Origin of the sequence: Streptomyces blastmyceticus (genome assembly GCF_039521185.1) — a bacterium.
Classification (GTDB): domain Bacteria; phylum Actinomycetota; class Actinomycetes; order Streptomycetales; family Streptomycetaceae; genus Streptomyces; species Streptomyces blastmyceticus.
Window position 1 is genome coordinate 188719 of record NZ_BAAABW010000018.1, and the last position, 57671, is coordinate 246389.

Annotated in this window: 41 protein-coding genes (2 of these 41 only partly in view); 23 read left to right on the forward strand and 18 right to left on the reverse strand. The window is 73.6% G+C overall.

Features of this window, described 5'->3' with window-relative positions:
* Positions 1 to 442 carry the 3' portion of a GntR family transcriptional regulator gene (locus tag ABD269_RS18045; protein ID WP_344119007.1) on the forward strand. It extends 299 nt beyond the left edge of the window, so only the last 442 of its 741 coding nucleotides appear in the window; the start codon falls outside the window, past its left edge; the stop codon is at positions 440 to 442.
* 13 nt (positions 443 to 455) lie between these two features.
* Here the strand turns inward: ABD269_RS18045 and ABD269_RS18050 are convergent, their stop codons facing one another.
* The 4 genes from ABD269_RS18050 to purB all read right to left on the reverse strand — a co-directional run bounded on the left by ABD269_RS18050 (position 456) and on the right by purB (position 4407).
* Complete coding sequence (locus ABD269_RS18050) at positions 456 to 1622, reverse strand: ROK family protein (protein ID WP_344119009.1); 1167 nt, start codon at positions 1620 to 1622, stop codon at positions 456 to 458.
* Between the two features lie 191 nt (positions 1623 to 1813).
* A complete protein-coding gene (gene mug / locus ABD269_RS18055; RefSeq protein WP_344119011.1) occupies positions 1814 to 2320 on the reverse strand; it encodes a G/U mismatch-specific DNA glycosylase in 507 nt (168 codons plus the stop codon).
* 45 nt (positions 2321 to 2365) lie between these two features.
* Complete coding sequence (locus ABD269_RS18060) at positions 2366 to 2791, reverse strand: MscL family protein (protein ID WP_116210473.1); 426 nt, start codon at positions 2789 to 2791, stop codon at positions 2366 to 2368.
* 173 nt (positions 2792 to 2964) lie between these two features.
* Positions 2965 to 4407: an adenylosuccinate lyase gene (gene purB / locus ABD269_RS18065; protein WP_344119014.1), complete on the reverse strand. Its 1443-nt coding sequence runs from the start codon at positions 4405 to 4407 to the stop codon at positions 2965 to 2967.
* A gap of 164 nt (positions 4408 to 4571) precedes the next feature.
* Between purB and ABD269_RS18070 the strand changes: the two genes are divergently transcribed.
* From ABD269_RS18070 to ABD269_RS18080, 3 genes are all read left to right on the forward strand, one after another.
* Complete coding sequence (locus tag ABD269_RS18070; protein WP_344119016.1) at positions 4572 to 5960, forward strand: dihydrolipoyl dehydrogenase family protein; 1389 nt, start codon at positions 4572 to 4574, stop codon at positions 5958 to 5960.
* Between the two features lie 122 nt (positions 5961 to 6082).
* Positions 6083 to 7468: a GNAT family N-acetyltransferase gene (locus ABD269_RS18075; protein WP_344119018.1), complete on the forward strand. Its 1386-nt coding sequence runs from the start codon at positions 6083 to 6085 to the stop codon at positions 7466 to 7468.
* 75 nt (positions 7469 to 7543) lie between these two features.
* Positions 7544 to 9229, forward strand: coding sequence for a DUF885 domain-containing protein (locus tag ABD269_RS18080; protein ID WP_344119020.1), 1686 nt, complete (start codon positions 7544 to 7546; stop codon positions 9227 to 9229).
* A 58-nt stretch (positions 9230 to 9287) separates the two neighbouring features.
* Here the strand turns inward: ABD269_RS18080 and ABD269_RS18085 are convergent, their stop codons facing one another.
* Together ABD269_RS18085 and ABD269_RS18090 are read right to left on the reverse strand one after the other, a co-directional pair.
* Positions 9288 to 9659: a toxin Doc gene (locus tag ABD269_RS18085; RefSeq protein WP_116210477.1), complete on the reverse strand. Its 372-nt coding sequence runs from the start codon at positions 9657 to 9659 to the stop codon at positions 9288 to 9290.
* Positions 9659 to 9889 carry a hypothetical protein gene (locus ABD269_RS18090; protein ID WP_116210478.1) on the reverse strand — a complete coding sequence of 77 codons (231 nt, stop codon included), beginning with the start codon at positions 9887 to 9889 and terminating at the stop codon, positions 9659 to 9661. The genes ABD269_RS18085 and ABD269_RS18090 overlap by 1 nt, the downstream gene beginning before the upstream one ends.
* Positions 9890 to 10028: 139 nt before the next feature.
* On the opposite strand from ABD269_RS18090, the gene ABD269_RS18095 reads away from it, so the two are divergent.
* Positions 10029 to 10475: an Lrp/AsnC family transcriptional regulator gene (locus ABD269_RS18095; protein WP_301889458.1), complete on the forward strand. Its 447-nt coding sequence runs from the start codon at positions 10029 to 10031 to the stop codon at positions 10473 to 10475.
* Here ABD269_RS18095 and ABD269_RS18100 read toward each other — a convergent pair.
* A complete protein-coding gene (locus ABD269_RS18100; protein ID WP_344119024.1) occupies positions 10465 to 13518 on the reverse strand; it encodes an AAA family ATPase in 3054 nt (1017 codons plus the stop codon). The two genes, ABD269_RS18095 and ABD269_RS18100, sit on opposite strands and share 11 nt — an antisense overlap.
* Positions 13515 to 14681 carry an exonuclease SbcCD subunit D gene (locus tag ABD269_RS18105; RefSeq protein ID WP_344119026.1) on the reverse strand — a complete coding sequence of 389 codons (1167 nt, stop codon included), beginning with the start codon at positions 14679 to 14681 and terminating at the stop codon, positions 13515 to 13517. The genes ABD269_RS18100 and ABD269_RS18105 overlap by 4 nt, the downstream gene beginning before the upstream one ends.
* A gap of 588 nt (positions 14682 to 15269) precedes the next feature.
* On the opposite strand from ABD269_RS18105, the gene ABD269_RS18110 reads away from it, so the two are divergent.
* The 12 genes from ABD269_RS18110 (at position 15270) to ABD269_RS18165 (ending at position 34667) form a co-directional block, all read left to right on the forward strand.
* Entirely contained in the window at positions 15270 to 15980 is a 711-nt protein-coding gene (locus ABD269_RS18110; protein ID WP_301889452.1) for a Crp/Fnr family transcriptional regulator, read from the forward strand.
* Positions 15981 to 16070: 90 nt separating this feature from the next.
* Entirely contained in the window at positions 16071 to 16928 is an 858-nt protein-coding gene (locus ABD269_RS18115) for a hypothetical protein (RefSeq protein WP_301889450.1), read from the forward strand.
* A gap of 5 nt (positions 16929 to 16933) precedes the next feature.
* A complete protein-coding gene (locus tag ABD269_RS18120; protein WP_344119029.1) occupies positions 16934 to 19456 on the forward strand; it encodes a hypothetical protein in 2523 nt (840 codons plus the stop codon).
* Positions 19449 to 20492, forward strand: coding sequence for a hypothetical protein (locus ABD269_RS18125; RefSeq protein WP_344119031.1), 1044 nt, complete (start codon positions 19449 to 19451; stop codon positions 20490 to 20492). The genes ABD269_RS18120 and ABD269_RS18125 overlap by 8 nt, the downstream gene beginning before the upstream one ends.
* Positions 20489 to 21037 (forward strand): Pycsar system effector family protein, encoded by a 549-nt coding sequence (locus ABD269_RS18130; RefSeq protein ID WP_344119033.1) that lies wholly within the window; start codon positions 20489 to 20491, stop codon positions 21035 to 21037. Before ABD269_RS18125 ends, ABD269_RS18130 begins: the two co-directional genes overlap by 4 nt.
* A gap of 165 nt (positions 21038 to 21202) precedes the next feature.
* A complete protein-coding gene (locus ABD269_RS18135) occupies positions 21203 to 23425 on the forward strand; it encodes a choice-of-anchor X domain-containing protein (RefSeq protein ID WP_344119035.1) in 2223 nt (740 codons plus the stop codon).
* A gap of 118 nt (positions 23426 to 23543) precedes the next feature.
* Entirely contained in the window at positions 23544 to 26969 is a 3426-nt protein-coding gene (locus tag ABD269_RS18140; RefSeq protein WP_344119037.1) for a tubulin-like doman-containing protein, read from the forward strand.
* Positions 26966 to 29557 (forward strand): hypothetical protein, encoded by a 2592-nt coding sequence (locus ABD269_RS18145; RefSeq protein WP_344119039.1) that lies wholly within the window; start codon positions 26966 to 26968, stop codon positions 29555 to 29557. The genes ABD269_RS18140 and ABD269_RS18145 overlap by 4 nt, the downstream gene beginning before the upstream one ends.
* On the forward strand, positions 29554 to 31665 hold the full coding sequence (locus ABD269_RS18150; RefSeq protein ID WP_344119041.1) for a protein kinase family protein: 2112 nt from the start codon (positions 29554 to 29556) through the stop codon (positions 31663 to 31665). The genes ABD269_RS18145 and ABD269_RS18150 overlap by 4 nt, the downstream gene beginning before the upstream one ends.
* The gene (locus ABD269_RS18155; RefSeq protein ID WP_344119043.1) at positions 31662 to 33518 is read left to right on the forward strand and encodes a hypothetical protein; all 1857 of its coding nucleotides are present in this window, start codon (positions 31662 to 31664) and stop codon (positions 33516 to 33518) included. The genes ABD269_RS18150 and ABD269_RS18155 overlap by 4 nt, the downstream gene beginning before the upstream one ends.
* 307 nt (positions 33519 to 33825) lie before the next feature.
* Positions 33826 to 34221, forward strand: coding sequence for a roadblock/LC7 domain-containing protein (locus ABD269_RS18160; protein WP_344119045.1), 396 nt, complete (start codon positions 33826 to 33828; stop codon positions 34219 to 34221).
* Between the two features lie 71 nt (positions 34222 to 34292).
* Positions 34293 to 34667: a hypothetical protein gene (locus tag ABD269_RS18165; RefSeq protein WP_301889439.1), complete on the forward strand. Its 375-nt coding sequence runs from the start codon at positions 34293 to 34295 to the stop codon at positions 34665 to 34667.
* A gap of 4 nt (positions 34668 to 34671) precedes the next feature.
* On the opposite strand, the gene ABD269_RS18170 is transcribed toward ABD269_RS18165, so the two are convergent.
* Positions 34672 to 35511, reverse strand: coding sequence for an alpha/beta fold hydrolase (locus tag ABD269_RS18170; protein ID WP_344119048.1), 840 nt, complete (start codon positions 35509 to 35511; stop codon positions 34672 to 34674).
* Positions 35512 to 35640: 129 nt separating this feature from the next.
* On the opposite strand from ABD269_RS18170, the gene ABD269_RS18175 reads away from it, so the two are divergent.
* Positions 35641 to 36534, forward strand: coding sequence for a LysR family transcriptional regulator (locus tag ABD269_RS18175; protein WP_344119050.1), 894 nt, complete (start codon positions 35641 to 35643; stop codon positions 36532 to 36534).
* 113 nt (positions 36535 to 36647) lie between these two features.
* Positions 36648 to 37541, forward strand: a complete 894-nt coding sequence (locus ABD269_RS18180; RefSeq protein ID WP_301889434.1) for a polysaccharide deacetylase family protein — start codon at positions 36648 to 36650, stop codon at positions 37539 to 37541.
* Between the two features lie 29 nt (positions 37542 to 37570).
* Here ABD269_RS18180 and ABD269_RS18185 read toward each other — a convergent pair whose 3' ends face one another.
* Positions 37571 to 38197, reverse strand: a complete 627-nt coding sequence (locus ABD269_RS18185) for a YigZ family protein (RefSeq protein ID WP_301889433.1) — start codon at positions 38195 to 38197, stop codon at positions 37571 to 37573.
* 57 nt (positions 38198 to 38254) lie between these two features.
* Between ABD269_RS18185 and ABD269_RS18190 the strand changes: the two genes are divergently transcribed.
* The gene (locus ABD269_RS18190; RefSeq protein WP_344119053.1) at positions 38255 to 38662 is read left to right on the forward strand and encodes a CoA-binding protein; all 408 of its coding nucleotides are present in this window, start codon (positions 38255 to 38257) and stop codon (positions 38660 to 38662) included.
* Positions 38663 to 38677: 15 nt separating this feature from the next.
* On the opposite strand, the gene ABD269_RS18195 is transcribed toward ABD269_RS18190, so the two are convergent.
* The 3 genes from ABD269_RS18195 to ABD269_RS18205 all read right to left on the reverse strand — a co-directional run bounded on the left by ABD269_RS18195 (position 38678) and on the right by ABD269_RS18205 (position 41872).
* Entirely contained in the window at positions 38678 to 39106 is a 429-nt protein-coding gene (locus tag ABD269_RS18195) for a MarR family winged helix-turn-helix transcriptional regulator (protein WP_301889430.1), read from the reverse strand.
* Between the two features lie 31 nt (positions 39107 to 39137).
* Positions 39138 to 40982 carry an asparagine synthase (glutamine-hydrolyzing) gene (gene asnB / locus ABD269_RS18200; RefSeq protein WP_344119056.1) on the reverse strand — a complete coding sequence of 615 codons (1845 nt, stop codon included), beginning with the start codon at positions 40980 to 40982 and terminating at the stop codon, positions 39138 to 39140.
* Positions 40983 to 41299: 317 nt separating this feature from the next.
* On the reverse strand, positions 41300 to 41872 hold the full coding sequence (locus ABD269_RS18205; RefSeq protein ID WP_344119058.1) for a helix-turn-helix domain-containing protein: 573 nt from the start codon (positions 41870 to 41872) through the stop codon (positions 41300 to 41302).
* Between the two features lie 118 nt (positions 41873 to 41990).
* Between ABD269_RS18205 and ABD269_RS18210 the strand changes: the two genes are divergently transcribed.
* Entirely contained in the window at positions 41991 to 42860 is an 870-nt protein-coding gene (locus tag ABD269_RS18210) for a DMT family transporter (RefSeq protein WP_344119060.1), read from the forward strand.
* 283 nt (positions 42861 to 43143) lie between these two features.
* Here ABD269_RS18210 and ABD269_RS18215 read toward each other — a convergent pair whose 3' ends face one another.
* The 4 genes from ABD269_RS18215 to ABD269_RS18230 are packed head-to-tail and all read right to left on the reverse strand — an operon-like array spanning position 43144 to position 55701.
* Positions 43144 to 43908 carry an acyltransferase gene (locus ABD269_RS18215; protein ID WP_301889424.1) on the reverse strand — a complete coding sequence of 255 codons (765 nt, stop codon included), beginning with the start codon at positions 43906 to 43908 and terminating at the stop codon, positions 43144 to 43146.
* A gap of 59 nt (positions 43909 to 43967) precedes the next feature.
* Positions 43968 to 51170 carry a MupA/Atu3671 family FMN-dependent luciferase-like monooxygenase gene (locus ABD269_RS18220; RefSeq protein WP_344119063.1) on the reverse strand — a complete coding sequence of 2401 codons (7203 nt, stop codon included), beginning with the start codon at positions 51168 to 51170 and terminating at the stop codon, positions 43968 to 43970.
* On the reverse strand, positions 51167 to 54415 hold the full coding sequence (locus ABD269_RS18225; RefSeq protein ID WP_344119065.1) for a type I polyketide synthase: 3249 nt from the start codon (positions 54413 to 54415) through the stop codon (positions 51167 to 51169). Before ABD269_RS18225 ends, ABD269_RS18220 begins: the two co-directional genes overlap by 4 nt.
* A complete protein-coding gene (locus tag ABD269_RS18230) occupies positions 54412 to 55701 on the reverse strand; it encodes an MFS transporter (RefSeq protein ID WP_344119067.1) in 1290 nt (429 codons plus the stop codon). The genes ABD269_RS18225 and ABD269_RS18230 overlap by 4 nt, the downstream gene beginning before the upstream one ends.
* A gap of 293 nt (positions 55702 to 55994) precedes the next feature.
* On the opposite strand from ABD269_RS18230, the gene ABD269_RS18235 reads away from it, so the two are divergent.
* Positions 55995 to 56210, forward strand: a complete 216-nt coding sequence (locus ABD269_RS18235; protein ID WP_301889418.1) for a response regulator transcription factor — start codon at positions 55995 to 55997, stop codon at positions 56208 to 56210.
* Positions 56211 to 56291: 81 nt separating this feature from the next.
* Here the strand turns inward: ABD269_RS18235 and ABD269_RS18240 are convergent, their stop codons facing one another.
* Complete coding sequence (locus tag ABD269_RS18240) at positions 56292 to 56951, reverse strand: DedA family protein (protein ID WP_301894573.1); 660 nt, start codon at positions 56949 to 56951, stop codon at positions 56292 to 56294.
* Between the two features lie 349 nt (positions 56952 to 57300).
* Here ABD269_RS18240 and ABD269_RS18245 point away from each other — a divergent pair, with 349 nt between their 5' ends.
* Positions 57301 to 57671, forward strand: partial view of a thiamine pyrophosphate-binding protein gene (locus tag ABD269_RS18245; RefSeq protein WP_344119070.1) — the beginning only. 1348 nt of this gene lie beyond the right edge of the window; 371 of the gene's 1719 nt are visible here — the first part of the coding sequence; it begins with the start codon at positions 57301 to 57303; its stop codon lies off the right edge, out of view.

Genomic DNA, 57671 nt, shown 5'->3' on the forward strand with positions numbered 1-57671 from the left:
GGCCGTCGACTGCGCGGACGCGGCGCCGCCCGCGGCCGTCGCCCGTCTCCTGGACACGGTCGGCGGCGAGCTCGTGCACACCGTCCGCCGTACCCGCCGCACCCACGGCCAGCCCGTGGCCGCCGAGTTGCTGTACGTCCCGACGGGCAGCGTGCCGGGGCTCGCCGCCCTCGACGCGCCGTCGGGCGCGGCCCGCGCCCGCGCCGTGCTGCGGGAGTTGCAGCGTCTGGAGCTCGACGGCCAGGACCAGGCCGTGGAGCTCGGCTCCGCCCGCGCCGACGACGCCAAGCAGCTCGACCGGCTGCCCGGCGCGCCCGTGCTCGTGGTGACCACCCGCTATTTCACGGCGGGCCGCACGGGAGCGGTGGCGGTGGCCACCTACCGGGCCGACACCTGCCGGCTCACCTTCGGCGACTCGGGGATGCAGCTGCTGGCCGGCTGACGGCGGGCGCGGCTCAGCGCCGCGCCGTCACCGTGCTCTCGACCGCGAACAGTTGCTCCTCCACGTGGTCGAGGGCCAGGCGCAGCGCGCCCGTAGCGACCGCCGCCTCGCCCAGCAGCGACTGCACCACCCGCGGCGGGCGCAGGCAGTAGCGGGCCAGCTCCGTGCGCAGGGGTTCCAGGACGCCGCTGAGGCCCGCGGCCCAGCCGCCCACCACGACGAGCTCCGGGTCGAGCGCCAGCACCAGGGCGGCCACGTCGTGCACCAGGCGCCGGATGAACCGGTCGACGGCCGCACCGGCCCGCTCGTCGCCCTCCCGGGCCAGCGTGAAGACCCGTGCCACCTGCGCCTCGTCCAGCGGGTGCAGGGGTTCGCCCGTCGTGGACAGCACCACCTCGGGGGTGGCCTCCCGGCCCAGGAGGTGCAGCGCGCCGATCTCCCCGGCCGCGCCGCCGTACCCGCGGTGCAGCCGGCCGCCGATCAGCGACCCGGCGCCCGGGCTCAGCCCGGCCAGGACGAACACCACGTCGTCCGAGGCGGTGGCCGCGCCCTTCCAGTGCTCGGCCACGGCGGCCGCGTTCGCGTCGTTCTCGACCAGCACCGGGCAGCGGAAGGAGCGTTGCAGCCGCTCCCCCAGCGGCAGGCCCGTCCAGCCCGGCAGGGCGGTCCCCAGCCGTACGGTCCCGTCGGCCTCCACGATGCCGGGGCTGGCCACGCCGACCGCCCGCAGCCTGCTGCGGGGCACGCCCGAGCGCTCCAGCAGGTCGGCGACCGCGACCCGTACACACCCCAGGCGCTCGTCGGCCGAGGCGGTCTCCGCGACGTCGAGGGACGTCGAGCCCATGACCCGCCCGCCCAGGTCGGCCATCAGGGCGGCGATCCGGTGCGGGCCGATCTCGATGCCCATCAGGTGGCCGGCCTCCACGCGGAAGCGGAAGCGCCGGGCCGGGCGGCCCTGGCGCCGGGCCTCGCCCTCCTCGGCGGGCACCTCCACGACCAGGCCGGACTCCATCAGCCCCTCGACCACGCCCTCGACGGTGGGCCGGGACAGGCCCGTCACCTTGGTCAGGTCGGTGAGCGTGGGGGAAGCGGGAGGAGCCGCCGCGCGCAGCGCGTGCAGTACCACGGCCGAATTGATCCGCCGCAGCAGAGACGGATCCCCGCCGGTGAGCCGCCCCAACGTGCCGCCTCCTCGCTTTGCGTGCCCTTTGCTGTCGGGTCGGATGGTATCCGGTGCCGGGGAGGGCGGCGAGCCTCGGGACCTCACCCGGGGGCAGGAATTCCGCCCGGGTCCGCTTCCGCGCCTCCGGTCCGCCCGGGGCGACGCTGACGTGCCGCTTCGCCGTCCCGGCGGACGGCGGTGGGGTCCGGTCAGCCGGGGAGCCCGGTCGCGGCGCGCAGCCGCTCGAACTCCTCGGTCATCTTCGGCAGCGGCCAGTGGGCGTTGAGGCCGCTGGGGTTGGGCAGTGCCCAGATCCGGGTGGCGCCGATCGTGCGGTCCTGCGGGCCGATCCGGGCGCGCTTGTCGTCGAAGGCGACGCGGTAGGCGGTGATGCCCGCGACGGCCAGCCAGCGCGGGCGCAGCCGGGCGACCTTCTCGGTGAGGATGCGGCCGCCCTCGCGGAACTCCTCGTCGCTCAGCTCGTCCGCCCGCGCGGAGGGGCGGGCGACGACGTTGGTGATGCCCAGGCCGTACGAGAGCAGTTCGTCCTGCTCGGAAGGCTCCAGGCGGCGCGGGGTGAAGCCGGAGAGGTGCAGGACGGGCCAGAACCGGTTGCCGGGGCGGGCGAAGTGGTGGCCGGTGGCCTCGGACATCAGGCCCGGGTTGATGCCGCAGAAGAGCACGCGGAGATCCTCCGCGACGACATCGGGCACCACCGGGCGTCCCCTCCCCTTTTTCAGGTTTTCAGGCTTCCGGGAAGCCTATACCGCGGGCTGCTCCGTGCCGCAGTGGAGGCACTTGCGGGCCCGCTCCGGGAGGTCCTCCGACAGGCAGGCCGGGCAGGTCTTGAGCGGCCCGGGATCGCCGAAGACGACCAGTCCGCGCCGCGCCTGGACGTGCTTGTAGGGGACGACGATGAGGAAGTAGACGACGGCCATGAAGATGAGGAAGTACACGACGGCGGAGAGGAACGCCCCGAGGTCGAGGTAGGTGGCGCGGTTGCCGGTCCGGCCGAGCTGCCAGCCGAGCCCCATGGAGTGGCCGCCCTGGGCGCGGGTGATGACCGGGTTGACCACGAAGTCGGTGAACGCCTTGATGAGCGTGCTCATCGCGAGGGCGATGATCAGGCCCACGGCCACGGTGACGATGTCACCGCGCATGATGAAGTTCTTGAATCCCTTGAGCACGGCCGTCTCCTAGCGTCGGGCATCCGATGAGACCACGCAGAACGGTACATTCCGGACTTCCGCCTGCGGTGGTACGGCGCGGCCGACCCGGATACGCAGAACGCCCGTGGCGGTGCCCCCTCGGGGAGGGCACCGCCACGGGCGGCCGGGGCTCGGCTGGAGGAGCCGCCGGGCTAGAGGATCGACCCCGGGGTGTACGCGGCGGCCTCCGGGTGGCGCTTGGCGATCTCCTCGATGCGGGCGACGACCAGGGCGACCTGGTCGGCGGCGGCACCGCTGAAGGACAGCTTGTCGGCCATCAGGGCATCCAGACCGGCGCGGTCCAGCGGGATGCGGTCGTCGGCCGCCAGCTTGTCGAGCAGCTCGTTGCGCTCGGCGCCCTGCTCGCGCATGGCCAGCGCGGAGGCCACGGCGTGCTCCTTGATGGCCTCGTGCGCGACCTCCCGGCCGACCCCGGCCCGCACCGCGGCCATCAGCACCTTGGTGGTGGCGAGGAAGGGGAGGTAGCGGTCCAGCTCGCGGGCGACGACCGCGGGGAAGGCACCGAACTCGTCGAGGACCGTCAGGAAGGTCTCCAGCAGGCCGTCGAGCGCGAAGAACGCGTCCGGCAGCGCGACGCGGCGCACCACGGAGCAGGAGACGTCGCCCTCGTTCCACTGGTCGCCCGCCAGCTCGCCGGTCATCGAGGCGTAGCCGCGCAGGATGACCATGAGACCGTTGACGCGCTCGCAGGAGCGGGTGTTCATCTTGTGCGGCATCGCGGACGAGCCGACCTGGCCGGGCTTGAAGCCCTCGGTCACCAGCTCGTGGCCGGCCATCAGCCGGATCGTCTTGGCGAGCGAGGAGGGGGCCGCGGCGAGCTGCACCAGCGCGGTGACGACGTCGTAGTCGAGGGAGCGCGGGTAGACCTGGCCGACGGAGGTGAAGGCGTGCGCGAAGCCGAGGTGGCCCGCGATCCGGCGCTCCAGCTCGTCCAGCTTCGCGGCGTCGCCGCCGAGCAGGTCGAGCATGTCCTGGGCGGTGCCGACCGGGCCCTTGATGCCGCGCAGCGGATAGCGGCCCAGCAGCTCCTCCAGTCGGCCGTAGGCGACGAGCAGCTCGTCGGCCGTGGTCGCGAAGCGCTTGCCGAGGGTGGTGGCCTGGGCGGCGACGTTGTGCGAGCGGCCCGCCATGACCAGCTCGGCGTGCTCGCCGGCCAGCTTGCCCAGCCGGGCCAGGACGGCGACGGCACGGTCGCGGACGAGCTCCAGCGAGAGCCGGATCTGGAGCTGCTCGACGTTCTCCGTGAGGTCGCGGGACGTCATGCCCTTGTGGACGTGCTCATGGCCGGCGAGGGCGTTGAACTCCTCGATCCGGGCCTTCACGTCGTGGCGGGTGACCTTCTCGCGCTCGGCGATCGAGGCCAGGTCGACCTGGTCCAGGACGCGCTCGTAGTCGGCGAGGGCGGCGTCCGGCACCTCGATACCCAGGTCCTTCTGGGCGCGCAGCACGGCCAGCCAGAGCCTGCGCTCCAGGGTGACCTTGTACTCGGGGGACCACAGGACGGCGAGCTCGGCGGAGGCGTAGCGGCCGGCGAGGACGTTGGGAATGCGGGGCTTCAAAGGCGCAGCTGTCACACGACCAGAGTCTACTGGCGGTTCCCGCAGGCCAGCGCCCCGGCTCGGTTCGTGCGTTGCTACGAGAGGGGTCCCGCGGGATGCGTCGTGCACGTGCCGGGCGCGGCGGCGGGTGGGATGGTGGTGCGCGTACACCGGGGAACGCCGACGGAAGGTTGCGCGCGATGGCCGAGCAGGTGGATGTCGTCGTCATCGGCATGGGGCCGGGCGGCGAGCATGTGGCGGGGCGGCTGGCCGAGGCCGGGCTGAGCGTGGTGGGCGTCGAGGCGGAGCTGGTCGGCGGCGAGTGCCCGTACTGGGGGTGCGTGCCGAGCAAGATGATGATCCGGGCGGGGAACCTGCTGGCGGAGGGGCGCCGGATCCCCGGCATGGCCGGGGCGTCGCAGGTGACGCCGGACTGGGCGCCGGTGGCCGCCCGGATCCGCGACGAGGCCACCGACGACTGGAACGACCGGGTGGCGGCCGACCGCTTCACCGGCAAGGGCGGCCGCCTGGTCCGGGGGCACGGGCGGCTGGCCGGACCCGGCCGGGTCGAGGTGGACGGCGAGGTCTTCGAGGCCCGGCGCGGGGTCGTGATCGCGACCGGCACCAAGCCGTCCGTACCGCCGGTGCCCGGCCTGGCGGAGGTGCCGTACTGGACCAATCGCGACGCGGTGTCCGCGAAGGAGGCGCCGGGCTCGCTGCTCGTGCTCGGCGGCGGCGCCATCGGGCTGGAACTCGCGCAGGTCTACGCCCGGTTCGGCACCCGCGTCGAGATCGTGGAGGCCATGGCGGGGCTGATCCCGGCCGAGGAGCCGGAGGCGGGCGAGCTGCTGGCGGAGGTGCTGCGGCGGGAGGGGCTGCGCATCCGGACCGGCGCCCGGGCGGCCCGGGTGCGGCACGGCGGGGACACCTTCACGCTCACCCTGGAGGACGGCACGGAGCTGACGGCCGACCGGCTGCTGGTAGCCACGGGCCGCCGGGTCGACCTCACGGACCTGGGCCTGGAGACCGTGGGACTCGATCCGCAGGCGCGGTCGCTGAAGGTCGACGGCCGGCTGCTGGCGGGGCACGCGCTGTGGGGCGTGGGCGACGTGACGGGGCACGGCGCGTTCACGCACGTCGCGATGTACGAGGCCGAGATCGTCATCCGCGCCGTGCTGGGCGAGGCGGGGCCGGAGGCCGACTACCGCGCGCTGCCCAGGGTGACGTTCACCGACCCGGAGGCCGGGGCCGTGGGGCTGACGGAGCATCAGGCGCGGGAGAAGGGGCTGCGCGTGCGCACCGGCCTCGCACGGGTGCCGTCGTCGACGCGCGGCTGGATCCACAAGGCGGGCAACGACGGGCTGATCAAACTGGTCGAGGACGCCGACCGCGGCGTCCTGGTCGGGGCGACCACGGTGGGACCGACGGGCGGCGAGGTGATGTACGGCCTGGCGGTGGCGGTCCAGGCGGAGGTGCCGGTGGAGGCCCTGCGCCATATGATCTACGCCTACCCGACCTTCCACCGGGGCGTGGAGGCCGCGCTCGCCGATCTCCGGTCGGGCGACGACCACGGGGCGGCGGACCATTAGCAACCAGAATCGTTAGCCTCCCGGACAGTTGGCAACTCGGACAGTTGGCGACAAGGCCACCCTTAACCCATCGGTCACAAGCCGTTCGTGATCACGCAACACCGTTCGGTCAGGGTGGGCCCATGACTGACGAGACCCGTGCGAAGAGCGCGCTCGCGCGCCATCACTGGCGGCGGGATCTGGTGGAGCTGGCCGCCCTGTTCACCGCGGTCGCCGCCGCCGATTCCGTGGCCAACACGGTCGCGCACGGCCCGGACGGCCCCGTCCTGCTGGTCTCCTCGGCCGCCGCGCTGCTCGCCACCGCAGGCTTCCACACCTGGTGGGCGCGGCGGCACCGCACCGCTCCCCCATCCCCCGGCGAGACCCTCGCCGCTGCGCGCGGCGAGGCCGGCACGGCACCCTCGTCCGTCACCGGGCAGAGCACCGCCCTGTGGCGGATGCGGACGACCGTGCGGGACGAGCCCGGCAGTCTCGCCGCGCTGTGCATGGCGCTGGCCCACCACCGCGTCGACATCCTCGCGCTCCAGACGCACCCGCTGGCCGACGGCGCCGTGGACGAGCTCCTGCTTCGCGCCCCGGACGCCCTGACGCCCGCCGAGCTGGCGGACGCCGCTGCCGCGGGCGGCGGCAGCGGCACCTGGCTGGAGCGCGCCGACGCCCACGACCTCGTGGACGCCCCGACCCGGGCGCTCACCCTCGCCACCCGCACGGCCCTGGACGCCGCGGAACTCCCGCTCGCGCTGCGGCAGTTGTTCGGCCGCTGCGCCATCCGCTCGGTGCCCGCAGCCGAGGGCGGCCCGGATCCGGCGGTGCCCCCGGAGGGGGTGTGGGAGGAGACGGTGATGCGGCTGCCCGACCCCTCGGGCGGGACGATCACCATCGAGCGCCCCCATCTCCCCTTCACACCCACCGAGTTCGCCCGGGCCCGCGCGCTGGTCGAGCTGGACGCCCGCCTCGGCCCGCGCGTCCCGCCGCGCAGCGATGTGCTGACGCTGCCCGAGGGCAACGAGATCACCGTGCGCCGCGCCGGACTCGGCGATCTCGACGCGGCGCGCGAGATGCACGAGCGCTGCTCCCCCGCGACGCTGTCCCGGCGCTACCACGGACCGGTCGGCGACGCCGACCGCTATCTCCGCCACCTGCTGAGCCCGCGCTTCGGCCGCACCCTGGCCGCGTACACGGCGTCCGGCCGGCTGGTGGCGCTCGGCCATCTGCTGTGGGACGGCGAGGAGACCGAGATCTCGCTGCTCGTCGAGGACGCGTGGCAGCGGCGCGGGGTCGGCGGCGAACTGCTGGGCAGGCTCGTGGCGATGGCCGCGGACGCGGGGTGCGAGAGCGTCTACGCCGTCACCCAGGCGTCCAACACCGCGATGGTGGCGGCGATGCGCGCGCTGGACCTGCCGCTGGACTATCTGATCGAGGAGGGCACCCTGGTCGTCACGGCCCGCCTCGCCCCGGTCCCGGCCAGGCCCCCGGCCCGTACGGGATCTTCCACCCACAAGCGCTGAAATGCCGCCCCGCCCCGAGATCCCGATCCCCAAATGCCGGTGACGCGGCCGCCTCACGCGTACGAGGATGACCGCATGGCGAACAACACCGTGAATCCGCTTCCCCGTCAGGTCGCCGACGCCTACGTCGACGCGTTCATCGAACTCGACCCGCTCACCGGTACCTATCTCGGGGTGGCGGAGTCCTCGCGGCGGCTGCCGGACTTCTCGCCCGCGGGCGGACGGGCCCTCGCCGACCTGGCCCGCACGACCCTCGACCGGCTGGCCGAGGCGGAGCGGCAGCCGGGCGCGGACAGCGACATCGAGCGGCGCTGCGCCCGCCTGCTGCGGGAGCGGCTCACCGCCGAACTCGCCGTCCACGAGGCGGGCGAGCAGCTGCGCGCGGTCAGCAACATCCACTCCCCGGTGCACTCCGTGCGGCAGACGTTCACCATGATGCCGACGGAGAGCGCCGAGGACTGGTCGGCGGTCGCCGAGCGGCTGCGGGCCGTGCCCACGGCGCTGGAGTCCTACCGCGAGGCCCTCGCCGAGGGCCTCGCGCAGAAGCTGCCCGCGGGCCCGCGCCAGGTGGCCACCGTCATCGGGCAGTTGGACGAGTGGATCGGCACGGACGGCGGCTGGTTCGCGGAGTTCGTCGCGCAGGGCCCCGAGGAGCTGCGCGCGGAGCTCCGGGAGAGCGCCGCCACCGCGACCGGGGGGCTCGTCGCGCTGCGCGACTGGCTGCGCGACGTCTACGCCCCGGCCGTCGAGGGGGCCCCCGAGGTGGTGGGCCGCGAGCGGTACGCCCGCTGGTCGCGCCTGTGGAACGGCACGGATCTCGACCTCGACGAGGCGTACGCGTACGGCTGGTCGGAGTTCCACCGCATCCTCGCCGAGATGCGCACCGAGGCCGAGAAGATCCTGCCCGGTGCGAAGACCCCGTGGGAGGCGCTGGCCCACCTCGACGTCCACGGGCCGCACATCGAGGGCGTCGAGGAGGTGCGGGTGTGGCTCCAGGAGCTGATGGACGAGGCCATCGAGGCGCTGGACGGCACCCACTTCGAACTGGCCGAGCGGGTCAAGCGGGTGGAGTCCCGGATCGCGCCCGCGGGCAGCGCCGCGGCCCCGTACTACAGCTCGCCGTCCGAGGACTTCTCGCGACCGGGCCGGACGTGGCTGCCGACGATGGGCGAGACCCGGTTCCCGGAGTACGACCTGGTGTCCACCTGGTACCACGAGGGCGTGCCCGGCCACCACCTCCAGCTCGCGCAGTGGGCGCACGTGGCGGACCGGCTCTCGCGCTACCAGACCACGGTCGGCCACGTCAGCGCCAACTGCGAGGGCTGGGCACTGTACGCGGAGCGGCTCATGGACGAGCTGGGCTTCCTCGGCGACCCCGGGCGCCGACTGGGTTATCTGGACGCCCAGATGATGCGCTCCACGCGCGTGATCGTCGACATCGGGATGCACCTGGAGCTCCCGATCCCCGAGGACTCGCCGTTCCACCCCGGCGAGCGGTGGACGCCCGAGCTGGCACGGGAGTTCTTCGGGCTGCACAGCGGCCGCCCGGCGGGCTTCGTCGACAGCGAGCTGGTGCGCTACCTCGGCATCCCGGGCCAGGCCATCGGCTACAAGCTCGGCGAGCGGGCCTGGCTGGCCGGGCGCGACGCGGCCCGCGAGGCGCACGGTGACGCGTTCGACGCGAAGGCCTGGCACATGGCGGCGCTGTCGCAGGGTTCGCTGGGCCTGGACGACCTGCTGGCGGAGCTCTCGGCGCTCTGACGCGCGACCGCGGGGGCGGGCCCGGTGCGACATCCGGCCCGCCCCCGCGCTGGGTGGCTCAGATGCGCCAGGTCCGGATGCGGTCGGCGCATTCGTAGACGTCGACGCGGTATTCCTTGATGTCCCTGGCGAGATCCACTATGGAGCCGTAGGGCGGGTCGATGCCCTCGCCCGCGGCGGCCATATAGGCGACGACGACCATGCAGGCGTAGAGGCTGCTGCGCACCGGCAGCGGCTGGAGCCTGACCAGGGTGTGCATCAGGGCGGCGGCACGCCAGGCGGCGTCGGGCTCGTGGTCGAACTTCGCGACGTCGAAGGCGTGCCGGGAGACCGCGGCGGCGAGGGCGGTGTAGTCGTGGACGGCGGGCTCCTCGTACAGCTTCTGCTCCTGTACGCCGAGGAGCCAGGGCAGATCGATGAGCAACGTCATCAGGCGGCCGCACCGCCCTCGGACGGAGGTGCCTCCTCAGGGAAGGCGGCGTCGAATTCCTCTATGTGTTCGTTCCAGAACTTCGCGGCACGCTCCACGAAGCGGCGCCGCTGCTGCTCGCGCACGGACAGGTCGTGCACATAGGCCTTGATGCTCTTCCCGTCGGCGGCAGCGGCCTCACGGATGGCCGCGAGCTCCTCTTCCGTGAATTCAATGTTGAGTGCCGGCATGGCCCCACGGTACCGGCCAAGTACCACACGCGGCAGGGGTCGGCCCGGCCCTCTCGGATCCGTCCGCGCCCCGTCGGTCGAACAGTCAATCCCCGGTAAAACCCTTGTTCAACGGGGGTTTCCACGGTAGACATCACCCATGACCGGCTATTCCCCCGACGCCACCGACTGGCGCATCCTCGACGCCCTCCAGAGCAACGGCCGTGCGGGCTTCGCGGAGTTGGCGCGCACGGTGGACATGTCCTCCAGCGCGGTGACCGAGCGGGTCCGCAGGCTGGAGGAGGCGGGTGTCATCGGCGGGTACACGGCCGTCGTCGACCCCGGGAAGCTGGGGCTGCCCGTCCTCGCCTTCGTCCGGCTGCGCCGTCCGAACGGGAGCGACGAGCCGCTCCACGAGCTGCTGGCGACCACGCCGGAGATCCTGGAGGCGCACCACGTCACGGGCGACGACTGCTTCGTGATCAAGGTTGCGGCCCGGTCGATGCGGCATCTGGAGGAGGTCGCCGGGCGGATCGGCGCCCTCGGCGCGGTGACCACGAGCGTGGTCTACTCCTCGCCGCTCGCCCGCCGGGCGCTCAGCCGGTGACCCCCGCCGTGCGGTGGCGCACGGCGGACCCCGACCGGCCCTTGACGACCTGGAGCTGAGCGGGGACGCGCCGGCGGAGGTCGGCGACGTGGCTGACGATGCCGACCGTGCGGTCCCGCTCGCGCAGGGAGTCGAGCACGTCGAGCACCTCGTCGAGGGTCTCCTCGTCGAGGCTGCCGAAGCCCTCGTCGATGAAGAGCGTGTCGAGCCGGATGCCGCCCGCCTCCTCCGTCACCACGTCGGCGAGACCGAGGGCGAGGGCCAGGGAGGCGAAGAAGGTCTCCCCGCCGGAGAGGGTGGCGGTGTCGCGCTCGCGGCCGGTCCAGGCGTCGACGACATGCAGGCCGAGGCCCGAACGGCGCGCTCCGGACCGGGCGTCGGAGTGGACGAGGGTGTAGCGCCCGCCCGACATCCGCCGCAGCCGCACGGTCGCGGCGGCCGCGACCTGCTCCAGCCGGGCGGCGAGCACATAGGACTCCAGGCGCATCTTCCGCTCGTTGTGGGCGGACGTCCCGGCGACGAGCGTGGCGAGGCCCGCCACGCGGTGGTGCTCCTCGCGCAGCGGGGCGAGGCGGCGCACGTCGGCGGCGGCCTGCGCGGAGAGCCGGTCCAGCTCCGCGCAGCGCGTGCGGGCGGCGGACTCGGCGGCGGAGGTCTCGCGCAGCCGCCGGGTCGCGGCGGCCAGCAGCGCGTCGGCGGCGGCCGGCTCGGCGGGGGGCCGCCCTGCGGCGGCCGCGTTCTGCGGGTCGGCCAGCTCGGCGGCGACGGCCGCCTCCTCGCTCCGCCAGGCGTCGAGGCGGTGCCGCAGGGCGCGCTGCTCGGCGTCGGGGAGCACGGCACCGGCCGCGTCCGATGGCGTGGGGAATCCGGCGCGGGCGGCCGCCCCGGCGAGCCGTGCCTCGGCCTTCGCCAGGTCGTCCGCCGTGCTTTCCGCGGCCCGTACGGCCTCGGCGGCGTCGGCGAGGAGGGTCAGGCGGCGCTCCAGCCGCGCGGCGTGCGCGGCGACGGTCGCCGCTCCCCCGCGCGCCTGCTCCAACTCCTTCTCCAGCGCGCGCAGTTCGGCGTCGAGGTGCTCCCTGCGGGCGGTGCGGGCGGTGACGCGCAGCTGGGCCGCCCGCTGCCCGTCGCTCCGCAGCCCGTGCTCCCGCTCGGCGCCCTGCAAGGCCTCGCGGGCGTGGTGCGCGTCGGCCCCCGCGGCCCGGGCCTCGGCGAAGGAGCGGCGGATGTCCTCGGCGGCCGCGGCCAGTTCGGCGACGGTCGCCGGGCCTGCGTCGGCCTCGGCGTGGGCGAGGGCGTCGCGCAGCGCCTGGAGTTCCCGCTCGGACCGTTCGCGGGCGGCGTCGGCGCGCTGGGAGAGGTCGAGGGCGCGGGCCTCCTCCGCGCGGTCGACGTGACCGGCGGTGGTGCGGGCGGGGTCGGGGTGCTCGGTGGCTCCGCACACCTTGCAGGCCGTGCCGGGGGCCAGCCCGGCGGCGAGTTCGGCGGCGATGCCGAGCAGGCGGCGTTCCTTGAGGTCGAGCCAGCGCTCGCGGGCCGCGGTGGCCCGCTCGCGCGCTTCGAGCAGCCGGGCCCGGGCGCCGGTGACCTGCCCGGCCAGCCGGTCGCGCTCCCGGGCGGCGTCCAGCCTGCGCCCGGCGGGGGCCACCTCGCCCTCCAGGCGGGCGGCCCGGGTGGTCGCCTCCTGGGCCCGCTCGACGCGCTGCCGGTGGGCGGCGTGCCGGGCCTCCCAGCCGGCGAGCCAGTCGGCGGCCTCGGTGAGGGCGTCCTCGTCGGAGCGGGCCTCGCGGTCCAGGCCGGCGAGTTCGGCGGCGATCCCGGCGGCGCGCTGTTCGGCGCGGCGGGCGGCCGAGAGCGAGCCGAGGTCCTCGCGGTGGGTCCGCTCCAGGGCCGCGAGCTCGGCCGCGGCGGCGCTGTGGTGGTCGGCGGGGAGCCGGTCGCGGGCGTCCCGTTCGGCGCCGGCGGCCGCGCGGTGCGCGCGCCCGGCCTCCTCGTACAGCTCCAGGGCGGGGGCGACGGACTCGGCGGCGCGCGCCCGCTCCAGCCGCTCGCGCAGCCGCTCGGCCTCGGCGGCGCGCTCCTCGAAGGCGGCGGCGCGCTGCCGGGCCGCGGCGTGCCTGCGCTGGAGTCCGGCCAGTTCGCGGGTGGCGTCGGCGTGCTGCTGGGCGGCGCGGTGCGCGACCTCGGCGGTGCGTACGGCGACGGCCGCGGCGTCCCGCCGCTCCCGGGCGCCGGAGCGGGCCAGCGCCGCCCAGGTCAGCACGGCCTCGGCCAGCCCGGCGTCGCCCGGGGCCAGGGGCGCTCCGCCGGGAGGTGCCGTACGGGAGGAGGTGCGCTGCCCGGGCACGGCGACGAGGGCGGGCAGGGACGGGTCGGCGACGGCCTGCTGCATCCGGTGGGCGAGGGCCAGGAGCTGCTCGTCGCCGGTGGTGACCTGCTTCTCGGCGGCCCGGCGCAGCTCGGCGAGGCGGTCCTCGACGGCGGCGAAGCGGCTGGTGTCGAAGAGCTTGCCGAGCAGCTTGCCGCGGGCGGTGTCCTCGGCGCGCAGGAAGCGCGCGAAGTCGCCCTGCGGCAACAGCACGACCTGGCAGAACTGCTCACGGCTCATGCCGAGCAGCTGGGTGATCTCCTCGCCGATCTCCTGGTGGGAGCGGCTGAGGCCCTGCCACCGGCCGTCGTCGGTGCGCTCGCGCAGCGTGCTGTGGGCCTTCTCCCGGGTGTGACCGTCACCCCGCTTCTTGGGGCGGAGCTGCTCGGGCCGCCGGGTGATCTCCAACCGCCGGCCGCCGACGGTGAGGTCGAGGGTCACCTCGGTGAGGGTGCCCGGGGCGGCGTGGTCGCTGCGCAGGGTCAGGCCGCTGCCCTGGCGGGCGCCGGGCACCCCGCCGTAGAGGGCGTAGCAGACCGCGTCGAGGACGGAGGTCTTCCCGGCGCCGGTGGGGCCGTGCAGCAGGAAGAGCCCGGCGGAGGACAGGGCGTCGAAGTCGATGTCCTGGGAACCGCCGAAGGGCCCGAAGGCGTGGAGGGAGAGCCGGTGCAGCCTCATCGGGCCTCCTCGCCGAGGGCCGCGGCCAGCCGTACGGCGTCGATGGCGCCGGTCAGCACGGTGCTCTCGGCGTCGTCGGGTCCCCGGCCGCCGCGCACGTGGGCGACGAAGTCCCCGGCGATCTGGTGGTCGGTGCGGCCGCGGAGCCGCTGGGCGTAGGAGGCGTGGGGGTCCTCGGGGGCCCGGTCGGGTTCGAGGACGAGGCTGACCACGTGCGGGAAGCGCCGGGCGAGGCGGGCCATGGGCTCCTCGGGGCGGTGCGGGTCGGTGAGGGTGGCCTCGACCCACGCCTGCTCGTGCTTCTCGAGCCGCGGGTCGCCCAGCAGCTCGTCGAGGCGGCCGCGGATCCGGGCGAGCGGGCGGGGCACGGGGCAGTCGAGCCGCTCGGCGGTCAGGGCGCCGCCGGCGCCGAGGTCGACGAGCCACATGGTCTTGCGGTGGTCGGCCTCGGAGAAGGAGTACGCCAGCGGCGAGCCGGAGTAGCGGACGCGCTCGGTGATGGTCTGGCAGCCGTGGAGGTGGCCGAGGGCGGCGTAGTCGACGCCGTCGAAGGTCTCCGGGGAGACGGAGGCGACGCCGCCCACGGTGATGTCGCGCTCGCTGTCGCTGCCCGCGCCGCCCGCGACGAAGGCGTGCGCGAGGACGACGGACCGGGTCCCGGCGGGCCGCGCGGCGAGGTCGGCGCGGACCCGGTCCATGGCGGCCCGCAGCACGGCCTGGTGACCGCCGCGGGGCGCGCCGAGCTCCTCGCGCACGAGGGCGGGCTCCAGGTAGGGCAGGCCGTAGAAGGCGACGTCACCGTGCGCGTCGCTGAGCAGGACGGGGCTGCCGCAGCCCGCCGGGTCGGTGCGCAGGTGTATGCCCGCCCGCTCGATGAGCCCGGCGCCGACGCCGAGGCGGCGGGGCGAGTCGTGGTTGCCGGAGATCATCACGGTGGGCACCCCGGCGTCGGCGAGCCGGTGCAGCGCCTCGTCGAACAGCTCGACGGCGGCGAGCGGTGGCACCGCCCGGTCGTAGACGTCCCCGGAGACGAGCACCACGTCGGCCTCGTGCTCGTGGACCGCGCTCACGAGGTGGTCGATGAACGCCCGCTGGGCCTGGAGCAGGCCGATGCGGTGGAAGGAGCGCCCGAGGTGCCAGTCGGAGGTGTGCAGCATTCTCAAGAAACTGCTCCGACCTGCACGTTTCCCCCTACTGCACCTATTGGAACCGGCACGCCCCGGCACGGGCCCGCCATCAGCACCCACCACGCTAACGCCTGGCAGCACCCGAACCATCATCTACCACGGGGAGCAGGTCGCTCATGCGCCCCAGCCGCGTTCCAGATGCCCGGCCCGTGCCCTTCGGGCGGAGGTCCGCCGAGACGGTGGTTCGCCACCGTCGCGCACCTTGCCTGTGCGGCAGTGATCCGACGTGGCCGAAACCCAGGTTTTCGCCAAACTCGCCGCCCCGGTCCCGCTGCCGTCATCGATGCGCCCGGTCGGCCCCGGGGACGGTTCCCGACCTCGGGGACCTCGGGGGACGCAGGGGCCGCGACGGGCGGCCGGGAGGCCTGAGGCAACCGCACGGAAGGGGAAGAGGTATCGACCTGCGGGAGATTCGGGCAGCCCACCTGGCAGTTCGTCAATTACCGTCACCTACGGGCAACATGGCGCGCTTCAGTCCACCCGAAGCATCGCCCGAAGTGTCACTCTGCGACCATCGGCGCCAATGAAATTCAGGCCATACGGATTGCCGTGGGGGGAGTGGCCATGGGGCTGCTCGGCGACGAGCTGGCGTTTGCACGGGCTCTGACAGCCCAGGAGAACGAGAGCGTGATGGCCCTCGGAAGCCGAAAGCGCTATGCCGCCGATGCCCAACTCCTGATGGAGGGCGACCGGTCCAGTCACGTCGTGATCATCCTTCAGGGATGGGTCACCGTCTCCGTGGCCACGGACCGTGGCGCCACCCGGCTGATCCTCGGCCTGCGCGGCCCCGGTGAACTGCTCGGCGAAATGGCCGCGCTGGACAGACACCCCCGCAGCGCCACCGTGCGCGCCCTGGGGCCGATCGAGGCGCAGGTCATTCCAGGAGACATGTTCCGTCGATTCCTCGCGCTGCATCCACGAGTCAGCAGCCTGGTGATCCGCCAGCTCACGTTCCGGCTCCGCAGCGCCGACCAGGAGCGGTCCGCACTCGCCTCGCTCACCGTGCTGCAACGCCTGGCAGCCCGGCTCACGGAACTGTCCCGGGCCGAACCCTCCGGCCCCTACACCCCTTCCGTAGCGGGCCGTTCGCATGCGGGCACCGTCGTCCACCTGGCCCAGGACGAGCTGGCCGCCACGGTCGGAGCCACCCGCGAAGCCGTCGCCAAGGCCCTGCGGCTGCTGCGTACCCAGAAAGTCGTGCGCACGGGCAACCGGATGGTGGAGATCCTCGATCCCGCACTGCTCGCCCTCCTGGCGGACGGTCATCAGGATTAAATCCACGCCCGGCAGTGTGTAAACGGCTACAGACGGCCTTGGCCCCGGGCCCGAAGCTCGGGGTGACGGCAACCGGACAGGGGGCACGGGGTGGACGACGACGCGATGAATCTCGGCGAAGCGCGCTACGAGTCGGTGATCAGCGTCGACGCCCGGGGTTCCGGGACGTACGACGACGTGGACAAACCGCGGATGCGGGCCCGGATCTACCGGGTCCTGGAAGCGGCGTTCACCCATGCCGGGGTGGCGCGGGACGCGGTCCACACGGAGGACCGCGGCGACGGTGTGCTGCTGTCGGTGGCCGGCCGGATCGCGGTGACCCGGCTGCTCGGGCTGTGGCTGGTCGAGGTGCACGAGAACCTGCGGGACGAGAACCGCACCCTGCGCGTACCTCTGGGTCTGCGCGTGGGCATGCATGTCGGCCCGGTCCGGCACGACGACCGCGGGATCAGCGGACGCGCGGTCGACCTCGCCTGCCGGCTGGCGGACTCTCCCGTCGCCCGGCGGCTGCTGGACGCCGAGCGGGCCGACCTCGTGCTGGTGGCCTCGGAGTCGCTGTACGAGGACGTGATCCGCGGCGGCGGCAAGTTCATCGAGCCCGCGCGCTACTCCGCGGCCCGCCTGACGCTCAAGGAGGGCGAGGTCACCGCCTGGTTCCACCTCCCCGGTCGGCCCGCTCCGGCGATTCCGGACGGCGAGGGCTCCGGCACGGGCGATCCGCTGCAGGCCGTCGATGCGCGGATGCCCGAGAATCCCGGCAAAAGGGACGCCTGGCCCGCCGAGGCGGACGACGCCGCGAATGCCGGAGCGGACGACGGGGACCGGTTCGGGGCCTCCGGCGCCCGGTACACCGTTCACGGCGACCTGTCCCAGCACAGCGACAACGTCTACCAGCAGTCCGTACACATCGGGCGGATCACCGGCGGCGCCGAGCGACGGAAGGGCTGAGCGAGGTGCCCGACGAACAGCAGGCAGTCGCTTCCCCCGAACCCGTACCCGGGAGCGCGGCCGACGGCCGTTCTCCCGAGGCCGACAACGCCGACAACCGGGCCGGGGGCGGGGAGAGGAACGACAGGGCGCCCGGGGAGGACGGCGCGGCGGACGTCGACGGGGACACCACCCGCGACGAGGCCGCGGAGCGGGAGAAGGAACGAGAGCGTGCCGCGGGGCGGTTCAGGGAGCACACCCGCGATCCGCTCGCCGAGGAACAGAGCGAGGACGGGTCCACCGATCTCGCCGCCGCGTCGCGGGCCCGCCGCTCCACCCGGATGCTGTTCGACACCGGCCGGGACCTGAACAGCTTCGACCGTTCGTACATCCGGAGCGCCCACATCGGCGACATCCATCTGCGGATGGACGCCCGCCAGTCCGCCGTGGGGATGCGCAGCGGGCCGGTGCCCGACGAGGACCTGCGCAGGCTCCGCCGGGTCCATGTGGAGCCGGAGGGGTACCCGGCGCTGCGCAACGCGCTTCGCGCCCGCCGGCTGCTGGTCCTCGGTGCCGCGCCCGGCACCGGACGCACCAGCACCGCGCTCGCCCTCCTCGACGAGGTCACCGCCTTCGCGGCGGGCGCCGCAGGCGCGGAGCCGACGGCCCGGCCGCGGGTGCTGCGCGTCGGTCCGGACGGCGGCGTACGGGGGTTGACCACATCGCTCGGCGGCGCACCGGGCGCCGAGGAGCGGCCCGCCACCGGTTACCTGCTCGAACTCGCCCTCACCCAGCCCGGTTCGCCGCCGCCGGATGTGATGGACCTGGACGCGCTGGCCGCGGCCCTCGACGGGTGCCGGGCGTTCGCGGTGATCGTCGTCCCCGTCGGACCGGCGGCGAACCCGCTGCTGGCCGGGCGGTACGGAATGCTGTGCCGGCCCGTGCCCACACAGGAGTTGCTCACCACCCGGCTGCGGGAGCGGCTGGAGGACCATGTCGCCGAGGCGGAGGCCGACGCGCCGGACGGCGGACACCGGGTGGCGGACCTGCTGAGCCGGGCGGAGGAGCTGGCCGGCCGGCAGGACGTCAGGGACGCGGTCGGCCTGAACGACCTGCGCCCCGCCGAGGCCGAGTTGTTCGCGTCACTGCTGGCCGGACATCTGCTGGAGGACGTCACCTACGAGGAGTTGCTGGCCGGCTGCCGCAGCCTCGCCGCGGCCCAGGCCCAGGAGTGGTTCGCCGGCGTGGACCGGGTGCCGGCCGCTCCCCCGGCCGAGGGGAGCGCGGGGGCGCGGCCGGGCGCGGCGGCCCTGTTCCACCCGGTGGCGTTCCGTATCGCGCTCGCCGTACTGTGCGGGGCCCCGCACAGTGCCGTGGCCGCCGCCGCCCATTTGCTGACCTGGGAACTGTCCGTACAGAGCGCTCCGGACAGCACCCCCGCCCGCCCGTTGTTCTGCGACGACCCGGAATCCGACCTGGCGCTCTCGCGCGGCGAACTCGTCGACGGCCGGGTCGAGGTGGCCGGCACCGAGGTGGACGCCCGGCTGGTCTGGTACCGCGGGTCCGCCCTCCCCGCCGCGGTGCTGTCCGAGATCTGGGACCGGCACTTCCCGGTACGGGCACCTGTCGTCCGCTGGCTGCGGCTGCTGGCGGACGATCCCCGCCCCCAGGTGTGGATGCGGGCCGCGGTGGCCGCCGGTGAACTGTGCGTACGGGACTTCGACCACGGTTACGCGGAGCTGATCCGGCCCCTCGCCGAGGCGGCCACCGCGCGCCGGAGGATCTTCGCGGCCACCACGATCGACCAGGCGGCCGGCCATACCTCGCACCGGAAGGCGGTACGGCACCTGGTCGACGAGTGGAGCCGGCAGGAGACCGAGTCACTCCGCTGGACCGCCGCGATGGCGCTGGGCTACGGGAACGCGGCGGCCACGACGGACGGCAGCCTGGACGCCCTGGCCCGGATCGGGGTGCGCGACGAAGGGGAGCAGCTGGCGGTCGCCTCGCTCAACGTCGTACGGCTGCTGACGCTCCGGGACAGCGCGACGGTACTGCGGCGGCTGACCGACTGGACCCACCACCCGCGCGAGGCGTACCAGGATCTCGGTCTGGTGACCACCGTCCGGTTCGCCGTTTCCCGCGTGGCCGAGGTGCTGGACGACGAGCCCGGCTCGCCGCTGGGGGACCGCGGGGACTGGCCGCTGGTGCTCGCCCTTGCCGCCACCCGTCCCGAACTCGTCGGCCCGCTGGCCGATTTGCTGTGGACCGCGCTCAACACCCCGCGGTCGCAGGACGTGGCCATGGACGCGCTGGCCGCCTTGCTGCGCTCCGCCGAACGCAAGGACGGCACGGAGTGGACACGGCCGGGCCTGGCGGCGCTGCTGCCCGTCCTGACGGCCGAGGAGCACGACCGGCGGCGGCTGGACTGGCTGCTGCGCCGCTTGATGAACGATCCGGAGAATCCGCTCCCCGACGCGCAGGCGCGCTCCTTGTGGTGGCTCGCCGTCCCGCCGCGGGACCGGACGGGCGAGAAGGAGAGGCATGGCTGAGGACGTGGCGAACGGGAGCGCTGCCGCGGGTCCGTTCCTGCGGGAGTACACGCCGACGGGTGTGTTCCGGCAGGCGAGCGCCCGGACGGCCTCGGTGCTCTTCTACCGGAACGGCGGCCACAGCGTGGTCACCGTCTCCGGTACCGAGCACCATGACAAGCGGGCTCTGGCCCGGCCGTACACCATCTGCGAGATCGCGCTCGGCACCTTCGAGACGACGCTCCAGATGGAGCTGCCGGCCGCGGGCGGCACCGCGTTCTTCAAGGCCGAGGTGGACATCCACTGGACCGTGAGCGATCCGTATCTGGCCGCTACCGAGGTCGTGACCGATGTCGCCCAGCGGCTCAGCGCCCCGGTACTGGAACGGCTGCGCGAGGTCTCCTCGGAGTACCGGGAGGCCGAGGCCGAGCAGGCCGACCGCGCCATCACCCGCAACTGCGCCGGCGGGCGCTGGGACGACCTCGGGTCCGAACTCGGCCTGCGGGTAAGGCTGTACGTCCGGCTGCGGGCGGACGATCGGACCATCCAGCACATGGACGGCATCCGGGACGCGCATGCCTCGGCCGAGCTGACCCGGGTGCACCAGGACAGGTTCCGGGCCATGCTCCAGGGCGGTGAGCTGGACCAGCTCAGCTACATGCTGGCGGCCGAACCCGAGGCGGCCAAGGACTTCCTGGAGAAGATCCGCCAGGAGGGCAGGCAGGACGAGAAGGAACGCGTCGAGCGGCTCTTCGGCATGGTCGGCAGCGGCCAGGTCCACTCCAATGACGTGGAGACCCAGGCGCTGGAACTCCTCAATCGCGGCCGCCGACACATCCAGGGGCCCATCGGCTCGCTGCCCGCCCGCCGGGACACCCCGGAGCTGGAGCCGCCCGCGGCCGAGCCGTTCACCCCGGACTGGGTGGCGGACGAGCCGCCCTCCCGGGCAGGGCACCGGCCCTCGCCACGGAAGGACGAGGACATCGAACCGGAGCCGCCGCGCCGCCGGAGCCGCAACCGGGACGACGGATGGTCCTGGGCGGAGGAGGACCGATGACCGCCGACAGCGGGGTACGGACCTCCCCGGACCCGGTCGTGCCGGTGCCGGACAGGGGTCGGCACCGCCACGACCGGTCCGGAGAACGCATCGCCGAACACCTGTTGGACTCGGTCCGTGAGGACCTCGGCCGGGCCGACTCGAAGGCGGCCGTGCTGCTCTCCGCAGCGCTGGCGCTGCCCGCGTTCCTGATCGGGACACACGGCGTACCCGGCCGGCACGGGCCCGCCGACCTCATGCTGGTCGCCGCGGGCGTCCTCTGGGCGGTCGCGGTGGCCGCGCTGGTCCGGGCGCTCATGCCGCGGACCGGCACTCTCCGCGCCCAGGACGGGGTGACGTACTTCGGCGACCTGCTGACCCGGGACGTCGGGCGGCTCTCCGCCGAGATCACGGACGCGGGGCGGGATCCGGTCGGCTGGCTGCTCGTACAGGCCATGGACGTCAGCGCGATCCTGGCCGCCAAATACCGGACCATCCGCTGGGGAGTGGGCGCGCTGAGCCCCGCCGCGGCACTGGCACTGACCTGGAGTCTGACCGCGCGCTGACCGCGGCCGGCCGACGCCGCCGCCGGGCGGCGCGGGGCCATCACGCACACGAAGCAGAGACGAAGCAAGGGGGCGGCCGTGGGAACGGTCAGGGCAAGTCGGCGCACGAGAGGGGGCCGGGCGCGCCGCGCCGCGGTCCGTGTACTGTGCGGCACCGCGGTACTGGTGTCCCTGCTGGCACCTCACGGCCGTGATCCGGTACTGGCGACGGGCGCCCAGCCGGCCTTCGGGCCGGTCGACTACGCGGTCGCCGTGGACGAGTCCGCGAGCCTCGCGCCCGAGGACATGGCGGCCGAGAAGGCCGCCGCCGCACGAATCGCGCTGGGCGACGTCTCCTCGTCCTCCCATGTCACGGTCTTCGGGTTCGCCGACGCCGAGTCCGGCGACCAGCACGCGGTGGACCCGGTGTGCCCGCGGACCGCGCTGGACGCGGCGGGGCGCGAGTCGATCGGCGGCTGCGTCGGCAAGCTGCGCAGCCGCAAGAAGAGCGAGGGCGCCGGCACCGACTTCCCGAGCGCGATCCGCCAGGGAGTGCACGAGCTCGGCACCGGTTCCGACCCATCGGTGCCCCGCGTGCTGTTCCTGCTCACCGACGGGATGCTGGACGTCACCGACAGCCCCCAGTACGGCGACCCAGCGCACCGCCGGGCCGAGGGCGAACGGCAGTTGGAGCTCGCGCTCAAGGAGGCCGCCGACCAGCACGTCCAGATCTGGCCGCTGGGCTTCGGCCCCGAACCGGACAAGGCGCAGCTCGACCGGATGGCCGCCGGTGGATACCAGAAGGGCTGCGTCGAACTGCCCTCCGCCCTCCCGAAGGCCGAGAAGGTCTCCGGGTCGAAGGACGTCGGCCCGATGCTGGAGCAGATCTTCGCCGCCGCGCACTGCCTGCGGTACGCGCAGGGCACCAGCGAACGGCCGCCCGCAACCCTGGAGATCGCCATCTCGCCGCTGGCGACCGTGGGCAGCATCGTGGTCGACAAGAGCGACCCCGAGGTGACGGTCACCTACCTCGACCCGAGCGGCCACCAGGTCCCCACCACGGGGACGTACCGGAAGTCGCGGTTCGAGCTGGCAGGTGCCGGACACGCCGTCGAGGCACTGAAGATCACCGACCCGGTGCCCGGCGTCTGGAAGGTGAAGGTCGAAGCCCCCGAAGGGCACCGCTCCCTTCCGGTCGGCGTCAGTGTGCTGTGGCACGGCGAGCTGCGCGGCGCCATCACCATGGACCCGCCGTCGCCGCAGGCCGGGGAGAAGGCCACGGTGACCATGCGGTTGCAGACCCGCGAGGGCTACGAGATCAAGAACACGCGCGACTACGCCGGGTTGCAGGTCCGCGGCGAGCTGACCGGCGACGGTTTCGCACCGCTGCCGGTGAACCTCGCCGACGACGGAAAGGGGCCCGACCGCGAAGCGGGCGACGGCTCCTTCACCGGAACCGTGCAGATCCCCAGGAGCGCCAACGGGGCGCTGAAGGTGAGCGGCACACTGACGGCCTCGGGGCTGAGCGCCGACACCCGCAGCGAGAGCGGCCAGATCGCACCCGGCGAACTGCCCGTCACCGCCGCGCTCACCCTGCCCGCCGCGGACACCCACCCCGGCTCCACGGTCACCGGCACCCTGGCCGTCCACAACACCAGCGGCACCCCGCACACCCTGCGGCTGTCCGTCACCGACCTCCGGCCCGGGCTGCTCTCGGTCACCCCGGCCGAGATCGAGGTGAGGCCCGGCGAGTCCGGGACCCGGAAGGCGACCGTCGAGATCGGGCCCGAAGGCGCCTTCGGGGGCCGTCTGAACGGCGACGGGCTGCGCCTCGCCGGCACCGTCACGGTGGTCGACGCCACCGACGGCAACCGGGCGCTGGTGCGGTCCCCGCTCTCGGTGCGGCTGACGCCGGAACCCGGTGTCTGGGACAAGTACTGGTGGGCATTCGCCTCCACCGCCGCACTGATCGCGCTGGCCACCGCGGCGGCCGTCGCCCTGGTGCGGCAACGCCGGGTGCGCAGGGACCCGTCCGGCCTGATGCTGCAACTGGTCTCCGAGGAGGGCGACATCCTCAACGAGCACCCGGCCGGGCACGGGCACAAGCAGTGGTACGAATTCGCCGTCGTCGAACCCCACCGCAGCCCGCGCATCGAACGGCGCAGCCACGGCAAGTACGCCGTCCGGCGCAGCCCCGAGGGCGGCGCAGTGCTGCGCACACGCGGCGCCGGACGGACCCGGCTGCCCGCGCACGGCAGCGTCCCGCTGACCGACACGCTGAGCCTGTCCCTCGGCGAGGAGACCCGCACCCCGAAGGCCCGCAGAACACGGGCTTCCCGGACCCGGACCCCCACGGCCACCACCCCCGCGACCGGTGAGGGCGGGAGCACCTACGAGTCGTACCGGTGAGGTGGAGGGCGGACCGGTGCGCCGCCGCACATCGCACCGCGGCCGCCGTGCCGCGGGCAGCCCACAGACGTATCGAGGACGAGCCGGCCGCCGATACGGCCGCAACGGGAGGAAACCCATGAAGATCTTCCAGCCGATGCTCTTCGTCGGCCTGGGCGGCACCGGCGGCCTGGTCGGTGCCGAACTGGAACGCAGGCTGCGCGCGGAGCTGTGCGGCCCGGACGGCATCGCGCTCACCGGCCGCCTCGGCGGCCACGCCCCCTACCAGCTGCCCAGCTGCCTCCAGTTCGTGTACGCGGACTACAGCGAGACCGACCTCCAGCGGCTGCCGCAGTTCAACGTGGACCCGTCGCTGCGGGCCGCGTACGCCCGCACCTCCCGGGCCACCCACAACCTCCTTCCCAACTTCGACAGTTCACCGGAAGTGACCAAGATGCTCCGGGCGAGCCTGCGCGACGAGGTCGCCGACTGGCTGCCGCCGCGCGTCAACGAGCCGAAGGTCGTCCCGCTCCGCAGCGGCGCCGGCCAGCTGCCCACTGTCGGGCGCGCCGCCCTGTTCGCCACCCTCCGGCACAGCCTCGCCCCGGTCCTGGAACCGCTGCTCCAGGCGATCGACGCGATCGCCAAGGCGGCCGGTGAGCTCAGCGAGTTGGGCGGCGGCAAGGTCAACGGCTGCGATGTGTTCGTCGCCTTCTCGGTGGCCGGAGGCACCGGTGCCGGGATCTTCCTGGACTACCTGCACCTGATCAACCACGCCTTCCGGATGCGCCGCTTCGACGGGGTGAGGATCTACCCGCTGGTCGTGATGCCCTCCTCGTTCCCGGCTGCCGCCGGTGGCGGGCGGGAGGCGGACCTCAACGGGGCGCGCGCCCTGGTCGACCTGTTCCGGTTGGTGGACGGGCAGAACGCGCCGACGGAGGGCGCGGAGATCGGCGACCTCGACCACGAATCGGGGATCGGCGTCCGCTACCCGGGCACGACACCGATCCGGCTGCGGACCGGCATTCTTCCCACGGCGTTCCTGTTCAGCCCGACCGCGGGCATCCGCCAGGACGACCTGCGCCGCTCCATCGTCTCCCTGGTGATGTCGCTGATCGGCACCGAACTGGGCGACGGCCGCTCCCAGGGCCAGGTGACGGCGACCGACGACTACCAGACGTTCGCCGCGAGCTTCATCAACCGGGACCTGCACCGCAACGCCCTGTCCCCCACCGGCATCGGCCGGAAGGGGGTCTCCACCGGCCTGGTGGCCTCCATGACCGCCCCGATGGACCAGCTGGCCGACCTGGTCGCCGGCCGGCTGCTGCGAGAGGCCGTCACGGGTCTCGTGGAGCGGCCGCGTACATCGCTGCGGGACACCGCGGTGCCGTTGATCCGGCAGCTGTTCGCCGACTCCCAGCTCGAAGAGCTCTGGGAACGCAAGCAGTTGCCCGTACCGGAGCCCGAACCGCTGCCGCGCGGCAGCAGGGCCATCGAGCTGGCGCTGGGCGAACGGATCGCGGACATCCAGCGGTTGCTGTCCGACCTCCGGTCCATCGCCGACCGCCAGGCCGCCTCGATGGCCGACCGGTTCGCCCCGCGCCCCGCCATCGACAAGCTCCTCCAGACCACCGACCCCTTCCTCGCCGAACGCGTCGTGCGGGGCGTCCCGGACAGCGACGAGCCGATCGCCCGGCTCGGCTTCCTCGGCATGCTCAACAGCCGCGCCGTCGCCCCCCAGCGCCCGCCGGGCGTGACCGAGCAGCCTCCCAAGATCCCGCGGATCAGGGGCCGGCTGGCCGGCATGTCGCCGGCCCGCTGGGGCGACGACGACGTGCAGGCGGCCATCCAGGCGCAGAACGCCTGGTACCAGTGGCGCTGCCGGATCGTGTGGCACGAGGCGTGGCGGGAGCAGCAGCAGCGCTGGCAGTCCCCGGCGGACGCGGCCGGAACCGACCTCGGACGCCTGGTGAACGCCTTCCTCACGCACTCCGAGCGGGAACGCAGGGACTCCGAGCAGAAGGGCCTCGAGCTGTACGCGGACCGCACCGGCGTCTCGTATCTGCTGCCGCCGCAGCGCACCCTCAACCACTTCTACGAGGACCTGGTGACCCGGCTGATCCGCCGGGAAACGCTGCGCGAGCACGACAACGAGGCCGCGCTCCTGCTCAAGTTGATCAACGGTGACACCTGGCGCAGGGCGCACTCGCTCAGCCGCCGCAACCCCGACAGCGCGGTGGCGGCCGTCAAGGCCCAGCTGGAGGGCCGCATCACACGGCTGTTCGCGGACAGCGGCAAACAGCCGGAGGAGCGCCCGCTGCTGCCGCCCATGAGCACCCTGCTGGCCGCCGCGGCGGGCGACGCGGGCGCCGCCGACCAGGTCAGCAAGGAGGCGCTCGACTTGTTCGGCCGCAAACTGACCGGCCTGCTGCCGGTGGGTTTCACCCCGGAGGGCACAGGACCGCTGCGGGTGCTCGTCACGCACCCGCGCGTACAGGCCGTGGAAGAGGTGAAGGAGTTCCTCGGCAAGGAGCTGCGGCTGCCCTCCGACGCCAGGAATTCCGTGGAGTACCGGGGAGTGGAGAGCGACTCGATCACCGTGGTCCTCTTCCGGAGCGAGATGAGCCTCGCCCAAGTGCCCGAGGCCCGGAAGGTGCTGCGCCAGTGGACCAGGGCCGAGGACTCCGAGCAGGCCCAGGACGTGCTGCGGTGGCGTCAGCGGCTCGGCTTCCGGGACAGCTGGACGGTCAGCAGCGCCGAGGACCGCCGCACCATCCTGCACCGGCTGCTGTGCTGCATGTGGAACGGCCAGGTGGACGTGCTGGACGGCGCCCCCGCATCGCCGGGCCGGATCCGGCTGCGGCTGTTCCCCGAGACGGGCGACGAAGTGCCCGGCGTCCGGCTGCGGTTGGCGGACTTCCCCGGCGGCGTGTCGAGCTGGGCGGAGCTGCTGCGCTCGTACGAACGCTGGATCGTCCTCGACGACGAGCGGGCCGTCGAGGACCACTGCGCAATCCTGATGGCGGTCCAGCCGTTGGGGCTCACCGGCGACGGCAGCGAACCGCATCCACTCTTCGTCGAGCTGGTCGAGAAGACCGCCCCGCGCCAGCTGGAGCTGCTGAGGGAGCGCCGGGAGCGCGGCGGCGAGCAGGTCGCGGGATGGGTGCGGCCGCTGTGGGAATTCTGGGCGGAGACACTGCCGGCCGCACTGGACGTCGAGTTCGGGGACAAGCGCGCCGTCCAGCCGACACTGCGCACGCTGCTGGAGCACGTCCGCGGCGGCACACCGAAGCCGCGTCCGCGCAAGGAGATCCCGCAACCCCGCCGTCCCGTGGCCGATGACGACGACTGGGGCACCGCCCCGCACGCCTCCGGCGGCTACGACGCGGCGTACGACGACCGGCCGCCGCGTTCCTCCGGGGACCGTGTCAACGGGCACTCCGGCGGGGCCGGCCGGCCTTCGGCGCCGTGGGACGAGCCCGACGATTCCCGTCCGTACGGAGCCGACGACGACAGCGGCCGGGACGGCTCGCGCCGCGCCCCCTGGGACGGAGACACGGAGTGATCACCCCCGAGGACGTCGGTGCGGTCGTCCACCTCGACCTGCGCACCGGGGCGGCGGAACTCGGCACCGCCCCCGCCCTGCGTGCCGCGGCCGCCCGCCAGCTCGGCCGGGCCGGGCTGCCGGAACCCGACCACCCGCTCTTCCTGGTCGTCGACACCCCGGCCGGGCTGACCGGCCATCAGCAACAGTACGAACTGCTCACCGCCTACCGGGCCGTGGGCGAGATCAGGATCCTGGTCCTGCTGGTCGGCAGCGCCCCCGGTTCGTCCACCGACGAGGACGAGACGTTCCCGCCGGACCGGCGGCTGGTACGGCCCGCGGCGCTGCGGGCCCCCGGCACCGGCCTGCTGTGGGCGGGCGATCTGCGCTCCGCCCGCACGGCGCTGGAGCAGCCCGCGCCCGACGCCCCGGAGGCGCTGGCGGTCCTGGTGGATGTGCTGTCGGTCCCGGACGTCTTCCTGAGGGTGCTCGACGACGTCGGATCGCTGCCCGACGCCGTCGCCGCGCCCGGGGTGCGGCTGCTGGAGCAGGACCTGCCGCCGGAGGTCCGCGACCGGGCCTGGCGCGACGCGCTCACCCGGTTCGCGGGCGAGGACGCCGAACTCGCCCCGGATCTGCCGGTGGCCGCCTGGTCCGCGGCCGATCTGCCGGAGCCGCTGCGGGGGTTGGTGACGGGCCTGGGCGGCCACGACCAGCGGCACCGGGAGCCGGGCGGGGTGGCGGACGACGCGTACCGCGCGTGCGCGGACGTCCTCGACGGCGCCGAGGACTCGCTGGCCGGGATGCGAGCCCTCCCCGGGCTGCTGAGAGGCTCGTACAGGGAGGCGCTCGAGGCCGACGTGGCCCAGGCGCGCCAGGCGCTCGGCGACTACCGGGACCTCGTCGGCACGGCCCTGCACAGCGGCGGCTCCGGCACGGCACCGTCCGCCGCCGAGACGGCGGCCCGGCTCGCGGCCCTCGGCCTGCGGGTGCCCTCGGCCGAGGGCGTGGGCGAGCGGATCGGCGAGGGCCTGCGGGAGTTCGCCGGGAAGCTGCTGGGGCGGGGGCTGGCCCTGCGCGCGGTGGCCCAGCGCTTCACCGGGCTGGCCGGGCGGGTGGAGCCGGTGCCCGGTTCCGCGCTGCTGCCGAAGCTCGCCGACCTCCCCGACGTCCGAACCGGCTCGCGCGGGGGCACTCCCGTCTCCGCATCCGGGACGCGGGGCGGCCCGCTGCCGAGCCCCGTGGCAGGTCTCCCGGCGGCGGCCGCGGCGGGGCTGCTCGGTGCGCTGTGGCAAGGCCTCTTCACAGCGCTGGCGCTCGCCGTCCCGCTGGTGTTCCTCGGCACGGCGCTGTTCGGCGCATCCCGTCTGCGGGGTGCCCGGCACCCGGTCCGCTGGGCCATGGGACCCCGGATCGCGGCCGCCGCCGGCGCGGTGGCCGGGATCGTGGTGGCGTACGCGGCCGGGCCTCCGCTCTGGCTGAGCGCCGCCGGTCTGCTGGCGGGCCTCGGCGCAGCGGTGGAGACGGCCCGCCGGCTCTGGCGTACGGCAGCCGACTCCTGGGCCGCGGGCCAAGGGACCGCCGCGCTGCGTCGGGCCCTGGAGGGGCTCGACGCGCTGCTGGCCGAGGCGGTCCGCGAGCACTGGGCCGCCGAGGAGCGTATGTACTGCGCCGATGCGGCCCGGTCCGTCGCCGGCATGCTGCGGGCGACCGCGGCGGCCGCGGACGCCGAGGCGGTGCCCGAGTCCGAGCGGCCCGCGGACGCCGGTGTGTCCGGCACCGAGCCACCCGCCGCGGACGACGACTGGCTGTCCAGTCCCTCGGCGCTGGAGGCGGACGCCTTCGCCGCGGCCGACGACGTGGACAGCGACTGGGCGAGCGTGTACGCCTGGGACGACGCGCCCTCCGGGGACGAGCCCGCCGGACCCGACGAGGAGAAGACCTCCGCCCCGCCCGCCGACGTGCAGGAGGGCCCTGCCGCAGGGGTGCCTCGCTGGCTGGACCGTGAGAGCGGCGAGGGCGGACCGGAGCTGGTCGCCACCCTGGCCCGCGATCTGACGGACGCCGCCCTGGTCGCCATGGAGCCCTACTGGGGTGCCGTCGAACGCGGCCAGGCCGGCGCCCTCGCCGTCCGGCGCACCGAGGAGCGGGTCCGCGACCTGCTGTCGACGGCCCACCGCCACCTCCGGCGCAACGGGGTGCTGGCCCCGCCTCCGTTCGCCGCCGGACACCGCACCCGCGCCACCTCGGCGAACCTGCTGGGGACCGACCCGCACCGGGTGGCCGAACTGGTCGGCGCGGACGCCGACCGGCGCACCGTGGTGCAGCTGTCCTCACCGGAGCAGGGCACGCTGCTCAGCCGCGACCCGGCGGCGGCGGTGTGGATCAGGTTCGCCCCGGACGCGGTGCGCGACGAGGTCGAGAAGACCTGGCGGACGAGCGGTTCGGCCCAGCCGCACGAGGCGCTGTGGACCTCGTCGGGACGGTACGCGGGTCTGATCCGGCTCACCCCGCTGCGGATGGGGGTCGTGGACACCGTCAGGCCCCGCCAGAGCCCCGGGGCCGACCCGGTGGACGCGCACGAGCGAAGGGACGGCGACCGCCGGTGACCAGCACCTCGCACTCCGACCTGGTGGAGCCGGACAGTTCGCAGCGGACCACTCTCGCCTTCACCACCCCCTCGGGGCGGCGCCGCACCGCCCCGGTCCGCTTCGGCCGCACCTCCCGCCGCGATCCGCTGCTGCCCCAGCGGATCCGCAACGGCCTCCTCGACGACGAGGGACAGCAGTGCGTCCAGGTACGGCTGACCGCCGCCGACGCGGCGAACCCGGCGGCGCGCGCACTGCTGGACGCGGAGGCGGGCACCGCCCTGCGTCTGCACCAGGTGCTCGACGACACGGAGTACGCGGCGCTCTTCCCGCGGATCATCGGCTACGAACTGGACACCGCCGAGCCGTTCCTGCTGTACGCCGCGCCGCGCGGCAGCACCGCCGCGCGCACCCATGTGATGTCCGCGACCGACCAGCGGGTCTTCGCCCGTGATCTGCTGCTGGCCCTGTGCCTGCTCGACGGCCAGGGCCTGGTGCTGCGCGGGATCTCACCGACCACCGTGCTCTGGGACGGCACCTCGGTCCAGCTCTGGGGGTTGGAGGGGGTGGCCCGCGCCGGACGGCCGAGGACCCGGTGGGGCAGGGCGCCGTACTGCTCGCCCGAACAGCTCCGGGGCGAGGGCCGCGTCGACCCCCGGGACGCGGTGTGGAGCGCGGCCCAGGTGCTCTACCAGCTGGTGACCGGCCGCCCCGGTCCCACCGACCGGGCACCCGCCGATCTCGGCGAGCACCGGGTACTCGCCGAGACGCTGCGCGGCGCCTTCGCCCCGCTGGCGGCCGACCGGCCGACTGCCGAGCGGCTGCTCGACCTCCTGGCCCCAGGTGCCGCCCGGCGCATCACACTGAGCGTGCCCGCCGACGAGACACGCCCGCACCACGCGGCGTTCGACCACGCGCTCCACCTCAAGCGGCTGGTATCCGCCCCCGGACCCCACGACGGGTACGGGGCGGAGCCGGAGCGGAGCAACGGGGAAGTCCTCTGCCCCTACTGCCTGGAGATCATCCAGCTCGACCTCGGGTCGCTGTTCGTCACCGACAGCAGGATGCAGTACCGGCCACTGGACGTCTCCGGCGTCGGCAACCCCCTGCGACGCGAGGACATCATGCGCGGCGCCGTCCAGAAGTGCACGGCGGACCCGGACTTCCCCGAGCACTTCATCCCCGTGCCATACCTCACCCACGGCCGGCCGCTGACCGTCGCGATGGTCGGCCAGTCCTCCACGGGCAAGAGCCATCTGCTGACCCAGATGATCGCCGGGATCACCGACGGCGGTCTGGATCCGTTCGGCCTGAAGTGGCAGTCCGTCAACCCGGAGCAGCACGCACGGTTCGTACGGGAACGGGTGCAGCCGCTGCGCAACGGCAAGGTCCTCGACCACACCGGCGCCCTCGGCCTGGACGGCTTCGCCCGATTCGTGGAGTCCCTCCTGATCACCGACGCCCGCGGGCAGGTGCGTCCGGTGGCCTTCTTCGACCTGGGCGGCGAGGACCTCGTACGGACCGACGCCGCGCTCCGCTTCCTGCTGGGGGTCGACGCCATGGTCTTCGTCGTGGACCCGGCGCTGGCTCTCCCGCTGCCGCATCTGGACCACGCCAGGAAACGCTGGGGTCTTGAGGTGAACCGGGACGGCGATCTCGCCTTCGGCACCGTCCTGGACCGGCTGCCCAAGAACGGCCCGTATCTGGACGTGGCGGCCGCGATGGTACTCGGCAAGGCCGATCTCCTGCGGTTCCAGCCACCCGTCGACCGGTGGCTGGGCGAGGCGGCGCCCACCTCGCTCGACCCCGCGCTGATCCGCGAGGAGAGCCGGGACGTCTACGGGCTGCTGCGCCACCATGCCGGCCAGGCGTGGCTGCGCCCGTTCGACACGATCCGCCGGTGCACCCTGCACGTCGCGTCGGCCACCGGCGGTCAGGAGGACAACGGCCGTTATCCGGCCGGGGCGGGGCCCCAGCGGGTGCTGGAGCCGCTGCTGTCGCTGCTGGCGATGCACGGGCTGATCGAAGTGCCGGACGGTGCCGGGACGTTCGCCTTGGGAGAGCCGCACGCGAGGGAAGCGGTGCCGTCGCAGGAAGCCAGGGGAACCATGGGAGAGGAAGAACGGTGAACGACTTCCAGGACCGGGGACCGGATCACCGGGCACCCGCCGGCACGGCCGGGCAGGGCAGCGGCGGTACCGCGGGCTCGGTGCACCAGGTGGTCTTCCGGTGGGACGGCAACCAGGGCCGCCAGGGCACCGGCATGAAGGCCGTCGCCCACTCCTGCTCGAGCGAGCGTGCCGAGGAACTGGGCAGGGAACTGGGCCCGTTGCTGTGGGTGTCCGGCGCGCGGGCCCCGCGACAGAGCATCGTACGCACCCTGTCCCGCAGCGGTGAGGTCATGCTCGTCCAGCGCTGGCCCACCACCGACCGGGGCGGTCGGCCCAGCACGGTCAGCCATGTCCTCGTCGGCGAGCCGCAGATCCTGAAGACCCGCCGGAGCCTCGCGCTCGCGCACGGCGGCTGGGGCCGGCGGGAGTCCGCCGAGCAGGCCACCGGGCAGCAGCCCATGGTGGAGTGCGCGGAGCTCGACGCGCTGGCGTGGGAACGGCTCCCGCAGATGCGGGAGTTGCTGCCGACGGTCCAGCACGCGCTCATCCTGGTCACTGCGGAGTGGCTGCGCGATCCGACGCAGCGGGTGTCCCTGCTCACAAGCGAGGAGGAGCTGCCCGGCTGGCCCGACCAGGACGCCGTGCCACTGGTGTATCTGGGACTGTTCATGCTCTTCGGTCCCTGGCTGGGCCAGGAGTGGACGTTCGCCACGTACGACACGGTCGACACCCATCCGCTCCGGCTGATGAGCGTCCCGCGCTGGGAGCCGGACACGGGCGGTCCCGGTCCGCTGGCCCGGGTCATGGGCCGCCCACCGGCCCATCCCCTGTTCGAGCACCGGGCGGCGGCCCGGCTCGTGGATCACCTCCTGGAACACCCGGAAGCCCGCCCCGGGGTGCCGCAACTGGTCGACGGACTCGGCGGCGGCGCGGCGCTGGACTGGCCGCGACGGCGCGCCCTGCTCAAGGACGTCCTGGACGCCGACGGCCTCGCCGCCCCGCCCCGCCTCCCGGACCGCGCTCCGACCACCCCGTCCCAGGCCCCCCAGCCGAATCCCGCCCCTCCCGCCCCGACGCCCACACCGGCCCCCCCGTCCGTGTCCACGGCACCCTTCGCCGGCCATCCGGCGGCCGAGACCGAACTTCCCGCACGCCACGAAGGCCTGGAGGACTTGCATGTGCCCCATCGCAGGAATGCCGTGCAGCGCAGCAGACTGGCGGACCGCCTGCGCACCCTGCCCGACGATGTGCTCCTGCACGAGCTGCGCTCGGGCGGGCTGCCGCCGGAGTCCGTGGATCTGCTGCTGAACGAGCTCGGGGACAGCGTCCGCGTCCGTCAGCGCGGTACGGCGATGCGGCACGCGCTGTGCGCGGAGGTGCTCCGCAACGGCCTGTACCTCACGCCGAACGGGCCGGGCGCGGAACCCGCTTCGCGAATGGCCCTGGCCGGCCGGGCGGCCGACCTCTTCACCTGGGCCGTCGCCCCCCTCGCCCGCGACGAACGCTATCTGCGCGATCTGCAGGAACTGCTGCATCGCATGTGCCTGGATCGCCATCCCTCCGCGGGCAACTGGCTCCAGGAGACCATCCTCGCGCCCAGGAACGGGCGGGCTCCCGACCTGCCGCCGGTTCTGTGGCAGCAGATCCTGCGGGACATGATCGGCCAGAGCCCCGCGCGGTCCGTCGCTTCCCACGCGCCCCCGGCCGCCCCGGCCCACACCGCACCCCCCGGGCGCTCCGCCCTCGCCCCGATACCACGCACCTCCGCATCCCGGCTCTCCGAGCTGACGCGCAATCCGGGTTGCGTGGTGGGGACCTGCGTCGGCGTGATCGTCCTGCTCCTCCTCGCGCTCGTGCTGGTCTCCATGTGAACTCCGGCCGCTGTTTTCGGTCGCCTTGGCGGACACCCGACGGCTTCGAATTGCGCCACTCCCATGCCCGCACGTCGGGGAATGCCTCCGCCGGGCCCAGGGCGGCCCCAGGCCGGATTTACCGCTGACAAATGCCAAAACCCTGAGCCACAGCCGCACGATCGGTTACCTTCCGTCGCAACGGACACGCCACCGGTAATCGCCCACGGGCTGGAGAGGGATGTCTGACCGTGCCGTGCAGCCGCCAGTTTCGACCGATCCCATGATGAGGCGCACTTTGAGGCAGTTCGCCGGAAGGAGGCAGTCGATGACCGCAGCACCACCCGAAGTGCTCGCCGAGCTCCAGGAGTTACGGATCCGGGTACCCCATCTGACCGGTTCGATGGTGGCGAGCACGGACGGGCTGGTGATAGCGCACCTTCTCTCCCACGCGGAGCCCGACGGCATGGCCGCGCTGACCGCCGCCGCCCTGGGGGTGGGCGCCCGGCTGACGGACGCCGTGGGCCACGGCGGCTTCCGCGAGCTGCTGGTCAGCGGCGAATTCGGCTATGTGGCCACCTATGCGGCCGGTGCGTCGAGCGTGCTGACGCTGCTGGCCGCGGCCGACGCCAATGTGGGCCGGCTGAATCTGGAGGCCCGCCGGGCCTGTCCCCGGATAGCCGCGCTGCTCGACACCTCGCCCGCGCACCGGCGACAGGTGTGAGCGGGCGCAGGCGCCCCGCACCGAGATCCCGGAACCCGAAATCCATCACCGACACCGAAAGCGGATCAGTCATGGCGAACACGGAAATGGCACTGAAGGACGCGATGGGCTCGATCGAGGGGGCCCTCGGCGTGGCCCTCGTCGATTACGGCAGCGGCATGGCGCTCGGCACCCTCGGCGGGTCCCAGTCGCTCGACCTCAATGTCGCCGCCGCGGCGAACACGGATGTCGTACGGGCCAAGCTCCGCGCCATGGAGATGCTCAGTCTCCAGGACCGGATCGAGGACATCCTCATCACGCTCGGCTCCCAGTACCACCTGATCCGGCTGCTCACCGGGCGCGGCGGCAACGGCCTCTTCCTCTACCTCGTCCTCGATTCCCAGCGGGCGAATCTCGCCATGGCCCGGCACCAGTTGAAGCGGATAGAGGCGGAGCTGGAGGTCTGAGCCCTCAGGGCGCGGGCACCTGCTCCCGGTCCGCCGCGAGCCGCTCGTCCAGATAGGCGGTCAGCTTCGCCACGAAACCGGCCGGGTCCTCGCCGGGCGCGCCGTGCCCGGCGTCGATCTCCGCGTAGCGCGCCCGGGCGATGCCCGCCACCAGTGCCTCCTGCTGTTCGGGGCCGATCACCCGGTCGTGGGAGCTGGCCAGCACCAGCGTGGGAGCGGTGATGTCGCCGAGCACGGCACGCAGGTCGACCGTGAGGTCGGCCTCGGTCTGCCGGGCCGCGCCCGCCCCGATCATCCCGGCGAACATGCGGACGAACTCCTCGTGGGCCGGGGTGTCGACGCGTTCCCAGTAGCGGGGGCCGAAGGCCAGCAGCGGGACGGCCCGGGCGAACAGGGCCGTCCCATGCTCCGCGTCCACGCGCAGCATCTCCAGCCAGGAGCGGAATTCGGCCGCCATCCGGACGTCGGTGCGCACCCATCCCGCGTGCAGCGCGAGGGAGCGGACGCGCTCGGGGCGGGTGCCCGCCACGTGGGTCGCCACGGCCGCGCCGAGCGAGTGGCCGACCAGGTGGAAGGAGCCGAGCCCGGCGTGGTCGGCCGCCGCGAGCACCTCGTCGGCGAGATCGGCGAGGGTGACCGGGCCGCCGTGGTCGATGGTGCCGCCCGACCCGGAGAGGTCGGGGGCCACCACCGTGAACCGGTCGGCCACCGCCTCGGTCAGCGGCCCCCACTGCTCGCGGCTGGCCGCGGTGCCGTGCACGAGCACGAGCCCCGGGCCGGTCCCGGTGACGTCGTACTCGACGGTGGCCGTGCCGCCGCTGATCGGCAGGGTGGTCCTGGGCATCGGTGTTCCTCTTTCCTCGGTTTCCCCGGTGTCTCCCCGGGGTGCTCCCCACTTCACCGTGATCACCGCCGTCGGCCAACAGGCGAACCGCGCTTACACTCATCGCGGATACTGATCAATGGGGTGGGCATGGAGATACGGCAGTTGCGCTACTTCCTGACCGTGGCGGAAGAGCTGCACTTCGGCCGGGCCGCGGAGCGGCTGCACATCGTGCAGTCGGCCGTCAGCCAGCAGGTGCGCAGGCTGGAGCGGGAGCTCGGGGTGGAGCTGTTCGACCGCACCACCCGGGCCGTGCGGCTGACCGAGGCGGGCCGGCGGCTGCTGCCTCACGCCCGGGAGGTGCTGGCCGCGCAGGCGCGGGTGCGGGAGGCGATCGACGAGCTGCGGTCCGAGCGGGCCACCACGTTGCGGCTGGGCACCAGCTCCGGGCTCGGCACCCGGCTGGAGGCGATCCTCGCCGAGTTCGCCGGGCTCGCCCCGCACGCCCAGCTCGAACTGGTCACGGCGGCCACCGACGACCGGCTCAAGCGGGTGCGGTCCGGCGAGCTGGACGCGACGCTGCTGCGGGGTCAAAGGGACGTACCTGAGCTGGAGTTGCTGCCCCTGTGGGAGGACGCCCTCATGGTCGCGCTGCCCGCCCGCCACGACCTCGCCGTGCGCGGCACCGTCGACATGGCCGACCTCGCCGGGCTGCCTCTGCGGCTGGCCGGTCACGCCAGGAACCCCGCGCTGTACGAACTGGTCACGCGCTCCTGCCGGGAGGCCGGGTTCGAACCGGTCCTCGGCCCCGAGTTCACCACCGACCAGGACACCCTGGCCACCATCGGCTACGGCAAGCCGTCGTGGACGGTCTACTACGCCCCCTACGCCGGCCAACTGACCGTACCGGGCGTGGTCTTCCGCCCCCTGCGCAACCCCGCCCCCGCGATGCCGACCTACCTCGCGGTGCGCCCCGACCCGCCCCGCGCCGAGCTGCGCGCCCTGATCGAGGCCTGTCACGTCCGGCAGCCCGTCCCGTCCTGACGCCGCACGCGCGGGAGGACCGCCCACCCGTACGGCCGACCCCGTGCCGGGCCCGGACCCGATGGGCGTAACCGGGCGCGCGCCCGCCGGACGGCACTGCCAGGATCCGGACTATGCGACTCATACGCTCCGTACGCACGCCCCCGGCAACAGGCCGGCGCCCCGTCACCCATCTGCTGACCGCGGCTCTGCTCCTCACCGGCGCCACCGCCTGTTCCACCCTGGGCGGCCCGCCCCTCGAGGCCCACGACGACGCGCACGCGCAGGCCGGTCAGGTCCAGGCGCAGCAGCTGACGCGGGAGGAGCGGATGGCGGCCGCCAGGAAGTGGGGGCTGGACCAGCCGCCGCTCGTGGCGCCGCCCCCGCCCAAGGTCAAACCCCAGCTGACCACGCCCGACTGGGCGGACCAGGGACCCGGCCTGATCCCCGTCTTCGCCGGCGTGCCGACCACCGAGAAGGTCGTCTTCCTGACGATCGACGACGGGGCGGCGAAGGACCACTCGTTCCTGCAGATGCTGCGGGAACTCGACGTCCCGGTCACCGCGTTCCTCACCGACGAGTCGGCGGCGGACGACTACGGCTACTTCCGCGACCTGCACGCGCAGGGCGCGTCCATCCAGAACCACACGCTGCACCACCCGCAGATGATCACGATCTCCGAGGACGAGCAGCGCGCGGAGGTCTGCGGCCAGCAGGACATCCTCCAGAACGAGATCGGCGTCCGCCCGTGGCTGTTCCGGCCGCCCTTCGGCGACTTCGACGCCGGGACCCTCGCCGTCGCCGAGGAGTGCGGCGCGCGTGCCGCGCCGCTGTGGAACGAGGAGGCGTTCCCGGACCGGATCGACTTCCGGGAGGACGACCCGCAGTTCCACCCCGGCGACATCATCCTCACGCACTTCAACGGCCCCCAGGCGTGGAACGCCACCATGCCGGACATGCTGCGCACGGTGCTGCGCAAGGCGACGGAGCAGGGCTACGCGCTGGCGCGGCTGGAGGACTACGTCTGACCCGGCGGGCCCGCCGGGGCCGGGCGGGGTCAGGCGTCCCCGTACGCCTCGCCGCCGAGCTCCAGGCCCGCCGAGCCCGCGGTGGAGTCGGCCAGCCAGGCCCGGAAGCCCTCGACCTCGGCCTCGGGCAGGCCGACCTCGATGCGGACGTCGGCGCCGTAGCGCACCTCGCGCACGGCCCGGCCGGTGGCCCGCAGGTCGTTCTCCAGCTTCCCCGCCCGCTGGTGGTCGACGGTGACGGTGGCCAGCCGGAACCGCTGCCGGGTCACCGTGCCGAGGACGTCGAGCGCCTCGCCGACGACGCCTCCGTACGCCCGGATCAGCCCGCCCGCGCCGAGCTTGACTCCGCCGAAGTAGCGGGTGACGACGGCGACCACGTACCTGACCTCGCGGCGCACGAGCATCTGGAGCATGGGAACGCCCGCCGTGCCGCCCGGCTCCCCGTCGTCGCTCGCCTTCTGGACGGAGCCGTCGGCGCCGAGGACGTACGCGAAGCAGTGGTGGCGGGCGGTGGGGTGCTCCTTGCGGATACGCGCGATGAAAGCCTGGGCCTCCTCCTCGGTCGCGGCGGGCGCGAGCGCGCAGAGGAAGCGCGACTTGCTGATCTCGATCTCGTGCACGCCTTCGCGCGCCACTGTCCGGTACTGGTCCTGCATCCCGCCACCCTATGCGCAGTTCGGGAATGGTCCGGCGGGGATGCTCGTTGAGCGGGCATGTATGCAGAGGCGGGGATCATCCGCAGGATCATCGAGGAGACCGGCGACACGTGGGCGGTCGTCGGTCTGTCGTCCAACAAGGGCCGGGCGGCGTACGGCGTCGCCGAGGTGTTGCAGCGTCACGGCAAGCGCATCGTGCCCGTCCATCCCAGAGCCGAGACGGTCCACGGGGAGAAGGGGTACGCGTCGCTCGCCGAGATCCCCTTCCCCGTCGACGTGGTGGACGTCTTCGTCAACAGCGACCTCGCGGGCGCCGTCGCGGACGAGGCGGTCTCGATCGGCGCGAAGGCGGTGTGGTTCCAGCTGGGCGTCGTCGACGAGGGGGCGTACGACCGGACCCGCGCGGCCGGGCTTTCGATGGTGATGGACCGCTGCCCGGCGATCGAGATCCCCCGCCTGCGCTGAGCGGGGGCCGGGCCTTCAGTCGGTGGCTTCCGCGAGCCGCCGCAGCAGCGGCCCCACCTCGACGAGCCGGCGGACCTCGTCGGGGCGCAGCGAGGCGAGGCGCCTGGCGAGCACCTCGGCCTCGCCGCGCGCGAGGCCGGCCAGCGCGGCGACGCCGCGTTCGGTGAGCGTGACCCGGCAGGCGCGGCCGTCCGTCGGGTCGGGCTCGCGGCGGATCAGGCCCGACGCCTCCATCCCGAGGACGGCCGAGGTGGCGGTCGGCTGGGAGCAGGGCACCCAGGCGGCGATCTCGCCGATCCGGGAGGGGCCCTTCTGCGCCAGCAGGGCCAGGACGGCGACGTGCGTCAGCTGGAGGCTGCCCGCCGTGGATGCCTTGCGCAGGCTGCGGGTGAGCCGGTGCAGGGAGATCACCAGTTGCAGTGCCTCGTCGTCACCGATCGTCATGGCTCAAGCCCATCGCACCGTACGGTCCAGGTCAGGGGAGCATGATAGTGGGCGAGTACATGTCCAACCACAGAGCCAGGTCCAGGGTCCTCTCGAGCCCGTGCCGGGACGCCTGGGTGATCTGCGGCGAGTCGTGCTCCGCCGCCCGTCGCAGCCAGTCGCGGTCGACGATCTCGAAGACGGCGTGCGAGGGCCGGGAGAGCAGGTCCTTGGCCTGGCGCTGGAGGGCGACGGCGTACTCCGGGTCCTGGGTCGACGGATAGGGGCTCTTGACCCGGTCGTAGACCGACCGCGGCAGGACGTCCGCGGTGGCCTCCCGCAGCAGGCTCTTCTCACGTCCGTCGAAGGACTTCAGCGACCACGGCGTGTTGTAGACGTACTCGACGAGCCGGTGGTCGCAGAAGGGCACGCGCACCTCAAGCCCGACGGCCATGCTCGCGCGGTCCTTGCGGTCGAGGAGGATCCGCACGAAGCGGGTGAGGTGGAGGTAGCAGATCTTGCGCATGCGGAACTCGAAGTCGCTCTCCCCGTCGAGGCGTTCGACGTCCTTGACCGCGGCGTCGTAGCCGTCCTGGACGTAGGAGTCGAGGTCGAGGGCACCGGCGGTGCGGGCGGTCATGATGCTGTTGTCGTCGCCGAAGTCCTGTGCGTGGCGGACGAGCCAGGGGAAGGTGTCGGCCCGGCGGGCCTCCTCGTCGAAGAACTGCTTGTAGCCGCCGAAGACCTCGTCGGCGGACTCGCCGGAGAGGGCGACCGTGGAGTGCTTGCGGATCTCCTTGAACAGGAGGTAGAGGGAGGAGTCCATGTCGCCGAGGCCCACCGGGATGTCCCGCGCCCGGATGACCTTGGCGCGCACCTCGGGGTCGGCCAGGGCGGTGGAGTCCAGCACGATGTCCTGGTGGTCGGTGCCGGCGAGGCGGGCCACGTCGTGCACGTACGGCGTGTCGGGGGTGGCGCGCAGGTCGTCCGCCACGAAGTTCTCGGTCCGGCCGACGAAGTCGACGGCGAAGCTGCGCACCGTCTCGCCCACCTCGCCCAGTTGACGGGCCGCCAGCGCGGTCATGGCCGAGGAGTCGAGGCCGCCGGACAGCAGGGTGCAGCGCGGCACGTCGGCGACGAGCTGACGGCGGACGATGTCGTCGAGCAGCGTGCGCACGTGCGCGATCGAGGTGTCCTTGTCGTGCGGGTGCGGGCGGGTCCGCAGCGCCCAGTAGACGTGGGTGCGCAGGCCGTTGCGGTCGACGGTGACCACGGTTCCGGGCTCGACCTCGTGCATGCCCTCCCAGACGGCGTGGCCGGGCGTCTTGATGAACGCGAACAGCTCGCGGAGCCCGGCGACGCCGACCTTCCGCTCGGCGAGCGGGTTGGCGAGGATCGCCTTGGGCTCGGAGCCGAACAGCACGCCGTCGGAGGTGGGGTAGTAGTAGAACGGCTTGATGCCCATGCGGTCGCGGACCATGACGAGCCGCTGGGCCTTGTCGTCCCAGATCGCGAACGCGGCCATGCCGTTGAGGCGTTCGGCGACGGCCTCGCCCCATTCGAGGTATCCGCGCAGGACGACCTCGGTGTCGGAGTCGGTCGTGAAGCGGTGGCCCCTGGAGGTCAACTCGGCGCGCAGCTCGGTGAAGTTGTACGCCTCGCCGGAGTAGACGAGGACGACCTCGCTGCCGTCCGCCCTGCGGGCGGTCATCGGCTGCCGGCCCCCGGCCAGGTCGATGATCGCGAGGCGGCGGTGGCCGAGCGCCGCGGGGCCCTTCACCCAGGTGCCGCGGTCGTCGGGCCCGCGGCAGGACATCGTCTCGGTCATCGCGTCCACGGTCTCCTGCGCGGAGCGCAGATCACGGTCGAAGGAAATCCAGCCGGTGATGCCACACATGCCATGCCCTCCTGATCCGACGCGGGACCGCCGGACGCCGTGAGCGGGGCGCGATGAGGCGCGGCGGCACGGCGACCCCCGCATGTCTGTTGTATCGAGCACCTATATAAATCGTCCGCCTCGAGTGCGGCTCCGTCAACCTCGCCGTAACGCGCCCGCAGCCGTGCCGCGCGCCGCCACGGGCGCGGCGGGCGCGAGCGGGGCCGGCCCTGAACTGCGGCTTTGCGGTATGCCTCGGTCCGCTTCGGCGGGCCGGGGTCGGCCCGCGCGATGCGCGGGCGTGACAGAGGTTTTACCCGGACCCCCGCCGGGGGCCGTCAGTGGGCGGGGGCGACGGCCACCGCCATCGTCATCGTCACGTCTTCCGCGCCGTCGTTGCGGTACGTGTGCGGGACGCCGCCGTCGAAGGTCGCGGACGTCCCCGCGGGCACGGCGTACTCCTCGCCGTCCACGACGAGCGTGAGATCGCCGGACGTCACCGTGAGCAGCTCGACCGTGCCGGGCGGGTGGGGGTCTGAGTCGTTGCTGTCGCCCGGGGCGATGCGCCAGTCCCACAGCTCCAGCGGCCCCCGCCCCTGCGCGCCGACGAGCAGCGTGGTGTGGCTGCCCGCCTCCGTCGACCACATGCGCACGGCCTCGTCGCCGGGCACCAGCCGGACCCGCGCGCCGCGCTCCTGGTCCAGGAGGGTGGTGATGCTGACGCCGAGCGCGTCGGCGAGCTTGACGGTCGTCCCGACGCTGGGGTTGGTGCGGGCCTGCTCGATCTGGATGATCATGCCGCGGCTGACCCCGGAACGGGCCGCCAGCGCGTCGAGGGTGAAGTTGCGCTCGCCGCGCCAGCGCTTGAGGTTGCGGGCGAGCGACTGGGTGAGCTGATCGAGGTCCGTCACGGTCTTCAGTCTTTCCCTCGGACTCTTCGGTGCAACATTTTATTGGCGCGGTCTAATAAATTGCACTACGGTGCGCTGTACCGCACTGTTCAGCACACTGTACTGCGAGGTTCCTTCGATGACAGCGGTCTTCGCCCTGACCACCAGCCTCCTGTGGGGGCTGGCCGATTTCGGCGGCGGGCTGCTCACCCGTCGCATCCCCGCCCTGACCGTCGTGCTGGTCTCCCAGCTGCTCGCCGTCGGCGTGCTCGGCACCGTCGTCGTCGCCACCGGCGCCTGGACCGAGGCCGGACCCCGGCTCTGGTTCGCCGTAGCCGCCGGCGCGGTGGGCCCCGCGGCCATGCTCGCCTTCTACCGCGCCCTCGCCCTCGGCCCGATGGGCATCGTCGCACCGCTGGGCGCACTCGGCGGCGTCGCGGTACCCATCGGCGTCGGCATCGCCGCCGGAGAACGGCCCGGCCCCCTCCAGTTCACCGGCATCGCCATCGCCGTCACCGGCGTCGTCCTCGCCAGCGGCCCGGCACGCGGCGGCACCCCCATCGCCCGCCAGACCCTGATGTACACCCTCCTCGCCGCATTCGGCTTCGGCGCGGTGATGGCCCTGATCGCGGAGGCGTCGACCACCCTGACCGGACTCTTCCTCGCCCTCTTCGTCCAGCGCGTCTGCAACGTGCTCGTCGGCGGCACCGCGCTGTGGGTCTCCGTGCGACGCGGCGGCCGCGCCCTGCCGGAGGACGGCGGCGCGGGCGCGGTACGGGCCGCACTGCCCGCACTCGCCTTCGTCGGGCTCGCGGACGTCGCGGCGAACGGCACGTACAACCTTGCCGCGAACAGTGGGCCGGTGACCGTGGCCGCCGTCCTCGCCTCGCTCTATCCGGTGGTGACCGCGCTGGCCGCGCGCGGCGTTCTCAGCGAACGGCTGCGCTCGATGCAAGCCGCAGGCGCGGGGCTGGCGTTGGTGGGCACGGTGCTTTTGGCTGCGGGCTGAGCCGTTTTCCGCCTGCGGCGGGCCTTCTCCCCCACCCCGCCCCTCCCCGAAACCGGGGAGACCCCGGACCCCCTTGAAGCGGCTGCGCCGCTTGTCCTCAAACGCCGGACGGGCTGAAATCAGCCCGTCCGGCGTTTGAGGACAGCGCGCGAAGCGTGCTCCGGGGTCTGGGGCGAAGCCCCAGTTTCGGGAAGGGGCGGGATAGGGGAAACAACCCGCCGGGCCGCACCCGACCGGGGGCCCGGGGCAGAGCCCCGGTCTCGGCGGAGCCGAGCATCAGACTTCACACGGCCCCGGGGCCCGACCCAGGGTTTTCCAGGGACAGGAGTTGTTCCGGGGTCACCCCGTCAGGGATCGGTACCGGCGTCGGCGTGCGCAGGGGTGGGATCCAGCCGGTGTCCGGCTCCCAGCGTCGTACGATTTTCGCGGGTGCGCCGGCCACCACGCAGTGGTCCGGGACCTCGCCGCGGACCACCGCGCCGGCCGCGACGACGACGTTGCGGCCGAGCCGCGCGCCGGGCAGGATCACCGCGCCCGTGCCGAGCCAGCTGCCGGAGCCGATCGTGACGGGCGCGCTGCGGGGCCACTGTCTGCCTATGGGCTGGTCGGGGTCGTCGTAGGAGTGGTTGTCGCTGGTGACGTAGACGTACGGGCCGCAGAACACGTCGTCGCCGAAAGTCACCCGCCGGGACGCGACCACATGGCTGCCCCGGCCGAGGACCACGCCGTTGCCCAGGGTCAGCACGGGTTCGGGGCCGAGGTCGAGGCCGGGCATCATGCCCGCGGTGAGGGTGACCTGTTCGCCGATGATGCAGTGGTCCCCCAGCTCGATCCACCGCTCGCCGAACACCGTGCCCAGGGGGAACGCCAGCCGGGTGGCGGGCCCGATGCGGGCGAAGCGGTAAGGGCCGGGGTGTTCGGCGGTGACCGCGCCGGCCCGCTGGACCCAGCGCCAGCCGTGGTGGACCGCACGGGACGCGGCGCGACGCCCCCAGGCCCGTAGAGCCTCGGGGGCGTCGAATGAGAACGTGTTCCGGTTCTTCGGCACCCGCTCACCGTACTCAGCCGGGTCCGTCCCGGCCGAGGCGGTGCGCTGTGATCTTCCCCCTACCTGCCGTCGGCTGCCCCCTGTCGCGCCCGCCGGACCTCGTCGGCCAGGAGCTCCGTGTAGTCGCGCGCCCAGCGCTCCACCGTCGTCCGGTCCCACAGGTCGGTGGCGTATTCGACGAATCCGGTGAGGGCGTCCCCGGCGGGCACCAGACCGAGGCTGAACTCCGCGCGGGAGCCGGACGGGGCGAGGTCCTCCACCGCCGTCGTCACACCGGGCAGCTCGATGTCCGTCTCCAGCGAGTTCTGGTAGGCGAAGCCGAGCGGCAGCCGGGCCGGCATGTCGACGCCGAGCCGCTCGCGCACGGCCTCGGCGATTCTCGCGGGCGGCAGGATGTGGTCGATGCCCTGGATCGCGGTCCGCGCGACCTGGTCCACGAGGTCGGTGAAGGCGGGGCTCCGGTCGGTGCGGACCCGCAGCCCGAAGGGCAGGGTCGTGCAGGCCACGAGCGCCTCCAGCTCGTGGCGCCCGCGGTTGGCGTACGGCACGGCGAAGAGGACGTCCGGGCGGCCGGACTTCTCCGCGAACAGCATGGCCGCGGCGGCCGCCGTGACCGCGAACGGGGTGGTGCCCCGGTCGGCGGCCAGCGCCTCGATGTCCGCCCGGGTGCGTGCGGGCACGGTGAACGTCACTACCGCGCCCCGCCCGCTCGGCACCGGTGGCCGCGGCCGGTCGAGCGGCAGCTCGTGCCGCAGGGGCGCGCCGTCGAACTCGCGCAGCCAGTACGCCGGCTCGCGCCCGTCGTCCGGCTCCCGGGCGTGGTCGAGCTGCCGGCGGGCGTACGCGGCGGGCTGCGGCGGCTGCGGCAGCGCGTCGGGGACGCCCGTCGCGGCGGCCGTGTAGAGGGCGGCGAACTCCTTCAGCAGGACGCTGACCGCCCAGCCGTCGCACATGGAGTGGTGCAGGACCCAGAGCAGCACCCAGGTCGTCCCGCCGGTGCGCAGCAGCCGGAAGACCGGTGCGACGCCTTCCGCGGGGTCGAAGGGGGTGTTCGCGACCTGCCCGCTGATGCGCTCCACCTCGGCGTCGCGGGCCTCGGGTGCGTACGGCGTGAGGTCCTCGGTCGGCAGTTCCACCGGCCGGGGCGGCAGCGCCTCCTGCCACCACTGGCCGGTGTCCTTGGCGTAGCGGGTCCGCAGTCCGTCGTGGCGCTCGACGAGCCGGGTGAGCGCGGTGCGCAGGGCCGCGGTGTCCAGGGTGCCGGTGAGGGTGATCCGCAGGGCGACGTTGAACACCTGGGGCAGGGCGTGCTGTTCGTGGGCGGTGAGGTAGCCGGTCTGCTGGGGCGTGACCGGTGCCCGCTCCCCCGCGCCCGCCAGCCGGGCGGCCATGGCCCGGACCGTCGGCTCCTGGTAGAAGCGGACCATGGGGTAGTCCGTGCCGAATTCCGTGCGGACCCGGTTGAGCAGCCGGATCGCGGTGATCGAGTGGCCGCCGAGGTCGAAGAACGAGGCGTCGGACCGGATGGCTTCCGCGTCGGTGCCCAACTGGGCGGCCCACAGGGCCCGCAGGCGCCGCTCGACGCCGGGGAGCGGATCGGGGGCGGGCGGCCCGGCGTCCGCTCCGGCGGGGGCGGACGGGCTCGCGGCCTCGGGTGCCGGGGCCCGGGTCACGATGTCGGCCTGGGGCAGCGCCGCCCGGTCCAGCTTGCCGTTGCCCGTGTACGGCAGGGCGGCCAGGACCGCCCACTCCCGCGGTACGAGGTACTCCGGCAGTCGTGCGGCGAGTTCGTCGGCCATGAGGTCGGCGAACGCCCGGCGGTCGGCGGCGGTGTCCCCGACCGGGTCGGCGGGCACAGCGTAGGCGGCGAGACGGGCCTCACCACTGCCGTCGCGCAGGGCGAGCACGGCCGCGTCCCGTACGCCGTCGAGTCCTTCGAGCGTGCGGGCGGTCTCCTCCGGTTCGACCCGGAAGCCGCGGATCTTCACCTGTTCGTCGGTCCGGCCGCGGAACTCCAGGCGCCCGTCCTCGGTCCAGCGGACGAGGTCGCCCGTGCGGTACACCCGGCCGGCCACCGGGTCCTGCCGGAAGTGCTCCCGCGTCGCGGCGGGCCTGCCCAGGTAGCCGCGGGCCACACCGGCACCGGCGACGTACAGCTCCCCCACCGTGCCGACGGGAACGGCGTCGCCCGCCGCGTCGAGCACCCGCACGCGGACGTTGTCGACGGGCCGGCCGATCGTGACCGCGCCGTGGCCGTCGGGCGCGACCGTCCCGGCCGTGCACAGCACGGTGGCCTCGGTCGGTCCGTAGATGTTGAGCGTTTCGTACGGGGTGCCGGGGCGCGGGCGGGTCCGCAGGGCGTCGCCGCCGATCAGCAGGTGGCGCAGCGGGGGCTGGTCGTCCGGGGCGAGTTCGAGGACGGTCTCGCCGAGGGCGGTGGGCAGGACGGAGAAGGTGACGTCGCGCGCCCGGTACCAACGGACCAGGGCCAGGGGGTCCTTGCTCACGGTGCCGTCCTCGGCGATGGCGAGGGAGGCGCCCGCGGTGAGCGCGGGCCAGATCTCCAGGACCGAGGCGTCGAAGCTCTGGCTGCAGACGACGGCGGCGCGGTCGGCCGCGGTGAAACCGAAGCGGCGGTGGTGCCACTGGCAGAGGTTCAGGACGGCGTCGTGGGTTACGGCGACGCCCTTGGGGCTGCCGGTGCTGCCGGAGGTGTGGATGACGTAGCAGAGGGACTCGCGGCCGGCGGCGGCCGGAGCGGTGGCGGTGGTGGCGGCCGGGGCCGCGTCGGGGGCGAGGACGGGCAGGCCGTCGGGCAGGTCCGGCAGGGCGGTGCCGGACGGGACGGCGATCAGGGCGCGGGGCCCGCACTCCGCGATCACCGCCGAGGCCCGCGCCCGGCCGAGGGCTGGGTCGAGCGGGAGGTAGGCGTGCCCGCTCTTGAGGACGGCGAGCATGGCGACGACGAGTTCCGGGGAGCGCGGCAGCCACAGGGCGACGGTGTCGTCGGGGCCCGCGGGTCCGGTGCGTTCCCTGATCGCGGCGGCCAACTGTTCGGCGCGTGCGTCCAGTTCGCGGTAGGTCAGCGCGGCATCGCCGCAGAGCACGGCGGTGCTCTCGGGTGCCGCGGCCGCCTGCCGGGCGACGAGCTCGTGGACGGTCGTGCCGTCGACGGGGCGGACGGGGCCGTGCTCCCACGGCAGCGGTACGGCGTCGCCGTGCGCGACCGGCGCGGCGAGCCGGGACAGCGGGGTCCCGGGTGACTCGACGGCCGCCGCGAGGAGTTCGCGGAAGGTCGCGAAGAAGCCGTCGGCGGTCTCCGCGTCGAAGAGGTCGGTGTTGTACTCCAGGTGGCAGCGGATGCCCTCCGCCTGGTCCGTGAAGTAGACGGCGAGGTCGGTGAGGGCCTTGTCCGGGCCCTCTTCCAGCGGGGTGGCCCGGATGCCGGGCAGGTCGAAGCGGAACGGCTCGCTGCGCTCGAACTCGGCGAGCACCTGGAAGACCGGCGTGCGGTCGGTGGCGCGGGGCGGGGCGAGTTCGCGGACCACCGTCTCGAACGGCACGTCGGCGTGGTCGTACGCGTCGAGGGCGACGGTCCGCACCCGGTCCAGCAGTGTGGTGAAGGCCGGGTCGCCGGTGAGGTCGACGCGCAGGGCGAGGGTGTTGACGAAGAACCCGAGCAGGTCCGCGGCGTCCTGCGGGCGGTTCGACATCGGGGTGCCGATGACGATGTCCTCCTGCCCGGTGACGCGGTGCAGCATCGCCGCGTAGCCGGCGAGCAGCGTCATGAAGAGCGTGGCGCGGCGGCCGCGGCTCAGTTCGCGCAGCCGCGCGGACAGGGCCGGGTCGAGGGTGCGGAAGACCGCCCGGCCGTTGGACGTCATGGTCGCGGGCCGCGGCCGGTCGGTCGGCAGGTCCAGCACCGGCAGTCCGCCGCCGAGCGCGGCCCGCCAATGGGCCAGGTCCTCCGCCGCCTTGGGTCCTTCCTGCCCGGCGAGCTGCTCGCGGGCGTGGTCGGCGTAGCCGCGCGTCAGCTCGGGGAGCCCGGCGGGCGTGCCGTCGCGCTCGGCGCGGTAGAGGGCGGACAGGTCGCGGGCCAGGACGGCGGCGGACGCCGCGTCGACGACGATGTGATGGAGGGAGAGGACGAGGACGTGCCGACCCTCGGCCTCCTTCACCAGCCGGGTGACGAACAGGGGCCCGTCCACGAGGTCGAAGCGGCGCGCGCTCTCGGCGGCCAGCACCTCGCGGACGGTGTCGCCCGCGCCGTCGACCAGCGCGAAGTCCGGTTCGCCCGGGGCCCGTACGAACTGCCGTGGCTCGCCGTCGACCTCGCGGAAGACGGTGCGCAGCCCTTCGTGGCGCGCGACGAGTGCGCGCAGGGCCGCGCGCAGGGCGGGCACGTCGAGGGGGCCTTCGAGCCGTACGGCCTTGGTCTCGTTGTAGGCGGTGCGGCCCGGGAGCAGGTGTTCCAGGAACCAGATGCGCTGCTGGCCGGGTGAGAGCGGGGCGGGCTCGGGGGCCTGCGGGGGCGGGGTGTGCCGGTAGCGGCGGCGCAGCGCGTCGACGCGGGTGAGGGAGGCCCGCAGGGCGTCGGGTGCCACCCCGAAGTCCACGAGCGAGACGATCTCGTCGGCGCCCGCCGCGGTGACCTCGTCGACCACGGGCGAGACGGTGTCGACGGTGCCGATGAGGGCGCGCTGGTCGCAGTAGCGGCCGTAGGCACGGCGGAAGACCGTGTCCAGGTCGTCCTCGCTGAGGGCCTCCGGGTCGACACGGTGCCCGAGGCTGTCGGTGACGCCGCCGAACAGCGAGAGCGAGGCGCGCATGTAGCGCGACAGGGGTGCGTACGCCTCCGCGCGCGCCGTCTCGTGGTCGTCGGCCAGATAGGTGTGCAGCAGGACCGCGACGCGGCCGGTGTCCGGGTCCAGTCCGTGTGCGGCCCGGGTGCGCCGGTAGAGCGCGACGTTCTCCCGGAGCTGGTCGACGGTCTGGGTCATGAGGTTGGTGACGATGCCCAGGTCGTGGCGGGCGGCGAGTTCGTACGAGGCGGGGTTGCCGACCACGGCCGTGTACATCGGCGGGGCGTCCTGGACGGGCCGGGGGAAGAGCCGGACGGCGGCCTCGCCCTCGCCGGTGGTCCGGTTGAGCGCCTCGCCCCGCCAGAGCCGCCGCACCTCCTCCACCTGCTCGTACACCATCTCCTTGTGGCGGCCGAAGCGGTCGGGGAAGAAGGCGAAGTCGCGGGCGTGCCAGCCGCTCGCCACGCCGATGCCGATGCGCCCCCCGGAGAGGTTGTCGGCCATCGACCACTCCTCGGCGACCCGGATCGGGTCGTGGAGAGGCAGGACGACGGAACCGGCGTTCAGCCGGATGCGCCCGGTCTCGCGGGCGAGGGCCGCGGCGAGGACGGCGGGGTTGGGGAAGAGCCCGCCGAAGGAGTGGAAGTGCCGTTCGGGCATCCACAGCGCGTGGAAGCCGTGCCGGTCGGCGAAGCGCGCGGTTTCGAGGACGAGGTCGTACTTGCCGTGGCGGGGGGCCTCGTCCTGGGGGTAGTCGCCGAAGAAGTAGATGCTGAAGTCGGGGGCGGTCCTCCTGGGTGGCGCCGGGGCGGCCGACGCCGCGGGTTCTGTGCGGGCGACCGCTCGCGCGGCGGCGTTCCAGGGCATGGCGGGGGCGACCGGCGCGGGAGCGGGCGGTGCGGGAACGGGCGGCGGCGTGGGTGCGGCCCGCTTCGTGCCCGGGAAGAAGCCCGCCCCGCGGAGCTCGAGCAGCGAGCTCTTGACCGCCTCCGCGACGAATTCGAGGTCGCCGTCCGAGTGGGCCGTGGACAGGAAGAAGTTGCGCCACTCCCAGACGTGGACGCCGCGCAGCATCAGGTGGTGGTAGAGCAGCTCCATGTCGGCGCGGTGGTCGAAGCGGAACTGCGAGCCGAAGTGGCTCATCCGGAGCGGGAATTCCCCCTCCTCGAAGAAGCCGTTGAGCGTGGCCGCGAGCTCGGCCGTCCGCGCGTTGAGCCGCTCCTGGAGGGTGGGGCTGTGCTCCTTGAGGTGGGCGAGGACGGCGCGGGCGGCGACCATCGACACCGGGTGCTGGATGTACGTACCGCCGAAGAAGGTCGTGTCCGCGGGCGGGTAGCTGTCGTCGCCGTAGCTCCAGTAGCCGCCGTCGACGCCGTCCATGATGTCGGCGCGGCCCGCGATGGCGCCGATCGGGAAGCCGCCGCCGAGCAGCTTCCCGTACGTCGCCAGGTCGGGCGTGACGCCGTAGAGCTCCTGCGCTCCGCGCAGCGCAGGGCGGAAGCCCGTCAGCATCTCGTCGAACATCAACACGATGCCGTGACGCTGCGTCAGTTCGCGTAGTTTGCGCACGAATTCGACCGGCTGGAGGGACGGGTGGCGGCTCTGCACGGGCTCGACGACGACCACGGCGATCTCGGCGGCGTGCCGCTCGATCGCCTCCAGGCTCGCCTCGGCGCCGTAGTCGAGGACGAGGAGTTCGGCGACGGCGCTGTGCGGGATGCCGCTGGACACGGGCACGGTGACCCGGTCGGTGCCCGGCCCGGAGGAGCGGCCGAGCACGGTGTCGGCGTGCCCGTGGTAGGCGCCGTTGAAGACGACCATCTTGTCGCGGCCGGTGGCGGCCCGGGCCAGGCGGATCGCCGCGGAGTTGGCCTCCGTGCCGGAGTTCGCGAACGCCACCCGCTCCATGCCGGTGAGCTCGGCGAGCAGTTCGGCCGCCTCGCCGGTCTCGGTCGTGCGCGGGCCCAGCTGGATGCCGCGGGAGAGGTGTTCACGGACGGCTTCGGTCACGAACTGCGGCTCGTGGCCGAAGAGGAGGACGCCGAAGCCCATGGTGATGTCGACATAGCGGTTGCCGTCGACGTCCTCCAGCCGCGAGCCGCTCGCCCGCCGCCCGGCGATGGGGTAGAGCATCTCCTTGGTGCCGCTGCGGAAGCCGACGACGGCCCGGCTGTCGGCGAGGACCCGGCGGTGGCGCTGGGCGATCTCCTTGGAGGACGGGGTCCGGGCGGTGTAGCGGCGCACGAGGTCGTCGAGGTGCTCCTGCTGGGAGCGCGGCGAGGCGCCCTGCACCATCCCGGCGGAGCGCGGCACGCTCACGCGGGGGCCGTGCGGGCGCTGCCGCCCGGCGGGCGGCGCCTCGTCCGGGGCGGCCAGCCGGCCCGCGATGCGCTGCGAGAGTTCGGCCATGGCGGCCAGGTCCTGGTCGAGTGCCGCGGAGGCGGCGGCGAGCCCGGTCACGGGGCGACCTTGCCGTTGATCCGGGTGGTGGCGGCAGCGGTCTGGAGCGAGAGCAGCTGCGACAGCTGGGACATCATCTGGAGCTGGATCTGCGCTATCTGATGCAGCTTCTGGGCAAGGTCCTCGAGCTCGCCGCGGGTGGCGTAGGCGTCTTCGGAGGCGGGCGGTACGGGCTCGGTGGCGCGTACGGGCTCGTGCGCGACGGCCGGTGCGGGGTCCGGGGCCCGTACGGGCTCGGGAATCCGCTCCTCCGGGCCCGCGGGCGCGTCGCCCGGGGAGAGCGGAAGGCGGCGCACGATGAGCTCCGCGAGCTGCCGTGGTGTGCCGGTCTCCTCGAAGAGTTCGCGCATCGACACCTTGACCCGGTGCTCCTGCTCCAGCTCCCGCAGCACGCTGATCATCTGCAGCGAGTCCGCGCCGAGGTCGAAGAAGGAGGTGTCCCCGGTGATCTCCTCGGCGGCATGGCCGAGGTGCCGGGCGGTGAGTGTGACGATGCTCCGCAGGACGCGTTCGACCGCTGCTGCCTCGTGCTGTGCCACTACGGCTCCCTTTCTCGCTGATGTGCCGGACCGGACAGCCGTCGGCTCCGGTCCCGTCCAGTGGTTCCTGTGCTGGAATCGGTGGCCGGGCAGCGGGATCCGGCGCCCGCCGGTGCCCTCGACCAGCGCCGTCCAGGCGATGTCCGCCCCGGCGCAGTGCAGTTCCGCGACCGCCGACCACAGCGCCGCGAGCCCGGCGCCGCGCCGCAGCGTGGGCACGGCGCGTACGCCCGCGAGGGAGCGCCGGGCCAGGCCGCTGAGGGTGGTGTGCGGGCCGATCTCGACCAGGGCGTCCGGGCGGTGCGTGCCGAGGGTGCGCAACACCTCGTCGAAGCGCACGGGTTCGCGGGTGTGGCGGACGAGATATCCGGCGTCGGGGGTCCAGCCGGGCGGGCGGGTCATCCCGTCGAGCCCGCTGATGAAGGGGACGGTCACCGGCCGGAAGGTCACGGTGCCGAGCACCGCGCGCAGGGGTTCGAGCACCGGGTCCATGAGGGCGGTGTGGAAGGCGCGGGCCACCGGCAGCCGCTCGCCCCGGATGCCGCGCTCCTCCAGCAGGGCGCTCAGCCGCGGGGCGGCCGCGGCGGGTCCGGCGAGGACGTGGCCGCGCTCGCCGTTGGCCACGGCCGTCTCGACGCCGGGGACCTCGGCGGCCAGCGCGTCCGCGGTCGTGCGGTCGACGGGCACGGCGATCATCGCGCCCTCGGCGCAGTGCCGTTGCATGAGGCGGCCGCGCTCGGCGGTGACCCACAGGCCGTCCTCCAGGGACAGCGCCCCGGCGGCGTACAGGGCCGCGTACTCACCGGCGCTGTGTCCCGTCACGGTGTCCGGGGTGACGCCCAGGTCCTGCCACAGCCGTACGAGCGCGCACTGGAGCGCGTAGAGGGCGGGCTGCGCGGTGTCGGTGTGCCAGATCCCGCCCGCGCCGTCGCCGCCGAGGAGCCCGTCGAGCAGGGTGGCGCCGTACAGGTCGCGGTAGTGGCGCTCGCAGGCGTCGAGCGTCTCGCGCACGACGGGGAAGCGCTCGTGGAGGGCCTGTGCCATGCCGGGGTAGGGGGCGGCCTGGCCGGTGAACTGGAAGGCGGTCCTGGCCGGTTGCTCACGGGGTGCCGTGCCGGTGGTGACGGCCGGGGTGCGCGGGTCGGCGAGCCAGGCGTCGAGGGCGTCGGCGAGTCCGGCCGGGGTGTCGCCCCGGGCGGCCAGCCGGTGCCGGAAGTGGGTGCGTCCGAGCGCCGCGGTGGTGACGAGGTCCGCCGGGTCCGTGCCGGGCCGCTGCCGCAACCGGTCGCGGAAGGCACGGGCGTTGGCCGCGAGGGCCGCTTCCCCGCTGCCGGAGAGCACCAGGACCCCCGGCGGTGCGGTGCGCCCCGTGCGGGGCGCGGGGGCGGGGGCCTCTTCGAGGACGAGGTGGACGTTGGTGCCGCCGACGCCCAGGGAGGTCAGGCCCGCGCGGCGCGGGGTGTCACCCTCGGGCCAGGGGGTGGCGGTGCGGGGGATGCGGAAGGGGCTGCCGTCGAGGGCGAGCAGGGGGTTGGGGCGGGTGAAGTTCGCCATCGGCGGGATGACGCCGTGCCGCAGCACCAGCAGCGTCTTGATCAGTCCGGCCAGGCCCGCGCAGACGTCGAGGTGGCCGATGTTGGCCTTGACCGAGCCGAGCGCGCAGTAGCCGGTCCGGTCGGTGTCCTCGCGGTACGCGGCGGTGGCGCCGTCGAACTCGATCGGGTCGCCCTTGAGCGTCCCGGTGCCGTGGGTCTCCAGATAGCCGATGGTGCCGGCGCCGACACCGGCCCGGTCCAGGGCGCGGCGGATGGCGTCCCGCTGGCCGCTCGCGCTGGGGGCGGTGTACGCCTTCTTGTCCGAGCCGTCGTTGGTGACGCCCCAGCCGCGGATGACGCCATGGATGGTGTCGCCATCCGCGAGGGCCCGGTCGAGCCGTTTGAGGACGACCGCGGCGACGCCCGTACCGCCGACGGTGCCGTCGGCCCCGGCGTCGAAGGCCCGCAGCCGGCCGGTCCTGGAGAGGATCGAGCCCTTGACGTAGCGGTAGCCCAGCACCTGGGGGACGTGCACGGCGGTGGCACCGGCGAGCGCGATGTCGCAGTCGCCCATGAGCAGGGACTGCGCGGCGAGTTGCACTCCGACCAGGGAGCTGGAGCAGCCGGTCTGGACGCTGACCGCCGGGCCGGTGAGGCCGAGCCGGAAGGCCACGCGGGTGGCGGTGAAGTCGGTGTAGTTGCCGACCATGGTCTGCATCCGGGAGAGCCAGTCGTCGCCGGGCGCGCCCCGCAGGACGTTGTTGAGGAGGTAGTTCTCCATGGAGTACAGGTGGTAGCCCGTACTGGCGTAGACGCCGACGCGGGTTCCGTCGCGCTCGCCGGGGTATCCGGCGTTCTCCAGGGCGTGCTGGGCGCACTCCAGGAACATCCGGTGCTGCGGGTCGGTGAGCTGGGCCTCGCGGGCGCTCATGCCGAAGTGCCGGTCGTCGAATCCCGCGATGTCGTCGAGGATGCCGGAGGCGCCGACGAACTCCGGGGAACGGTACTGCTCCTCGGGCACCCCGGCGGCCGCGAGTTCCTCGTCGGTGAAGCGGGTGATGCAGTCCGTGCCGTCGCGGATGACGCGCCAGAACTCCTCGGGGGTGTCCGCCCCGGGTAAGCGGAAGGCCATGCCGATGACCGCGATACGGGGGTCGGTGGAGGGGCTCATGTGCTGTGTCCTTCCGCGGTGGGGGCTTCCCTGCCCGGCGCTCCCCCGGTGTCCTGCGCCGGTCCGCCGGCCGGCTGTCCGGCCCGCCGCCGGGCGTACGTGCCGCCGCGCCGGAAGAGCACGGCCAGGAGGGCGGCGCACAGGACGATCGCGAGGCCGTGGAAGAACGCGACCACCGGCAGGGGCGCGAAGTGGTCGAGCAGGGCGGCGCTCACGATCATTCCGAGGCCGAAGCCGGTGTTCTCGGCCGAGGCCGACAGCCCGAAGAGGCGGCCGCGCTGTTCGTCGGGGGCGGCCTGGAGCCGTGAGACGTACACGATCTCGGTGAAGCCGTCGGCCATCCCCGCGACGAGCGCCGCCGCGACGGCGGGCACGGTGGGCAGCCCGGTGAAGACCAGGATGAACGCCGCGGACATCACACAGGACCCGACGGCGAAGGCGCGCTCGCCGGGGGTGCGGCCGGACTTGTTCATCAGCCGGCCGCACAGCTGCTGCGCGACGATGTTGCCCAGGGCCCAGGTCGCCCAGAACTGGCTGACGAACGTGGCGGGATGGGCGGGGTCCAGGCTGTCGGAGTAGATGGGCAGGGCGACGTTGTGGGACGAGGAGCCCAGCCCGTCGACGGCGCGGACGGCGACCATCACGGCCAGGAGCGGCGCGGTACGCAGCAGGACGCGGTACGCCGACGGTCCCGCCCCCTCGTCGGCGCCGTCGCCCTCCTCCGCGGCGGCGGCCCGGGTGCGGACCGGCAGCAGGAAGAGGATCCCGGCGGAGACGACGAACGTGGCGGCGTCCAGTGCGAAGGCCGTGGAGTAGCCGAAGCGGGCGACGACCACGCCCGACGAGGCGAATCCGGCGATCATGGCGAGGGAGCGGCCGGTGACCAGCAGGCCGTTGGCGCGGGCCCGGTGGTCGGCGCCGACGATCTCCGGGACGCTGCTGCGGAGCGCGACCTGGGAGAGGGTCGAGCAGGCGCCGGTCACGACGGCGAGCGCGAAGAGCAGCGCGACCCGCGCGCCGCCGGGCGCGATCAGCAGCAGGAGCAGGGCCAGCGCCTGGGTGAGGTCGGCGCCCACCATCAGCCGCTTGCGGTCGTAGCGGGAGACGAGGCGGCCGCTGATCAGCCCGGCCGCCACGTTGGTCAGCAGGCGTACGGCCATGAAGAGGCCGGCGGTGAGCGCGCTGCCCGTCACGTGGTAGATGAAGACGTTCAGGGCCACCATGTTGAGGTAGCTGCCGTACGCGGAGACGCCGTTGCCGATGACGAGCAGTCGGAAGTGGCCCATGCGCGCATTCCCTCCACTCGGCAGCCGGGTCGCCGCCGCGGGCAGCGGTGGACGCCTCCACAGTCGCCCGGTTCGGGGCGGTCATGGAGCCACGAGTGTTGGGGACTTGACAGATGGTCACCGTTGCTCATGCGGGCGCCGACCGGCCAACTCTGCGGCGGGCGGCGACTTTTTGCTTGCTTTTCACCGGGTACGTGATTAGATCCCCTTGTGCGTCAGGTAGGGGATGTGCTTCATCCGCCGGTGGCCCACCCGTACCCGCCGTCTCCGCCGTAACAGCTCATGGAGAAGAGATGCCCGGCCACAGCGTCGTACAGAGCCTGTCCCCTCGCGAGCGCGAGGTGCTCGCCCATATCGGCGCCGGGTTCACCTACCACCAGATCGCCACGCGGCTGGGCATCAGCGTCCACACGGTGGGCACCTACACCCGCCGCATCCGGGCCAAGCGCCCGGCCCCGACGCTGGCGGACCTGGTCCGCCTGAGCCTGACGCAGGACGGCGGGGCGTAGCCCGGCCGCGGGCACGAAAAGGCCCCCGGGTCCCTTCCGCCGGAGCGGTGCGGGGCCCGGGGGCCTTTCGACTGCGGTGGGTCAGTCGACCGTGGCCACGGCCTCGGTCTCGGAGGACGTCTCGGCGGGCTTCGCCGCCTCGGCCTTCTTGGCCTTGATCCGCATGACGACGAACGACCCCAGGCCGAAGAGCACGGCGGCGACGAGGCCGAGGTAGGAGAACTGCTTGAGCCACTTCTCGGCGACCTTGCCGACGGTGTAGATCACCGCGACGGTGCCGCCGGCCCAGACGATGCCGCCGAGGACGTTGGCGATGAGGAACTTCCAGTACGGCATCTTCAGCACGCCCGCCAGCGGGCCGGCGAAGATCCGCAGCAGGGCGATGAAGCGGCCGACGAAGACCGCCCACATGCCCCACTTCTTGAACGAGCGCTCGGCGGTGGCCACGTGGTGGGGGCCGAAGTGCTTGGGGAACTTCCGGCCGAGCCAGTCCAGCAGCGGCTGGCCGCCCTTGCGGCCGATCAGATAGCCGATGGAGTCGCCGACGATCGCGCCCGCGACGGCGCACACCCCCAGGACGTACGGGTTGATGTGGTCCTGCGTGGCGGCCATCAGCGTGGCGCTGACGAGGACGATCTCACCGGGAAGCGGGATACCCAGGCTCTCCAGCCCGATGACCCCGCCCACCAACAGGTAGACGGCGACCGCCGGTACTGTTTCGAGCCACTCCTGGATGTGCAACGCCGGTTCCTCCCGGTTGACGACCCTTACCCGGCGCACGCCGTACGGGCGCACGCCGCGAAAGCCTACTGGAGGAGAGGACTCCCTCAGCGGCCCGTGGGTTGCGAGCGGTGGCCTATGTATTCGGCCACAGGTGCCGGGTGACCGGAAAGGATCGGACCCCGCGATCCGAACAAACCGGCAATAACGGGACATGTCCGGTGCGTCAGGGGCGATGCAAGCAGACCGTCCATTCCCCCACAAGGTGCGGTCGGCACAGTGATCAGTGCTCGCCGAACAGCCCTTCCGGTCCTCTTCCGCCCGCATGCCCGGACGCGGTCGCGGACCGTTCCCACGCAGAGGAGCAGCCATGTCCCGTGTCTCCACCACCGGCAAGAGCACGAACCCGACCACCGCCCACGCGCTGTTGCGGCGCCTCCACGACCACGGGGTGCGCACCGTGTTCGGGGTGGTCGGCCGCGAGGCCGCGTCGATCCTCTTCGACGAGGTGGACGGCATCGACTTCGTCCTGACCCGGCACGAGTTCACCGCCGGTGTCGCGGCCGACGTGCTGGCCCGCATCAGCGGCCGCCCGCAGGCGTGCTGGGCCACGCTGGGCCCCGGCATGACCAACCTGTCCACGGGCGTCGCCACCTCCGTACTCGACCGGTCGCCGGTGATCGCGCTCGCCGCCCAGTCCGAGTCGCACGACATCTTCCCCAACGACACCCACCAGTGCCT

What these genes read in the sequence shown, in the direction of transcription:
- asnB (WP_344119056.1), bottom strand. Translation starts at nt 40,982, where the DNA reads ATGTGTGGCATCACCGGCTGGATTTCCTTCGACCGTGATCTGCGCTCC.
- ABD269_RS18235 (WP_301889418.1), top strand. Translation starts at nt 55,995, where the DNA reads ATGCCCGGCCACAGCGTCGTACAGAGCCTGTCCCCTCGCGAGCGCGAG.
- ABD269_RS18225 (WP_344119065.1), bottom strand. Translation starts at nt 54,415, where the DNA reads ATGAGCCCCTCCACCGACCCCCGTATCGCGGTCATCGGCATGGCCTTC.
- ABD269_RS18190 (WP_344119053.1), top strand. Translation starts at nt 38,255, where the DNA reads ATGTATGCAGAGGCGGGGATCATCCGCAGGATCATCGAGGAGACCGGC.
- ABD269_RS18230 (WP_344119067.1), bottom strand. Translation starts at nt 55,701, where the DNA reads ATGGGCCACTTCCGACTGCTCGTCATCGGCAACGGCGTCTCCGCGTAC.
- ABD269_RS18070 (WP_344119016.1), top strand. Translation starts at nt 4,572, where the DNA reads ATGGCCGAGCAGGTGGATGTCGTCGTCATCGGCATGGGGCCGGGCGGC.
- ABD269_RS18140 (WP_344119037.1), top strand. Translation starts at nt 23,544, where the DNA reads ATGAAGATCTTCCAGCCGATGCTCTTCGTCGGCCTGGGCGGCACCGGC.
- ABD269_RS18125 (WP_344119031.1), top strand. Translation starts at nt 19,449, where the DNA reads ATGGCTGAGGACGTGGCGAACGGGAGCGCTGCCGCGGGTCCGTTCCTG.
- ABD269_RS18130 (WP_344119033.1), top strand. Translation starts at nt 20,489, where the DNA reads ATGACCGCCGACAGCGGGGTACGGACCTCCCCGGACCCGGTCGTGCCG.
- ABD269_RS18195 (WP_301889430.1), bottom strand. Translation starts at nt 39,106, where the DNA reads ATGACGATCGGTGACGACGAGGCACTGCAACTGGTGATCTCCCTGCAC.
- ABD269_RS18080 (WP_344119020.1), top strand. Translation starts at nt 7,544, where the DNA reads ATGGCGAACAACACCGTGAATCCGCTTCCCCGTCAGGTCGCCGACGCC.
- ABD269_RS18180 (WP_301889434.1), top strand. Translation starts at nt 36,648, where the DNA reads ATGCGACTCATACGCTCCGTACGCACGCCCCCGGCAACAGGCCGGCGC.
- ABD269_RS18170 (WP_344119048.1), bottom strand. Translation starts at nt 35,511, where the DNA reads ATGCCCAGGACCACCCTGCCGATCAGCGGCGGCACGGCCACCGTCGAG.
- ABD269_RS18075 (WP_344119018.1), top strand. Translation starts at nt 6,083, where the DNA reads ATGACTGACGAGACCCGTGCGAAGAGCGCGCTCGCGCGCCATCACTGG.
- ABD269_RS18210 (WP_344119060.1), top strand. Translation starts at nt 41,991, where the DNA reads ATGACAGCGGTCTTCGCCCTGACCACCAGCCTCCTGTGGGGGCTGGCC.
- ABD269_RS18185 (WP_301889433.1), bottom strand. Translation starts at nt 38,197, where the DNA reads ATGCAGGACCAGTACCGGACAGTGGCGCGCGAAGGCGTGCACGAGATC.
- ABD269_RS18160 (WP_344119045.1), top strand. Translation starts at nt 33,826, where the DNA reads ATGACCGCAGCACCACCCGAAGTGCTCGCCGAGCTCCAGGAGTTACGG.
- ABD269_RS18110 (WP_301889452.1), top strand. Translation starts at nt 15,270, where the DNA reads ATGGGGCTGCTCGGCGACGAGCTGGCGTTTGCACGGGCTCTGACAGCC.
- ABD269_RS18165 (WP_301889439.1), top strand. Translation starts at nt 34,293, where the DNA reads ATGGCGAACACGGAAATGGCACTGAAGGACGCGATGGGCTCGATCGAG.
- ABD269_RS18095 (WP_301889458.1), top strand. Translation starts at nt 10,029, where the DNA reads ATGACCGGCTATTCCCCCGACGCCACCGACTGGCGCATCCTCGACGCC.
- ABD269_RS18100 (WP_344119024.1), bottom strand. Translation starts at nt 13,518, where the DNA reads ATGAGGCTGCACCGGCTCTCCCTCCACGCCTTCGGGCCCTTCGGCGGT.
- ABD269_RS18085 (WP_116210477.1), bottom strand. Translation starts at nt 9,659, where the DNA reads ATGACGTTGCTCATCGATCTGCCCTGGCTCCTCGGCGTACAGGAGCAG.
- ABD269_RS18090 (WP_116210478.1), bottom strand. Translation starts at nt 9,889, where the DNA reads ATGCCGGCACTCAACATTGAATTCACGGAAGAGGAGCTCGCGGCCATC.
- ABD269_RS18175 (WP_344119050.1), top strand. Translation starts at nt 35,641, where the DNA reads ATGGAGATACGGCAGTTGCGCTACTTCCTGACCGTGGCGGAAGAGCTG.